The 44,425-nt window shown below is 64.6% G+C and carries 46 protein-coding genes and 1 pseudogene; 22 read left to right on the top strand and 25 right to left on the bottom strand.

The genetic code is table 11. The features are described 5' to 3' along the window. The first annotated feature begins 111 nt into the window (after positions 1–111). Positions 112–960, top strand: a complete 849-nt coding sequence (locus tag Q1M07_RS16275; RefSeq protein WP_300455375.1) for a hypothetical protein — start codon at positions 112–114, stop codon at positions 958–960. After that, on the top strand, positions 957–2,060 hold the full coding sequence (locus Q1M07_RS16270; protein ID WP_300455373.1) for a Wadjet anti-phage system protein JetD domain-containing protein: 1,104 nt from the start codon (positions 957–959) through the stop codon (positions 2,058–2,060). The genes Q1M07_RS16275 and Q1M07_RS16270 overlap by 4 nt, the downstream gene beginning before the upstream one ends. A gap of 171 nt (positions 2,061–2,231) precedes the next feature. On the opposite strand, the gene Q1M07_RS16265 is transcribed toward Q1M07_RS16270, so the two are convergent. The 4 genes from Q1M07_RS16265 to Q1M07_RS16250 are packed head-to-tail and all read right to left on the bottom strand — an operon-like array spanning position 2,232 to position 5,096. After that, positions 2,232–3,653: a sensor histidine kinase gene (locus tag Q1M07_RS16265; protein WP_300455371.1), complete on the bottom strand. Its 1,422-nt coding sequence runs from the start codon at positions 3,651–3,653 to the stop codon at positions 2,232–2,234. Further along, positions 3,650–4,312: a response regulator transcription factor gene (locus Q1M07_RS16260; RefSeq protein ID WP_300455368.1), complete on the bottom strand. Its 663-nt coding sequence runs from the start codon at positions 4,310–4,312 to the stop codon at positions 3,650–3,652. The genes Q1M07_RS16265 and Q1M07_RS16260 overlap by 4 nt, the downstream gene beginning before the upstream one ends. Next, entirely contained in the window at positions 4,312–4,674 is a 363-nt protein-coding gene (locus Q1M07_RS16255; RefSeq protein WP_300455365.1) for a PepSY domain-containing protein, read from the bottom strand. Before Q1M07_RS16255 ends, Q1M07_RS16260 begins: the two co-directional genes overlap by 1 nt. A 14-nt stretch (positions 4,675–4,688) precedes the next feature. Continuing rightward, a complete protein-coding gene (locus tag Q1M07_RS16250; RefSeq protein ID WP_300455362.1) occupies positions 4,689–5,096 on the bottom strand; it encodes an EF-hand domain-containing protein in 408 nt (135 codons plus the stop codon). Positions 5,097–5,268: 172 nt separating this feature from the next. Here Q1M07_RS16250 and Q1M07_RS16245 point away from each other — a divergent pair, with 172 nt between their 5' ends. From Q1M07_RS16245 to Q1M07_RS16230, 4 genes are all read left to right on the top strand, one after another. Then, a complete protein-coding gene (locus Q1M07_RS16245) occupies positions 5,269–5,691 on the top strand; it encodes a DUF1924 domain-containing protein (protein WP_300455359.1) in 423 nt (140 codons plus the stop codon). A gap of 33 nt (positions 5,692–5,724) precedes the next feature. Then, positions 5,725–6,210 carry a diheme cytochrome c gene (locus Q1M07_RS16240; RefSeq protein WP_300455356.1) on the top strand — a complete coding sequence of 162 codons (486 nt, stop codon included), beginning with the start codon at positions 5,725–5,727 and terminating at the stop codon, positions 6,208–6,210. A gap of 60 nt (positions 6,211–6,270) precedes the next feature. Continuing rightward, positions 6,271–7,593, top strand: coding sequence for a ferric reductase-like transmembrane domain-containing protein (locus tag Q1M07_RS16235; RefSeq protein ID WP_300455353.1), 1,323 nt, complete (start codon positions 6,271–6,273; stop codon positions 7,591–7,593). 122 nt (positions 7,594–7,715) lie between these two features. Continuing rightward, the gene (locus tag Q1M07_RS16230) at positions 7,716–8,513 is read left to right on the top strand and encodes an alpha/beta hydrolase (RefSeq protein WP_300455350.1); all 798 of its coding nucleotides are present in this window, start codon (positions 7,716–7,718) and stop codon (positions 8,511–8,513) included. A 34-nt stretch (positions 8,514–8,547) separates the two neighbouring features. On the opposite strand, the gene cobD is transcribed toward Q1M07_RS16230, so the two are convergent. Both cobD and cbiB read right to left on the bottom strand, forming a co-directional pair. Then, a complete protein-coding gene (gene cobD, locus Q1M07_RS16225) occupies positions 8,548–9,552 on the bottom strand; it encodes a threonine-phosphate decarboxylase CobD (RefSeq protein ID WP_300455347.1) in 1,005 nt (334 codons plus the stop codon). After that, the gene (gene cbiB / locus Q1M07_RS16220; RefSeq protein ID WP_300455344.1) at positions 9,545–10,501 is read right to left on the bottom strand and encodes an adenosylcobinamide-phosphate synthase CbiB; all 957 of its coding nucleotides are present in this window, start codon (positions 10,499–10,501) and stop codon (positions 9,545–9,547) included. Before cbiB ends, cobD begins: the two co-directional genes overlap by 8 nt. Before the next feature lie 34 nt (positions 10,502–10,535). On the opposite strand from cbiB, the gene Q1M07_RS16215 reads away from it, so the two are divergent. From Q1M07_RS16215 to Q1M07_RS16175, 8 genes and pseudogenes are all read left to right on the top strand, one after another. Further along, positions 10,536–12,023 (top strand): cobyric acid synthase, encoded by a 1,488-nt coding sequence (locus Q1M07_RS16215; protein ID WP_300455341.1) that lies wholly within the window; start codon positions 10,536–10,538, stop codon positions 12,021–12,023. Positions 12,024–12,072: 49 nt separating this feature from the next. Next, entirely contained in the window at positions 12,073–13,365 is a 1,293-nt protein-coding gene (locus Q1M07_RS16210) for an RNA polymerase sigma factor (RefSeq protein WP_300455338.1), read from the top strand. Positions 13,366–13,582: 217 nt separating this feature from the next. Further along, complete coding sequence (locus Q1M07_RS16205) at positions 13,583–13,945, top strand: YciI family protein (RefSeq protein WP_300455335.1); 363 nt, start codon at positions 13,583–13,585, stop codon at positions 13,943–13,945. A 95-nt stretch (positions 13,946–14,040) separates the two neighbouring features. After that, positions 14,041–14,487 carry an SRPBCC family protein gene (locus Q1M07_RS16200; RefSeq protein ID WP_300455333.1) on the top strand — a complete coding sequence of 149 codons (447 nt, stop codon included), beginning with the start codon at positions 14,041–14,043 and terminating at the stop codon, positions 14,485–14,487. 267 nt (positions 14,488–14,754) lie between these two features. Next, entirely contained in the window at positions 14,755–15,177 is a 423-nt protein-coding gene (locus Q1M07_RS16190; RefSeq protein WP_300455330.1) for a VOC family protein, read from the top strand. Between the two features lie 142 nt (positions 15,178–15,319). After that, positions 15,320–15,688, top strand: coding sequence for a YciI family protein (locus tag Q1M07_RS16185; protein ID WP_300455327.1), 369 nt, complete (start codon positions 15,320–15,322; stop codon positions 15,686–15,688). 61 nt (positions 15,689–15,749) lie between these two features. Further along, entirely contained in the window at positions 15,750–16,241 is a 492-nt protein-coding gene (locus Q1M07_RS16180) for a VOC family protein (RefSeq protein ID WP_300455324.1), read from the top strand. 98 nt (positions 16,242–16,339) lie between these two features. Then, positions 16,340–16,513, top strand: a pseudogene (locus Q1M07_RS16175) (DUF1428 family protein); the annotation flags it as partial. Between the two features lie 112 nt (positions 16,514–16,625). Here the strand turns inward: Q1M07_RS16175 and phoR are convergent. The 13 genes from phoR to Q1M07_RS16110 form a co-directional block, all read right to left on the bottom strand. Then, positions 16,626–17,945, bottom strand: coding sequence for a phosphate regulon sensor histidine kinase PhoR (phoR, locus tag Q1M07_RS16170; RefSeq protein WP_300455322.1), 1,320 nt, complete (start codon positions 17,943–17,945; stop codon positions 16,626–16,628). Next, entirely contained in the window at positions 17,942–18,667 is a 726-nt protein-coding gene (gene phoB, locus Q1M07_RS16165) for a phosphate regulon transcriptional regulator PhoB (protein WP_300455319.1), read from the bottom strand. The genes phoR and phoB overlap by 4 nt, the downstream gene beginning before the upstream one ends. Continuing rightward, positions 18,664–19,362 carry a phosphate signaling complex protein PhoU gene (gene phoU, locus Q1M07_RS16160; RefSeq protein WP_300455316.1) on the bottom strand — a complete coding sequence of 233 codons (699 nt, stop codon included), beginning with the start codon at positions 19,360–19,362 and terminating at the stop codon, positions 18,664–18,666. The genes phoB and phoU overlap by 4 nt, the downstream gene beginning before the upstream one ends. 333 nt (positions 19,363–19,695) lie before the next feature. Continuing rightward, positions 19,696–20,133, bottom strand: coding sequence for a hypothetical protein (locus tag Q1M07_RS16155; RefSeq protein ID WP_300455313.1), 438 nt, complete (start codon positions 20,131–20,133; stop codon positions 19,696–19,698). Between the two features lie 225 nt (positions 20,134–20,358). Further along, on the bottom strand, positions 20,359–21,315 hold the full coding sequence (locus Q1M07_RS16150; RefSeq protein WP_300455311.1) for a hypothetical protein: 957 nt from the start codon (positions 21,313–21,315) through the stop codon (positions 20,359–20,361). 74 nt (positions 21,316–21,389) lie between these two features. Continuing rightward, positions 21,390–22,088 (bottom strand): WbqC family protein, encoded by a 699-nt coding sequence (locus tag Q1M07_RS16145; protein WP_300455308.1) that lies wholly within the window; start codon positions 22,086–22,088, stop codon positions 21,390–21,392. A gap of 19 nt (positions 22,089–22,107) precedes the next feature. Next, positions 22,108–25,059, bottom strand: a complete 2,952-nt coding sequence (locus Q1M07_RS16140) for a tetratricopeptide repeat protein (RefSeq protein WP_300455305.1) — start codon at positions 25,057–25,059, stop codon at positions 22,108–22,110. Then, a complete protein-coding gene (locus Q1M07_RS16135; protein ID WP_300455303.1) occupies positions 25,040–26,305 on the bottom strand; it encodes a flagellar hook-length control protein FliK in 1,266 nt (421 codons plus the stop codon). Before Q1M07_RS16135 ends, Q1M07_RS16140 begins: the two co-directional genes overlap by 20 nt. 1 nt (position 26,306) lies before the next feature. Further along, positions 26,307–26,597 carry a flagellar protein FliT gene (locus Q1M07_RS16130; RefSeq protein ID WP_300455300.1) on the bottom strand — a complete coding sequence of 97 codons (291 nt, stop codon included), beginning with the start codon at positions 26,595–26,597 and terminating at the stop codon, positions 26,307–26,309. Beyond that, entirely contained in the window at positions 26,594–27,007 is a 414-nt protein-coding gene (gene fliS, locus Q1M07_RS16125; RefSeq protein WP_300455297.1) for a flagellar export chaperone FliS, read from the bottom strand. The genes Q1M07_RS16130 and fliS overlap by 4 nt, the downstream gene beginning before the upstream one ends. A 9-nt stretch (positions 27,008–27,016) precedes the next feature. Next, positions 27,017–28,432, bottom strand: coding sequence for a flagellar filament capping protein FliD (fliD, locus tag Q1M07_RS16120; protein WP_300455294.1), 1,416 nt, complete (start codon positions 28,430–28,432; stop codon positions 27,017–27,019). Between the two features lie 48 nt (positions 28,433–28,480). Continuing rightward, entirely contained in the window at positions 28,481–28,852 is a 372-nt protein-coding gene (locus tag Q1M07_RS16115; protein WP_300455291.1) for a flagellar protein FlaG, read from the bottom strand. A gap of 89 nt (positions 28,853–28,941) precedes the next feature. After that, the gene (locus Q1M07_RS16110) at positions 28,942–30,690 is read right to left on the bottom strand and encodes a flagellin (RefSeq protein WP_300455289.1); all 1,749 of its coding nucleotides are present in this window, start codon (positions 30,688–30,690) and stop codon (positions 28,942–28,944) included. Positions 30,691–31,269: 579 nt separating this feature from the next. Here Q1M07_RS16110 and surE point away from each other — a divergent pair. From surE to rpoS, 4 genes are read left to right on the top strand one after another with little or no spacing between them, the layout of a single operon-like run. Beyond that, positions 31,270–32,013: a 5'/3'-nucleotidase SurE gene (surE, locus tag Q1M07_RS16105; RefSeq protein WP_300455286.1), complete on the top strand. Its 744-nt coding sequence runs from the start codon at positions 31,270–31,272 to the stop codon at positions 32,011–32,013. Next, positions 32,010–32,666 (top strand): protein-L-isoaspartate(D-aspartate) O-methyltransferase, encoded by a 657-nt coding sequence (locus tag Q1M07_RS16100; protein WP_300455283.1) that lies wholly within the window; start codon positions 32,010–32,012, stop codon positions 32,664–32,666. Before surE ends, Q1M07_RS16100 begins: the two co-directional genes overlap by 4 nt. Next, positions 32,663–33,646, top strand: a complete 984-nt coding sequence (locus tag Q1M07_RS16095; RefSeq protein ID WP_300455280.1) for a peptidoglycan DD-metalloendopeptidase family protein — start codon at positions 32,663–32,665, stop codon at positions 33,644–33,646. The genes Q1M07_RS16100 and Q1M07_RS16095 overlap by 4 nt, the downstream gene beginning before the upstream one ends. Before the next feature lie 2 nt (positions 33,647–33,648). After that, the gene (gene rpoS / locus Q1M07_RS16090) at positions 33,649–34,596 is read left to right on the top strand and encodes an RNA polymerase sigma factor RpoS (RefSeq protein WP_300455276.1); all 948 of its coding nucleotides are present in this window, start codon (positions 33,649–33,651) and stop codon (positions 34,594–34,596) included. Here rpoS and mltB read toward each other — a convergent pair. The 4 genes from mltB to Q1M07_RS16070 are packed head-to-tail and all read right to left on the bottom strand — an operon-like array spanning position 34,593 to position 39,479. Beyond that, on the bottom strand, positions 34,593–35,624 hold the full coding sequence (gene mltB, locus Q1M07_RS16085) for a lytic murein transglycosylase B (protein WP_300455273.1): 1,032 nt from the start codon (positions 35,622–35,624) through the stop codon (positions 34,593–34,595). The two genes, rpoS and mltB, sit on opposite strands and share 4 nt — an antisense overlap. Beyond that, on the bottom strand, positions 35,621–37,594 hold the full coding sequence (locus Q1M07_RS16080; protein WP_300455270.1) for a DUF3488 and transglutaminase-like domain-containing protein: 1,974 nt from the start codon (positions 37,592–37,594) through the stop codon (positions 35,621–35,623). Before Q1M07_RS16080 ends, mltB begins: the two co-directional genes overlap by 4 nt. Next, positions 37,591–38,553: a DUF58 domain-containing protein gene (locus Q1M07_RS16075; RefSeq protein ID WP_300455268.1), complete on the bottom strand. Its 963-nt coding sequence runs from the start codon at positions 38,551–38,553 to the stop codon at positions 37,591–37,593. Before Q1M07_RS16075 ends, Q1M07_RS16080 begins: the two co-directional genes overlap by 4 nt. Then, a complete protein-coding gene (locus tag Q1M07_RS16070) occupies positions 38,553–39,479 on the bottom strand; it encodes an AAA family ATPase (protein ID WP_300455265.1) in 927 nt (308 codons plus the stop codon). Before Q1M07_RS16070 ends, Q1M07_RS16075 begins: the two co-directional genes overlap by 1 nt. Positions 39,480–39,589: 110 nt before the next feature. Here Q1M07_RS16070 and Q1M07_RS16065 point away from each other — a divergent pair, with 110 nt between their 5' ends. From Q1M07_RS16065 to Q1M07_RS16050, 4 genes are all read left to right on the top strand, one after another. After that, positions 39,590–40,516, top strand: a complete 927-nt coding sequence (locus tag Q1M07_RS16065) for a histone deacetylase family protein (RefSeq protein WP_300455262.1) — start codon at positions 39,590–39,592, stop codon at positions 40,514–40,516. Between the two features lie 154 nt (positions 40,517–40,670). Then, on the top strand, positions 40,671–41,549 hold the full coding sequence (gene dapA / locus Q1M07_RS16060; protein ID WP_300455385.1) for a 4-hydroxy-tetrahydrodipicolinate synthase: 879 nt from the start codon (positions 40,671–40,673) through the stop codon (positions 41,547–41,549). 14 nt (positions 41,550–41,563) lie between these two features. Beyond that, positions 41,564–42,706: an outer membrane protein assembly factor BamC gene (gene bamC / locus Q1M07_RS16055; protein WP_300455259.1), complete on the top strand. Its 1,143-nt coding sequence runs from the start codon at positions 41,564–41,566 to the stop codon at positions 42,704–42,706. Beyond that, on the top strand, positions 42,706–43,473 hold the full coding sequence (locus Q1M07_RS16050; protein WP_300455383.1) for an MBL fold metallo-hydrolase: 768 nt from the start codon (positions 42,706–42,708) through the stop codon (positions 43,471–43,473). Before bamC ends, Q1M07_RS16050 begins: the two co-directional genes overlap by 1 nt. 60 nt (positions 43,474–43,533) lie before the next feature. Here the strand turns inward: Q1M07_RS16050 and Q1M07_RS16045 are convergent, their stop codons facing one another. Together Q1M07_RS16045 and Q1M07_RS16040 are read right to left on the bottom strand one after the other, a co-directional pair. Then, positions 43,534–43,839, bottom strand: a complete 306-nt coding sequence (locus Q1M07_RS16045) for a hypothetical protein (RefSeq protein ID WP_300455256.1) — start codon at positions 43,837–43,839, stop codon at positions 43,534–43,536. A gap of 187 nt (positions 43,840–44,026) precedes the next feature. Beyond that, on the bottom strand, positions 44,027–44,344 hold the full coding sequence (locus Q1M07_RS16040; protein WP_300455253.1) for a hypothetical protein: 318 nt from the start codon (positions 44,342–44,344) through the stop codon (positions 44,027–44,029). Positions 44,345–44,425: the final 81 nt, after the last annotated feature.

Raw genomic sequence — 44,425 nt, 5'->3', positions numbered from 1 at the left:
GCTACATGCCCTTGCCAGTACGCTGCCACTTCGCCAGCCTTGCCCATCGCGCTCTCCCGTGAAAACCTCGAGAGGGTGCGGCAACTGGCACTGGATTGGTAGGTGGGCCCGATGGACGCTTACAACGAAACTGCAAGCACTTACCTTGAAGATCAATGGAAAAACATCGGCTCATGGTTGGAAAACTTCACTCGCCGCCTGCCAACCAATTTCGAGGCAATGAGGTCTGTCTTCAAGCCCGTCCGCGATTCCGCCTCTGGCGAAATCATCTCCGCCGGCTTCGATATTGAAGCGAGAGTGGCGGATATGGGCGATGTCCGAACGGTCCTGACGGGCATTGTCGACAAGATCGAGAAGAGCGAGAAGAACAGCGAAAACCTAGGCAACGATGAAGCCCTTCGCTCCCGCTATACGAAATACATGAGGAAGGAAATCCGTGAGGAGTTCTACAAGAATGTCATTCTCGAGCCGACCATTCGCGTATGTATACCATCCATCAGCCACAAATCTCTCAAGCTTGAAAAGAACATGGTTTCTTCTGGTCAGGGAGTCGCGATGTCCCTGCTTTGGATCGTGAAGATGGCTGACTATGTGACGGAACGGGAACTTCAACGGCAGAATGTCAGCAATGCCGCTCGCAGACGAGTCCGCAGCATGAGAACGCAGTTCGTCATAATTGACGGAGCCTTCTCGCACCTCTCTGACAAGCGTCTCATCACGGATGCCTTGGATAGCGTCAAAGGCAAGCGAGGCAAGTTCCAACTTATCATCACGGGGCATGAACCCAACTACAAGAATGATTTTGCGTATTTCCCGTCCTATGTCGTTGCTCGGGAAATCGGTGGAAACCTGATGTATGCGGAAAACGAAACCAGACGCCTACTTGTCCCCGAGGAGGTCGGTTCTCGTCTGGGAGCGATGGAAGTTTCTTCGTTCCATAAACTGACGGATGCGGCATGAACATTGAGGAAAAGGTCATCGCAGCCCTTTGGACGCTGATAAGAGGGCGGGACTTCCTACAAGGCAAGGGCTTGGTCAGACGCGTCGCGGAAAAGGCTGGTATCGATTCGTTGGAAGCCAAGATGACCTTGGGCAAATTGGCGCGCAAGAAAATCATCGTCGGCGTTTCAGAAAAAGGAGAAGTTCTTGGAAGGGTATACCTGACGATTGAAGCCCCCAAACGCGAGGAGCCTGGCTCTCTCATCAGATGGCGGGAAGCTCTTCGTGCGATAAAAATGGATGAGCGCGAAGCGGAGACGCTTGCTCCGTGCCATGACAGGTTGGACGGTTTTTCGGATGCCGACATGCGAGACCTCGCAAGCGGCCTGAAAGGTCTAAAATCGGCTCAAGAAACGGAAGTAAATACGCCTCGCTTCGTCGTCTCGGCGAAGTATCTCCTCGGTTCATCCAAGATGCTTGGGAACCTTCCTGCACCCTCCTTGAAAGCCTTCGGTATCGATATTGACGCCTTCCCTGATGCCATTCCTCAAGTGGTTGTCGCCGGTCCTGAAAATCCCGAGGCGGTCTTGCTCATCGAGAACCCGCACTCATTTGAAGAAGCCATTGCCGCAGGCTGTGCCGACAGAATCGCCCTCATCGTCACCTACGGGTATGGGCTTTCCCGTTCAGGAGAGGCATACGGCAACAGCCTTACGGAAGCAGTCGCCCAAGCAGACAGACTTGTTCCCCTGATTAGAAAGGGCAATCCACCATCTCCGAAAACGCTTCTTGGACACCCCAAGATCCTGTTTTGGGGAGATTTGGACCGAGAGGGACTACGCATTTACGCCAGCCTTCGTAACGGGCTTCCAGCTCTTCGGGCGAGTGCCCTATATCACCCGATGTGCGTAGCGATGGAAAGAGGAATCTCGCATCCCTACGCCAAGGCGACAGCCAAGGAAAAGCAAGGAACGACGGAGCATGTCCCCGAGGATGCAACACCCTTGGCTTCCATCTGCTTGGATAGAGGTGTCGACCAGGAAACAGTTAGCCGTGAGGAAATCGCAAAGCTTGCTTCCATCTCGCTCGGACAGGTAGAGCAAGGGAAATGCCAACGATAGCAAAGCGAAAGACCGAGGCAGGCAACAAGACTCCATGCCGAGATGACAGTAGACCGGTGAATGTCAAGTTAGTTGTCGGGTGAACTCATGCTGCCATTGGCCCATTCTGGGTGGTGGTGGAGAAATCCGGCGGCGCGTACCTGACAGGGGACACCGAGGGTAGCGCGTTGTTCATGTTCCTGGCAAGTCTCTCGTCGTTCCATCGGCAGCTGGCAGACTGAGCAGCGCCCGCAGACCACCGAGCGGGGAATCGGCGAGCCGCAGCCCACCGCCGTAGACTTGAGCCAGATCGCCGACGATCGACAGGCCCAGCCCACTGCCCGGCACCTGTTGATCGGCCCGCACGCCCCGGCGCAGAACCGCATCGCGCTGGCCAGCGGCAATCCCCTGGCCATCGTCGTCGATCGCGATCGTCAGCCCGCCCGACTCGAGCCGGGCCTCGATCTCGACCCGGCCAGCCGTCCATTTGCAGGCGTTGTCCAGCAAATTGCCGAGCATTTCCTGCAAGTCCTGCTCTTCGCCGCGAAAAACCAGATCCGGAGAAATCGGATGCAACACCAGTTCCAGATCGCGCCCGGCGTGAATCCGTCGCATGGCGCGCAACAGCCCCTCGAGAACCGGCCCCAGTGCCGTTCGCGCACCGGCCAGGCGCCCGGCCGCGGCGGCCTGGGCTCGCGCCAGATGGTAGTGCACCTGTCGGCGGGCCGCGTCGACCTGCGTCGCGACCAAGCGCGCGAGTTCATCGTCGCGACCGGCGGCGGCATTGCCCAGGATGGCGAGCGGCGTCTTCAGGGCGTGCGCGAGATTGCCCGCCTGCGTGCGAGCGCGCTCGACGACCTCGGCGTTGTGCGCCAGGACGCTGTTGAAGTCGTCGACCAGCGGCGCGATTTCGGCCGGAAAATCGCCTTCCAGGCGCGGCGTCCTGCCACTACGCAGATGGCCGAGGGCGGCGCGCAACTCGCGCAGCGGTGCCAGTCCGACACGTACCTGAACCAGTGCGGCAATCACCAGACCTCCGGCCAGCAAACCAAGGGCAAGCCACAGGGCGCTGTCGAAACGCGTGGCCGGATCGATCATCAAACGCTCGTCGGCCGCCACGATGAGGCGGAACTCGCGCGCCGCGGTTTCGGGGCGTTCGTCGACTTTGACGCGGCGTTCTATCACTTCCAGCCGTGTTCCCGCCGGACCGTCGAGCCGATGGCGGTGCACTTCGCCGTCGGCTGGAGCATCGACTGGTGCCGCCAGAACATGATCCCAGAGCGACCGCGACCGCGACCGCCGCGGCCCGGGCGTCCCGGCAGCGCCGCCGCTCGCCAGATCGTCGATCTGCCAGTAGAGGCCGGAATACGGACGCTCCAGGCGCGGGTCGCTCAAGGGTACCGACAGCGCCGGCCACCCTTGCTCATCGATCGTCAGATGCGCGGTCAGTTGGTCGAGATGGGTTTTCAGTTCGGCTTGAAACTGCTCCGCCAAATGCTGGCGGAACAGACCGCCGAGGCCCCAGCCGGCCACGACGACCGAGGCGACGATCCAGAACATAGTGCCGGCGAGCAGGCGAATGCGCAGCGATCCGCGCCACGCGCCACGCCTCATCGCGGCGCGCTCAACCGGTAGCCGAGGCCGCGCACGGTTTCGATCAAACCCGGAGGAAGTTTCTTGCGCAAACGGGCAATGAAGACCTCGACCGTGTTCGAGTCGCGATCGAAGTCTTGTGCGTAGATGTGTTCGACCAGGTCGCTGCGCGACACCACTTCGTCGCGATGATGCATCAGGTAGGCCAATACGCGGTATTCATGGCTGGTCAGTGTCAAGACCCGGCCATCGATCGCCACGCGGCCTTGGCGAGTGTCCAGCGTCAACGGACCGCAAGCCAGTTCGGCGCTGGCGTGGCCGCCGGCGCGGCGAATCAGCGCGCGCAGGCGGGCGAGCAGTTCTTCCATGTGAAAGGGCTTGCTCAGATAGTCATCGGCCCCGGCGTCGATGCCGGCCACCTTCTCGTGCCAGCCGTCACGCGCGGTCAGAATCAGGACCGGCATGTCTCGAGCGGCGGCACGCCACTTCCTGAGGACGGTCAGACCGTCGATCTGCGGCAGGCCGAGGTCGAGGACGACCGCGTCGTACGGGCTGCTGTCTCCCAAATGGTGGGCATCCACGCCGTCGGCCGCCGCATCGACGACATAGCCTGCGGCCCGCAGTCCGGCGACCACTTGGCGGCGCAGAATAGCGTCGTCTTCGACGACGAGCAGGCGCATCAGTGTCCGCCGGCATGCTGGCCGGGCGGGTCGCCGGCGGCGCGTTCGCGGGTGGCGAGAATGCTGCCGTCCCGCGCGTCGACTTTCAGCTTCACGAGCGCGCCGCCGCTGCGCAAGGTCTTGATCTCATATATCCAGCGACCTCCGTCGCGCTCGAGTTCGACCTCCAGAACTTGCCCGGGATAGCGGCGTTCGACACGCTCGATGATCACCCGCAGCGGGAGAACCTCGCCCGCTTCGAGCGCCCGGCGAGCGCGATCGTGGTCGTGGTCGCGCCCGCCGTCGGTCCGACCGCCGGCAGGCCAGGCGAGCGCTGAGGCGGCGGCGAGGTGAATCAGCCAAAACCGAATGTCGCTAGTCATTCAGGACTTCCGGCTCACTGTGCCCTGGCGCCTCCCATACCCATGCCCGGCCCCGGGCCTCTGCCTGCCGCTTGCTGGTGGGCGGCAAACTCGGTGGGGCTGATCGAGCCATCGCCGTCCTTGTCGATCTCGGCAAACGACGGGGCGCCAGCCATCCCGCGCATCGGCCGGCCGGCACGCTGCGCCTGTCTTTCGCTGCGCGTCGCCTCGAACTCCTGCTGGGTGATCTTGCCGTCACCATCGCGATCGAAATCGGCAAACGTCGGCCTGGCCATTCCCGGCCCGCCGGGCGGGCGATTTCCCGGGCTCGCCGTGGCTGGCGAGGTGGTCGCCCGACTGTCGGGCGGAGTATCGGCGGCGGCCGCCAGGCTGCCGGCCAGGCACAGGGTTGCAGCCCATAGCCAGAAAGAATTCTTCAGCATCACTCCATCTCCTCTAGCAAATTGGTCGCTGCGCAGAACTGGTGAGCGCCGCAGGACCACCGCTCTTCTTTATACGCTTCAAGGGCTGAACGCAAGATGAACAGGCGGTTCAGCAACGGTTCAGCGACGGTTTGGCAAAGTAGCGCCAAATCGAAGCAATAAGGAAACCCTCATGAACTCTCCGCAGGCCAGCCTTCTGACCCTGGCGATCGCGCTGTCGCTCGCCGCGCTACCACCTGGTGCCGCCGCACGTGACGTACTGCTGGCCGATTATGCCGTGACGGCGAAGAAGGACGACCCGGCGTTTGCCGGATTCTCGGCCGCCCGCGGCGAAGCCTTTCACCGCAAGCGTTTTGCCGGAGGCAAACCGGACAGCCCGGCGTGCACGAGCTGCCATGCCGACGATCCGCGCGCGGCTGGCCGAACGCCGGCCGGCAAGACGATCGACGCCGTCGCCGTATCGGTCAGTTCGACGCGCTACCTCGATCCGGCAAAGGTCGAGAAATGGTTCAGGCGCAACTGCCAGGACGTACTCGGCCGTGAATGCCGCGCGCAGGAGAAGGGCGACTGGTTGAGCTACATGCTCAGTCGCTAAATAAACGAGCACCGCCTGCTCCAGGAGAAACCGATGACCATCCCCTATCGACCGATCGCCTTCGGCCTTTTCGCTCTGGCTTTTGCGGCGCTGCTCTTGGAGCGGGCGCAGGCGGGCGGCAGCCATTTCTTTCCACCGGTATCGGATCCCGTCGTCAGGGAAGAATGCGGCAGTTGCCACCTCGCTTTCGCGCCGTCGATGTTGCCAGCCAGATCCTGGCAGCGCATGGCCGGCGACCTGAAGAACCATTTCGGCGACGACGCCAGCGTCGATACCGCGAGCACCGCCCGGATCGCCGATTATCTTGTCGCCAACGCCGCCGATACGGGCGGCTGGCGCCACGGCGGGAAGCTGCTGCGCGCCGTCCCGGCCGCTGACACGCCGCTCAGGATCACCGAATTGCCACGCTGGGTGAAGGAACACCGCCAGGTTTCGGCACGCGACTGGAAGGAAGCGCGCAGCAAGGCCAACTGCCCGGCCTGTCACCGCGGCGCCGAACGGGGTTACTACGATGATTGACCGCCCCGTCCGCCGGCTGGCCAGCCGTCCGGCCCTAAACAAGTGCCCGGCCGACGTACGATGAAAACGGGACTTGCCCTGCTCGTCTGCCTGGTCGCGCTGGCCTGGGGCTGGGACGTGGTGTCCGTCGCCGCGCCGGCGGGCGCCACCGGCCCGTGGATCCTGCGCCAGCAGGGCCTCTACCTCAGCGGGCTGTTGTCGATCGCCCTGATGTCGCTGGTTATGCTCCTGGCGACCCGGCCCGTGTGGCTCGAGGGGCCGCTCGGCGGCCTGGACCGGGTCTATCGCACGCACAAGTGGGCGGCCATCCTGGCTTGCGCCAGCGCCGCGCTGCATTGGTCCGTGGAACTGTCGAGCGACCTCCTGAAAGCGTTCATCGGGCGCGCCGGGCGCTGGCCGAAAGAGAACTACGGCGGCTGGCACGAAGGACTGCGCGACCTCGCCAAAGACCTCGGCGAATGGGCCATCTACGCTGTCCTGGCCATGCTGCTGCTTACCCTGTGGCAGCGCTTTCCCTATCGCCAGTGGCGAATCCTGCACCGTCTGATGCCGCTCCTCTACCTGACGCTGGCCTTCCACGCCGTGTTGCTGGCGCCTGCCGGCTATTGGCGGCAGCCGGTCGGCCTCTTGCTCGCCCTGCTCATCGGCGGCGGCATTTACGGCAGCGTGTGCTCGCTGCGCGGACGCATCGGTCGGGCTCGCCAGTTCGCCGGCGAGATTCTGGCCGTCACCCCGCCGGCGCCAGACGTTCTCGACGTTCGCTGCCGTCTCGATCGACGCTGGCCCGGGCATCGACCCGGCCAGTTCGCCTTCGTCAGCTTCGCCGACCGCGAGGGCCAGCATCCCTTCACGATCGCGGGCGCCGATCGGGGCGACTGCGAAGTCTCGTTCGCCATCAAGGCGTTAGGCGATTACACAAGCCGCCTGCGTGGACGCCTTGCCGCCGGACAGCCAGTGACAGTCGAAGGCCCCTATGGGCGCTTCGACTTCGCTCGCCGCCACGTCGACGCCGAGCAGATCTGGATCGCCGCCGGCATCGGTGTGACACCCTTCCTAGCTTGGCTCGAAGCACTGCAGGCGCGGCCCGACGACGTTCCCGCCGCCGAGTTGCACTACTGCAGCCGCGACCTCGAGAGCGACCCCTTCGTCACCCGCCTCAAATCGCTCTGCTCGTCGCTGCCGACCATCCGTCTGCAATTGCACGGCGCTCGGCAAGGCCAACGACTCGGTGCGAGCCAGCTGGTCGCCGGCAAGGACGTCCGGCGGCCGGCCGAAGTCTGGTTCTGCGGCCCGCAGGGACTCGCCGACGCGCTGCACGATGACCTGCGCGCCCTTTGGCGCGGCCGGCTGTCTTTCCATCAGGAAGCCTTCGTTCTACGCTAGCGGCGGCTCTGTCAGCGATCGTCGAGCGCCGGCACCGCCTGCTCGATTGACCGCCACCGCCGCCGGAGATACTCTCGCCAACAACCTTCCGTTCGCCACCGCACTTCTTATTCTCTCTCGCCATGAAACCTCGACGCCTCCACACCCTGCACCGGCTTGCGGCTGGCACCGCCTCCGCGGCTCCGCTGCTTTTCGTCCATGGCGGCTATGCCACGGCCGCGTGCTGGAACGAGTACTTTCTGCCCTGGTTCAGCCGCCGCGGCTTCGACTGTCATGCGCTCGACCTGTCGGGCCACGGCCGCAGCGAGGGCCGCGAAAGGCTCGACGCCTTCGGCATCGACGACTATGTGCAGGACCTGGCACAGGTGGCCGAAGACCTCGACGAAGCGCCGATCCTGATCGGTCACTCGATGGGCAGCGTCGTCGTCGAACGCTTTCTTGAGCGCCATCCGGCACGCGCGGCGATTCTCATGGCGCCGGTGCCGGCTACCGGCATCCTCGGCGCGACGCTCAAGATCGCCTTCAGCGAACCGTCCTTTTTCAGCCGGCAGGCGCGAGCCACGCGCGGCGAGTACAACGAGCAGACGCTGGAGACGATGCGCGAGGTGTACTACTCGCCGGAAACCCGCAGCGAGGACCTGCTGCGCTTCGGCGCGCTGTTCCAGGGCGAATCGCGTCGCGCGTTGATGGACCTGACGCTGTTGGCGATGCGCTTTCCGCGACCGCGGCCGAAACTGCCGGTTCTCGTCGTCGGCGGCCAGGCGGACGCCGTCTTTCCTCCCGAGCTGCTGGCGTACACCGCCGCTCGCTGGCAGGCCGAGGTGGCAGTCATTCCACGTGCCGGCCACACCTTGATGCTCGACGCTCACTGGCAGGCGGCCGCCGGGCGTTTGGCCGAGTGGCTCGACCGGCTGGCATGACTTGACTCGCCGGTTGGCAGGTGCCGCGGCGCCTTCAGGGTCGCCAGCCGGCCAGCGCCCTGGCCAGGCGTTGCCATTCGGGCTCGGCGCCAGGCAGGCCAAAGCGCAGCAGGTCGTGCGCCGGAAAATGCCGGGTCAGGATCGCCTGTCGCGCGAGGTGTTCGTAGAGCGTGCCACTGTGCGTTGTCGTCAGGGTGGCGAACAGAGCGCAGCCGCTCACTTCGCCGAGCGGCGCCAGGAGCGCTGCCAAGCGCGTCCCGGCGGCACTCAGTTCGCTGCGCGTCTGCGTTTGCCAGGCGGTATCGGCCAGCGCCTGCCGGGCAACCCGGCGCGCCGGGCCGGAGAGCGGCCATGGACCGATCGCTTCGCGCAACTCCTCGATCTTGTCGCGCACTCCGAAGGCGAAGCCGACGCGCGCTCCGGCCAGTCCGAAAAACTTGCCGAGCGAGCGCAGGGCGATCAGGTTCGGCGCCTCCGGGCCACCTGCCAGCGCCGTCACGCACTGGCCGGGCGTAGCGTCGCCAAAGGCTTCGTCGACGATCAGCCAGCCGCCGCGGCGTCGCAGTTGCGCTGCCGCTTCGAGCAGGGCGGCCGCCGGCAAGGTGCCGGCCGTCGGGTTGTTGGGGTTGCAGAGCACGACGATCGGCGTCGCTGCCGCCAGAGCGCCGGCCAGTCCGCGTGCCACTGGCAGGCGACGCAGCTGGTGGCCGGCGCGCTGCCAGGCCAGCGGATGCTCCTCGTAGATCGGCGTCAGGCAGGCGACGACGACCGGCCGGAACAGTGCCGGCAGCGACTGGATCGCCGCCTGCGAGCCGGGCAAGGCGATTCCGCGGTCGCTGCCGTAGTAGGCCGCCGCCGCCGCGTCGAGGCCATCGTCGTCCTCCGGCAAGCGGCGCCAGCAGTCGGGCTCGATCGCCGGTATCGGATAGGTGCGCGGATTGATGCCGGTCGACAGGTCCAGCCAGTCACTCAGCGCCGCGCCGCCGTAGGGCGCGTACTGCCGTGCCGCCGCACGCAGACGGCCACCGTGTTCAAGCACGCACCAAGCCCCCGCAGAACAGCACCGCGAGCCACAGCAGCAGGCCGCCGCGCAACAGGCGCAGCGCGCGCACGATGTCCTCGCCACCTGCCGGCCGCCCCTCGCCAAGCCTCGGCCGGTCCTCAAGCCGACCGTGATAGACCGCCGGGCCGCCGAGCGAGAGACCTAGGCTGCCGGCGCCGGCGGCCATCACCGGACCGGCATTGGGGCTTTTCCAACGCGGCGCCTGCGCGCGCCAGCAACGCAGCGCGGTGCGCGTGCGGCCGCACAGGGCGTAGGTCAAGGCGGTCAGCCGGGCCGGAAGATAGTTCAGGACATCGTCGGCCCGCGCCGCGGCCCAGCCGAACTCGGCGAAGCGTGGGTTGTGGTAGCCCCACATCGCGTCGAGCGTGTTGGCCAGCCGGAAGAGGACGGCCCCCGGTCCGCCGAGCAGCGCGAACCAGAAGAGCGCTCCGAAAACAGCGTCGTTGCCGTTTTCGAGCGTCGATTCGATGCAGGCGCCGGCCACTGCCGAGGCATCGAGCCCCGCCGTTTGCCGCGAGACCATCCAGCCGACGTGCCGGCGCGCCGCGGCCAGGTCGTCGCTGGCCAGATCGGCAGCGACGCGGCGGGCGTGTTCGCCGAGGCTGCGTCCGCCGAGTGCCAGGTAGAGCAGGCCGGCGTCGATCAGCCAGCCGGCCAGGCCCGCCGGGACTACCCAGGCGACTAAGGCCACCGGCGGCAGGACAAGTAGCGACCACGCCAGCAGGCCACGCAGGCGGCGTCCGGAGCCGGCGTTGCAGGCGGCCTCGCAACGGCCGGCCAGGGCACCGAAACCGACCAGTGGATGCCAGCGCCGCGGCTCGCCCAGTAACCAATCGAGCCCGGCGCCGGCTATCGCCGCCAGCGGCAAAAAGAGCGCCTCGGGCACGCCGACGGCGAGGAATGGTGAAACGTCGGGGGTGAGCATGCGAGAATCGGGGCGTCGAAACCCGGATTCTACGATGAACGAGCACCGCACCCCCAGCCTGATGATTCAGGGCTGTACTTCCGATGCCGGCAAAAGCGTTCTGGTCACCGCGCTGTGCCGTATCCTGCGCCGCCGCGGCGTGCGCGTCGCGCCCTTCAAACCGCAGAACATGGCGCTCAATTCGGCGGTCACCAGCGACGGCGGCGAGATCGGCCGCGCTCAGGCTCTGCAGGCACTGGCCGCCGGCTTGCCGGCGCATTCCGATTTCAATCCGGTGCTGCTCAAACCGGCCACCGACCGACGCGCCCAGGTGATCGTCCACGGCAAGGTGCTGACCGACCTCGACGCACGCGATTACCAGGCCTACAAGCCGCGCGCCATGCAGGCCGTGCTGGAATCGTGGCGGCGTCTGACGGCACAGTACGAGTGCCTGCTCGTCGAAGGTGCCGGCAGCCCGGCCGAGATCAACCTGCGCGAGCGCGACATCGCGAACATGGGTTTTGCCGAGGCGGTCGATTGCCCGGTGATCCTGATCGCCGACATCGACCGCGGCGGGGTTTTCGCGCATCTCTGCGGTACGCTGGACCTGTTGTCGCCGACCGAGCAGGAGCGCGTCAAGGGCTTCGTGATCAATCGATTCCGCGGCGACATCGGCCTGCTCGAAAGCGGCCTGAGCTGGCTCGAACGACGCACCGGCAAGCCCGTCCTGGGCGTTCTGCCGTATCTGCACGGCCTCTATCTCGACGCCGAGGATGCCGTACCGCGCGCCGCAATGCGCAAGGAAGGGGCAGCGTTGCGCGTCGCCGTCCCGGCCTACCCGCGCATCTCGAATCACAACGACCTCGACCCCTTGCGTTTCCACCCGGAAGTCGACTTCCGCTTCGTCGGCCCGCACGAGCTGCCGCCGGCCTGTGATCTCATCGTCCTGCCGGGTTCGAAGGCCGTACAGGCCGACCTCGCCTGGTTGCGCAACCAGGGCTGGGAGGAAGCGATTCGCCGTCACCTGCGTTACGGCGGCAAGCTGATCGGCATCTGCGGCGGCCTGCAGATGCTCGGCCGCCAACTACACGACCCGCAGGGGCTCGAAGGGGCTCCGGGAAGCCTGCCCGGCCTCGGCTGGCTGGACTACGAAACGCGACTGGCAGCCGAAAAGACGCTGGAAAACGTCTCCGGCCACCTGTTGCTGCCGACTTCCCCGGCACTGGGCGGTTACCGCATTCACATGGGAGTGACGCGCGGTGCCGCCTTGGCGAGGCCGGCGGCGCTTCTCGCCGGCCGGCCCGATGGCGCGCTGTCGGACGATGGGCAGATTCTCGCCACCTATTGTCACGGCCTCTTCGACGCGCCTCCCGCACTGGCCGCGCTGCTCGCCTGGGCCGGCCACCGCCCGACGCAGGAGTTCGATCCAGGACAGCGGCGGGAAAACGACATCGACCGCCTGGCCGATGCCGTCGAGCGGCATCTGGACTGGCAGCGGCTGGCCGAGTGGCTGCCCATCGGACCCCGGCATCGCACACCCTGAAGACAACGGTGCCGCGGCATAGAGACGGCTGTCCAGTCATGCGGAGCGCATGACTGTGGGCGGCGAGGCAGCGAAGTTGTCGGACAGGGTAGACGAGATCTACCGCCGCGAATCGCGGCGCGTGCTGGCGACCCTGATCCGCCTGCTGGGCGATTTCGACCTCGCCGAGGAAGCTCTGCACGAGGCCTTCCGCGCCGCCGTCGAGCAGTGGCCGGCGCAAGGCGTGCCGGACAATCCGCGCGCCTGGCTGGTGTCGGCGGGCCGCTTCAAGGCCATCGACGCGATCCGCCGCGACGCCCGTTTCACCGCGCTAGACGAGGAACAGGCGGCGTCGATTGCCGACCCGGCGCCGGCCTGGGACGAAAGCGAAGCGATCGAGGATGACCGCCTGCGTCTCGTCTTTACCTGCTGCCACCCCGCTTTGGCGCCCGATGCCCAGGTGGCGCTCACCCTGCGCGAAGTCTGCGGCCTGACCACGGAGGAAATCGCCAGTGCCTTCCTCGTTTCGCCGACGACGCTGGCGCAGCGCATCGTGCGCGCCAAGGCCAAGATCCGTACGGCGCGCATCCCTTATCAGGTGCCCGAGCCGAACGAACTGCCGGCGCGGCTGGACAGCGTGTTGCGCGTGGTCTATCTCGTGTTCAACGAAGGTTACAACGCCAGCACCGGCAGCGCCCTCACGCGCCACGACCTCAGTAGCGAAGCCATTCGCCTCGGCCGCCTGCTGCTGGCGCTGTTGCCCGTGCCCGAGGTGAAGGGCCTGCTCGCACTCATGCTGCTGCACGAATCGCGGCGCGGCACGCGCGTCTCGGCGGAGGGCGCCCCGGTGCTGCTCGACGCGCAGCATCGTGGCAGTTGGGACAGGGCGCTGATCGGCGAAGGCCAGTCGCTCGTCGAAGAGGCGCTGCGCGAGCGTCACGCCGCCAATCCGCCCCGGGCTCTGAGCTCCTACACGCTGCAAGCCGCCATTTCCGCCGTGCATGTCGAGGCCGCGAGCGCCGCGGATACCGACTGGGAACAGATCGTCGGCCTCTACGATGTGCTGCTGCATGTCGAGGCCTCGCCCGTCGTCGCGCTCAACCGCGCTGTCGCGATCGCCATGCGCGACGGCCCGGCCGCCGGGCTGGCGCTGATCGATGCACTGCTAGATGAAGGCGAACTCGACGCTTACCGCCTTGCTCACGCTGCTCGCGCCGACCTCTGCCGCCGGCTGGGGCGGGTGGAGGAGTCAAGGGCGGCGTATCGGCGCGCGCTGGAACTGACGCAGTCGGAACCGGAGCGGCGGTTCATTGAGGGAAGGTTGGCGGAATTGGATGTAAAGGGGGAGGCCGAGCGGCATTGACAACTAACTTTTGGCCGAAGCCGCGGCAAACGACAAGGATAGGCAACGACATCCACTTGCCTGGAAGCGCCCGCCATCGGCGCCGCGATGTTCGCCGACCCGCCTGGACTCGAGCGCGATCGGCAACGCCTTATCGACCGATTTTAGACCCTGTCGATTTGGCCGTTTGACGAACGACCAGGAATGAATCAAGCAAACAGCACTCCAAGGAGAAGCCATGAACTATCTCTGCCTGGTCTACGCTGATGAAAAGCGTCTCGAAGAGATTGATGACCGCGAATGTCTTGCCTGCGGCGACACGATGCGCGCCAGCGGCCATTATCTTGGCGGTGCGCCGCTGTACCCGGTGAGCATGGCGACCACCTTGCGCGTGCGCGACGGCAAGGTCGCCATTACCGACGGTCCATTCGCCGAAACCAAGGAGCAGCTCACTGGCTTCTACATGCTGGAGGCGGCCGATCTCGACGAGGCACTTAAGCTGGCGGCGACCATCCCGCCCGCCCGTGTCGGCAGCATCGAGGTGCGGCCAGTGCGCCAATTGGTGCCGGGCAAGCGCGGTGGCAAGCCGGAGCCACAGTAGAAAAATCATTCGCTATTCCGGTCGAAAACGGCGCTGGCCGTTCGACTAAAGGCAAAGACAAACAATACCTCAAACCCCCTTTGAAGGAGAGTCTCATGGCCACCGGAACCGTCAAGCTGCATCGCGTCATGCGCGCGAAGCCGGAGAAGGTGTTTCGCGCTTTCACCAATCCCGATGCCGTGGCGCGCTGGCTGCCGCCCAACGGCTATACCTGCCAGGTAGACCATCTCGATGCCCGGGTAGGCGGCACATTCCGCATGACCTTCACCAATTTCAGCACCGGCAACGGCCACGCCTTCGGCGGCTCCTATCTGGAGCTGGTGTCCAACGAGCGCCTCCGCTATTCGGACAAATTCGACGCTCCCAACTTGCCGGGCGAGATGGTCACCACCGTGTCCCTGCGCGCCGTGTCCTGTGGCACCGAGTTGGTCGCGGTGCAGGAGGGCATTCCTGAAATAATCCCCACCGAGCTTTGCTACCTCGGCTGGCAGGAATCGCTCGATGCGCTGGCACGGCTGGTCGAGCCCGAAATTCCGGATTGAGGAGAACGGGATGAGCGACGATTGCCCGAGGAAAGCGGTTGGCTGGTTCGAAATCGTCGTTGACGACACGCCACGTGCCAAGGCGTTCTACCCGACGGTGTTCGGCGCCCAGCTTATCCCGCTCGAAGGCGCCGGCCAGCCGCCGCATTTACCGGCAGAAGACATCGATCGGACAGTACCGCCACATCGCGCTCGTGGTCGATGCCGAAGGCAACATGATCGGCCAGCATTCGATGTCGTAATGCCAGATTTCTTGAGGAGACCGCAATGTCAATCCAACCCTATCTGTTTTTCGACGGCCGTTGCGAAGAGGCCATCGGCTTTTACCGGCAGGCGCTCGGCGCCGAGCTCGAAGTGCTGCTGCACTACCGCGAGGCGCCGGAGAAAGGCCCGGGCATGCTGGAGGACTACGACGACAAGGTGATGCATTGCTGCCTGCGCGTCGGCGAGGCGACACTGATGATGGCCGACGACTGTATGGGTCATCCGAATTTCCAGGGCTTCTCGCTCTCGCTGCAGGCGGCGAATGAAGCCGAGGCGCGGCGGCGCTTTGATGCGCTGGCGGCGGGCGGCAAGGTCGTCATGCCGCTCGGTGAAACTTTTTTCTCGCCCTGCTTCGGCATGGTGGCGGATCGCTTCGGTGTGTCGTGGATGGTCATCGTTCCCCAGCCCGAGGCCAGCTCGACATGAAGGAAGTCTACGCACAGCCAAGTGAGGCTGTTGAAAAGCTTGCCGCAACGGCGCGCCTATGTGGAAGCTATCTCCCAGTGAGCGGGGGCGGCGCCGCGTATCGCCGCGGCACGCGCCAGCCTGCAGGCGACGGGGTGGGGCGATGAAATACCTTTGCCTGGCCTACGAGGCCGAAGCCACCTTCAAACGGATGCCGCGCGCCGAGTGGGACGCGGTGCGCGAGGAGACTCTGACCTATGTTCAGGCATTGCGCCAAAGCGGGCACCTGGTCGACGCACGGGCGCTGCGCAGTGCGTCGTCGGCCGTGACCTTGAAGGTGCGCGACGGCCGCCTCTTGGTGACCGACGGGCCCTTCATCGAAACCAAGGAACAGCTCGGCGGCTTTTTCCTGGTCGAGGCGCGCGACTTCGACGAGGCGATCCAGATCGCGGCCCGGTGGCCGGGTGCGCGCTATGGCGAAATCGAGCTGCGGCCGGTGGAAGAAGGACTGCCCGAAGACGCCAGGTACTGAACTGGAGGATCGTTAAATCTGGCCTGAAGATCAACGCGGTGACGGATAGAGGAAATTCACGATGAGCAAGAACACGATCTGTCTGTGGTACGACCACGATGCGGAGGAAGCCGCGCGCTATTATGCGCGAACCTTCCCGGACAGTGCGGTCAAGGCGGTGCATCGTGCGCCGTCTGACTATCCCGGCGGCAAGGCGGGCGATGTGTTGACGGTCGAATTCACCGTCTGCGGCCTGCCCTGTCTCGGCCTCAACGGAGGCGACGTCTTCCGGCACAGCGAGGCGTTTTCGTTCCAGATCGCAACGGATGACCAGGCCGAGACCGACCGTTACTGGCGCGCGATCGTCGCCAACGGTGGCATGGAAAGCAACTGCGGCTGGTGCAAGGACAGGTGGGGCCTGTCGTGGCAGATCACGCCGCGCGTCCTGACCGAGGCACTCGCCACGGGTGGCGACGTGGCGAGGCGTGCGTTCGAAGCCATGATGGCCATGCGGAAGATCGACATCGCCGCGATCGAGGCGGCGGTACGCGGGGGTGAGGCGGTATCGACATGAGCCTCGTCCTTTACGCTCATCCCTCGTATTGACGGCCGACCGCGCGGCGGCGCCGTCGCGGTTCTATGCCGACTGGACCTATCCGATCGCCGACACCTGAATACGTCGAATGCGTTGCCGACGACGTCAAGCCGGTGAAATGGACTTCCCTCCCGCAGGCGGTAAAGCCAAACGAAGGCGAGGTGGTATTGTTTTCCTGGATCGTTTACCAGTCGCGCAAGCGGCGCAACACGGTGAACGCCAAGATGATAGTGATAGCGGACCACAAGTTGGCGTAGCGGCATGGCCGCGCGTGGTTCAAGCGTGACTTGCGCCGCCGGCGGTTCGCGGCAACGAGTACGGCAGGTTTTCGCGTCGGGCTTCGGCGTTCCGGAGGGCGCCGGCTCAGCTTGCCCGCGGCAAGCGCCAGCCCGGAAACTCGGCGCGAAACGTGCTGCCCTCGCCGACCCGCGACTCGATAAGCAGCGTCGCCTGGTGGCGCAGCAGGATGTGCTTGACGATCGCCAGACCGAGTCCGGTGCCACCCGTGTCACGCGAGCGGCCGCGGTCGACGCGATAGAAGCGCTCGGTCAGCCGCGGCAAATGTTCGCTGCCGATGCCGACTCCGGAATCGCGCACGCTAAAGACACCATTACCGTCGTGTACCTCCCACTCGATAGCGATGTCGCCACCGTCCGGCGTATAGCGGATGGCATTGGAGACGAGATTGCCGAAAGCGCTGTGCAGCTCCTTGCGATTGCCGCGCAGGTGGGGCCCCTGGCAACTTACGGCGAGCCGGTGACGGCCCTCGCTGAGACTTTGCCCTTCGGCCAGCAACTGCGCCAGCAGGTCGGCCATATCGACTTCCTCTTCGCTCGCCGGAGCGTCCTCCGCTTCGAGTTGCGACAGCGTCAGCAGGTCGTCGACCAGGCTGAGCATGCGCGCCGTCTGGTCGCTCATCAAGCGTGCGAAGTGCCGGCGCTGGTCGGCGCTCATCATGTGGTCGTCGGTGAAGTGCTCGAGGAAGCCGCTGACCACGGTCAGGGGCGTACGCAGTTCGTGCGACACGTTGGCGACGAATTCGCTGCGCATCGACTCGACACGACGCGCGTCGGTGACGTCGAGGCTGACCAGCAGCTTGTGCTGCTCGCCCAACGGAACGACTCGCAAAGCATAAAGGCGGGGGCGCGCAGTTGCCGACTGCAACAGAAAAGGTGCCGTCGCATCGGCACCGCCGAGGTATTCGGCGAAGCCCGGCGCACGGACGAGTTGCTCGACGATGGCGCCGCCATCGCAGGGCCGGCGAATGCCGAGGTGTGCCTCGGCGGCACGATTGTGCCACTGGATTCGGTGGCCACCGTCGAGGATCACCAGACCATCGGGAACCGCGTCCATCGCCTCGTGGAAAGATCGCAACCTGGCCTTCACCGCCTCCAGCGCACGCGCATCGTGGCGCAGGCGGCGCATGAGCTTGAGAAACACTTCGCTCGAGGCGCCGCGAGCGGCGGGATAGCCGCTGTCGGCGCTGTCCTGCGGACTGTCGAGCCAGGCCAGCCAGCCTGCCAGCCGCTTGGTGTGCACGACGACCAGCAGGGTCGAGGCCAGCGCCGCCGCCGCCCAGGCCCAGGCCGGACCGTGCCACAGCCCGGCGACCAGCGCCAGGCAGCCGATCGGCAGGAGGTTGGCCAGCAATGCCCTGGCCAGCCAGCGCCCGGCCGGGCTCATGGTGACTTCTGGTCGGGCGCGCGGTGAGCGACCAGCTTGTAGCCGGCGCCGCGGACGGTTTGCACCATCTGCTCGGCGATCGGTCCGAGAGCGACGCGCAAGCGCCGGATATGAATATCGACCGTCCGGTCTTCGATGTAGACCTGATCGCCCCAGACGTTGTCGAGCAGTTGCTGGCGCGAATAGACGCGGCCAGGGTTGGCGATCAGGAAGCGCAGCAGCCTGAACTCGGTCGGCGTCAGCGTGATGCGCTGCCCGCTGACGCGCGCTTCGTAGCTTACTGTATCGAGTTCGATGACGCCGGCGCTCAGCGTGCCCTTGACGAGTTCCGGCGCGCAGCGGCGCAGCACCGCCTGCACCCGGGCGATCAGTTCCTTGGGACTGAAAGGCTTGACGATGTAGTCGTCGGCGCCGCCTTCGAGACCGGCGACGCGGTCGGCCTCCTCGCCACGTGCCGTCAGCAGAATGATCGGCAGTTTTCGCGTGCGTGCGTCGCCGCGCAGCCGGGCGGTCAGCGCCAGGCCGGACTTGCCGGGCAGCATCCAGTCGATCAGCGCCAGGTCGGGCAAGGCCTCGCGCAACAGCGGCTCGACATCTTCCGCCGTGTCGGCGCAAAGCGGCTGATAGCCGCCGCAGACCAGGGTAAAGCGCAGAAGTTCCTGAATGCCTTTGTCGTCCTCGACGACAAGCACCTGCGGTAGCCTCGACACCGGTCGCGTCATGCGCTGTCGGCCTGCTTTCTGGCCGCCGCGCTGTGCCGGACGTCGATCCCGCTGACGACATAGATCACATTCTCGGCGATGTTGACGGCGTGATCGCCGACGCGTTCGATGGCCTTGGCGATCCAGATGATGTCGAGCGCCTCGGTTATCGTTCGCGGATCTTCCATCATGTAGGTTATCAGTTGACGCAGGATGGCGTTGAAGGCCGCGTCGATCGCCTTGTCGCGGCCGATGACGTGGCGTGCGGCCTCGAGGTCCATACGCGCCAGCGAATCGAGTGCACTCTGCAACATGTCGGTGGCCAGTTGCCCGGCGTGGTGAACGTCGGACAGGCGCGGGATGCGCTGCCCGCCGGCCAAGTGCAGCTTGCGCGACATGTTGGCAATCTTCGACGCCTTGTCGCCGATGCGCTCCAGGTCGGTGACGACGCGTGAAATGGCCATGATCAGCCGCAGGTCGCGTGCCGTCGGTTGCCGGCGCGCGATCAGCAGCGTGCAGTCCTCGTCGATGCCGACTTCCTGGCTATCGACTTCGCTGTCGGTGTCGATCACCTGCTGCATCTCTTGGAGGTTGCCGGTGCTGAACGCATCGACCGCCGCCAGCACCTGTCGCTCGACCAGGCCACCCATCTGAAGTATTCGAGTGCGGATGTTCTCGAGTTCGAGGTCGAACTGCTTGCTCAGGTGGTCACTCATGGGGCCAGGCTCGCATGGGGAAACGGTTGGAATGCGGGCAGCTTAGGACGGCTATGTTACGGCAAGATGACGTGTGGCCGCCGGCCAAAGCCTGGTCCGACACGGCACGAAAGGGGGCCGGCTCATCGGGCTGTTTCGCCTTGGCCGGTGCGACGCTTGCCACCAGGGCGGTGGCTGTCCTCATTTGCTCACCAGCGAATGGATAGCATCCGATCGAAGCTGTCTCCCGATCGGCAACCCGCCGATCCAGAATCCCCCAGCCTGACCCGAAGCAGGCCAATGGCGGCTTGAGCGCAGGCGGCGATCATCCCAACCTTCATCGCGGCCGGCCAGTCACTCGCCGACGCTGATTGCCAGCGGGGCCATCTCCTTGTACAGCAGCGGAAGCGGCGACTTGCGAGAGAGAGTGATGATTCGGGTTCCCGGCGGATACATCAGGTGGTAGGTCAGGAACAAGTGTGTTTCGTCGCTGCCGAGCAGCAACTCGCGCAACGCCACATAGCCCGGATGGCCGAGCACCTCGATCTCTTCGTAGTCGTGCCGGTTGAGGCGCAGCGAGCGTGGCCGAAATTCCAGCCAGGGCTTTTCCGGGCCGAGCAGCGCGTGCATCAGAAGGCGCCGGATTTCGGGCAGGACGATGAGGCCGACGCTGTCTTCGCCCACCAGCCACTCGACGGCGCGGCCCTCGCCGCCAGGGTCGGGCAGATGGTCGCCAAAAGACTGGCACCAGCGGGGAAAGTAGGCCGCATAGCGGCGAAGAGTCTTTTCCATGCCTTCAAAGCCTCTTGCAAGACTTGCACTGCCGGGCTGCTATTTCGCGGCTGGAGGCGAAGTGGAGAACGCGGGCGGCCAATTCGGGGATGCGGCAGTCGTCAAGCCAACATCATAGCACGTGCCCGGCAGATGCTAGCCAACGACGACAGATCAGGCAATGGAGGCGCGCGATGAGACATGTTCGAGGTGGCGGTTTTTCCACGTCACGGAGAGGCAAGACGCCTAGTCCAGCACCGCTAGCCCAAAGCCCCGGCGGCCGAACTCGTTCCCGTTGTAGAGCATGTAGACTCGGCCGTCGCAGGCGAAAACATGTGGGTAACAGAGCATGTCCGAATCCCAGTCATTTTCGCTCGGCGCAATGCTCATCTGTTCATCGTCCCGCGTCCAGTCCAGCAGATCGTCCGAATAGGCATGGCCGATGCGGTAACTTCGGTTTCTGTTGTGACGGAAGTCGTGCCTGTGCCGGTAACAGAAGAACAGGTGGTAGCGTCCGGAAATCTGGATTACCGTCGGCAGCGCCTGACATTCGTCGGAGCCCAGCCGGCAAGCGACGATTTGCCGGCCGCTCTCGCGGCGCCAGCGAATGCCGTCCAGCGAACTGGCCTGCCCGATTCGATAGATCCGCTCCGCGGGCTCGTCATCTGCCCGTTTCTCCCAGGGGGTGCCGAAGATGTACCACATGTAGAACGAGTCGCCGAAAACCTGGACGAAGGGATCGGCGACCAAACAGGGCTCGTGTAGCGATGGCGAGAGGATTGGTCCGTCCCCGAGGCGACGAAATGTGTCGCCGCCGTCCCGGCTGACGGCGATTCCGATGGCGCTGTCCACCGGCACCGAAACGCGCCGGTTCACACCGCAGGTATACCCATAGATCAGGTCGCCGCGCCGCAAGACGTTCATCGGAAAAATGCCGTGCTCGTCGAAACAGCCCGCTTTCCCGAGTTCGATCACCGTATTTCGGGACACGGCGATCACTTCGCGAAAATCCTTTCGCATGTCCACGAACGCGATGTGACTCAGGTAGTTGCCGCTCGACGCATCGAAGGAGCGGGTCGAGAAGTAAATCCGCAGGCGATCGTCGAAAACGATCACCTGTGGCGCCTGCGCGAACTCGCGGCACTGATTGAAGAGCTCGAATTCCGTCGGATCGAAAATCTTTCCGAGTTTGCGCCACTTCATCGCTCTGCGCCGCCACCCGCCGGCCCGCATGCGACGACCACCACCTTCCCGTAGCCTGCCATCGGGCATTTCTCCTATATCAGATGGTATTCCGAGACGAGACGGCGGCTGATGTCTTCGGCCGAGTTGAACATCATGACATCGATGATCGAAAGCGATGGAATGAAATCGTTTCCCGCCTGCGTGTAGGGAATAATCTCGGGTTGCAGGAATTTCAAATCGATTCCCTGGCTGAAAAAGTGCTCCCGCGAGTAGAGAGACTGGCCGCCGATAGGATTGACGTACTCGCGAGCGCCGACCTGCCGACATAGGGCGATGACCCGGTCTTGGCCCCTGAGCGTGTGATCGACCGGCAGGGTGGACGAAATCGCCACCTCGGTACCGATTCCGAGGTAGGCGCACACTGTACGTATCGTGTGCAGCAGGAAGCGAAACAGGTTGCCATCCGGATGACCGAGCGCGCCGTCGACCACCGGAAACGCTTGCGGGAAACAGGGTGCTCGGCGATACGCTTCGCGAATCCGGTTGCGCAACTTGTCTTTCCTGAAGTCACTCGCCAGTTCCCGGTCACGCACGTCGAGAAAATCCGACGCTTTCTTCAGGGGTAGGGAAATCAGGGCTTCTCGTCCCTGCTCAAGAATGCGGTTCCGGTTGATCCAGCCTTTCTTCGTATATTGGACGTTGTCGTAGATGACGAACAGGTCTACGGCGCGGATCAACTGAAAATAGCCGATGTAGGGAAAGAAATAGGGTTGCATGATCGCCAGTCGCATCCTGCTCGCCCTTTGCCGCTCAGGTGGCGCTCACCGGTTCAAGGCCGGACCGCTGCTCGAGGATGACTTCGAAGGCCGCGGCCGGCAGACCCGCGCACCAGCGTTGCCACATGGTGCGCAGAGCCCGTTCGAGGCCGGCGGCGACGAGTTCCGGTTGGCCCATCGCCGAATGGCGCAAACGTTCGCGCAGTTGCGGTCGGAGGCGAGCGAGAGTGGGCAAGTCGTTCGCCCAGGAGACGCCTCGCGCGACGAAGTCGGTGGCGTTGTGGGTGATGAAGGCCTCCAGGCCGACGTGGCCGAGAATGGACGCACCAGATCGTCCCGGCACGGTATCGCCGGCCAGCGTCAACGTGGGAACGCCCATCCACAAGGCATGCAGGGTGGTGGTTCCGCCGGTATAGGGGAAGGTGTCGAGGCAGATATCGACTTCCCGGTGCGAGTCCAGGTAAGTGGACATGTCGGAACGCGCGAGGAAGCTCAGGCGTTCGCGAGCGACGCCGTTGGCGGCAAAATCGTCGATCAACTCGTCGGCCCGCCCGTCCGGCCGCATCGCGCCGAGCACGAGCCGCGAATCCGGTACGGCGTTCAGCAAGCGCGACCAGAGCGCGACCACCGAAGGGCTGATCTTGGTCGGGCGATTGAAGCTGCCGAAAGTTACATGGCCGTTGTTCAGCGCCGCTAGCGGGCTGACCGGAGGGGCATCGGCAAAGGGCAGGAAAGGTGCGTTGGCGGGCAGGCGAACGACCTTTTCAGTGAACTGCCGGTCGAACTCGCCGAAGGGCAAAAAGAAGCGGTCGGCGAGAAAGTAATCCATCGCCTGCAGGCCGGTAGTTCCCGGATAGCCTATCCAGCTCGCCTGCAGCGGCGCCGGTTTGCGAGCGAAGGTCAGGAGGCGGTGGTGCGCTGTGTGGCCACTCAGATCGATCAGAATGTCGATGGCGTCGGCACGAATCCGTTCGGCCAGAGCGTCGTCGGAAACCCCGGCGATCGCATGCCAGTGCGCGAAGTGCTGTCGCATCCGCCCGGTCACGTCGTCTTCGACGCGGTGGTTGGAATAGGCGTGCAGCGACAGTTGTCGATACCTTGCCAAGCGCGCCAGGACCGGCTCGATATAGCTCGCGACGGCGTGGTTGCGCAGATCGGCCGAAACGACCCCGACTTGCAGGCCGCGCTGCGGGTCCCGGGAGTTGGTGTGCGCTCGCCAGTGTGCGCGCAAAGGGGCTTCGAATCGCTCGCCAAAGCGGCAGTGTTCGGCAAACAGTGCCGCCGCGCTGATGTCCTCGTTGTGACTGAGGCAGAACAGCAGGTCGCTATGCGCCAGGGGGTAGTCGGGCCGGAGTTCCAGCGCGCGCCGGCAAGCCGTCTCGGCTTCGCCGTAGCGACCCCGCTCGGTCAGTGTGACGCCGAGGTTGAGGAGCGCGTGCGCCTGATCGGGCTTGAGTTCCAGAGAGCGGCGGAAGCTCGCTTCGGCTTCGCTGTGCCGCTCCTGGTCGCGCAGGATGTTGCCCAGGTTGTAATAGGCTTCGGCAAAGTGTGGTCGGTAGCGCAGCGCGCAGCGTACGCTTTCCGCCGCCGCATCGAGTTGTCCCTGAGCCCTCAGAGCCGAACCGAGAACCACCAGCGCCTCGGGGAAATCGGCCTGAAAACGTAGCGCCAAACGCAGTTCTACTGCGGCCTCCGCCCATCGGCCCCGGTCGTTCAAGGTGATGCCGAGGTTGAAATGCGCCGCCGCAAAATCCGGTTTGAGTTCGAGCGCGCGCCGCAAGGCGCTCTCGGCTTCGCTCAGCCGGCCCAGGTCGCGCAGCGTATCGCCGAGATTGTTGTGCAGTTCGGGATGATCCGGTCCCACGGTCAGCGCTCGACGATAGCTCGCTTCGGCCTCGACAAGGCGGCCCAAGGCTTTCTGGGCGGTGCCCAGGCCGTTGAGTGTTGCCACCGAATCCGGGTCAAGCACGAGCGCCCGTTGGTACGACTCTGCCGCTTCCGCCGGGCAGCCCAGTTCCATCAGCGCGTCGCCCAGCTTCAAGTGAGCGGGCGCGAAGTCCGGGGTCAACCCCAGTGCCTGCCGATAGCTGGTCGCGGCTTCACGGTGCTGGTGCTGCGCGCTGAGGACATTGCCCAGGTTGTAGTGTGCCTCGGCGAACTCCGGCCGGATTTGCAGAGCACGCCGCTGGCAGGCCTCGCCTTCCGGCAGTTTGCCCATGTTGGCCAGCACCACGCCAAGATTGCTCTGTACCTGCTCGTCGCGCGGCAGCAGCTTGGCCGCACGGCGCATGGCCGTCAGTGCTTCCCGGTCACGGCCCTGGGCGTGCAGGATCGCGCCCAGAGCCTTCCAGCCGAAGCCATGGCGCGGGAAGCGCTCGGTCAGCGTGCGCGCGAGAGTCTCGCCATCGGCGTAACGTGCGGCGGAAAACAGCTCGATCAGCCTGTTCTCGTCGTCCGCAGCGGGGCCCCGACGACGGTCGGCGCCCCGGCCGCGCAAGGCCGCCGCGGGACGCTCGCGTGAACCCGCTTGCTGCCGCCGTGTCGCATCTTGCGTGACGGGGCCGCCGTCCAGGCTTCGCGCCAAAGCCTCGACGGCCTCGCCAGCCAGACCGTGCTGGCGGCCGAGTGCCAGGACTTGTCGCGCCGTCTCTGGCTCGCCCGCGAGGATGAGGGCTTCGATATAGCTCCGCCAGTACTGTGACGACTCGGGAACTGCCTCGAGCGCCGCCAGAAAGTGGGGCAGGCCGACCGCGACCTGCTGCCGTAGCACCGCGAGAAGGCCCAGTTGGTGGTTGGCTGCCGCGTCTTCCGGTCGCGCCTGAAGAATGGCCCGACAAAGCCGTTCGGCTTCGTCCAACTGACCCGCCTGGCGACAGGCGGCCGCTTTCTCCAGGGCCTGGGCTAGCGTCTCGTCCAGGGTCAACCCGCTGCCCGTCGTCTCTCCCAGACCCGCTTCAGGCGCGGGATCATTCGGCTGGCTGGACATCGGCCGAGTTCTCCGCTGGCGTGACGATACCGAGTGACGCCAGGTCCAGTCCGGTCCGTTCCATTTGCTCGCGCAGGCTGGCCGCTCCGCTGCGCAACAAGGCGCGTGCCTCGGGGTCGGCAGCGATCATCGACACCATGACCTGCTTGCCCTGGATATGCAGTCGGGCATCGACTTCGCCCAGATTGGGCAGCGTCAGACGCAGTCGCGTCTGCCACTTTGTCGCGTTGTCACCGTCGTCGGCCGACTGCCGTTCCCGGCCGTCCTCGATTTCCCAGTGCATGTTCTGGCCTGGCCACACCTGTCCCTGCCAGGCAAAATTCTGCGTCGCAAAAGCTTCGAGTTGCTGTTGTACGACGGCCTGCACCTGTGGTGCGACAGGCTGTCCGGGTTGGGCGGCCGACGCGGCTGGGGCTGTTTGGCCAGTTTGTGTCGACTCCCCGGGAGGGTTCGCGGTGACCGTCACCTGGAGCGACCGGGTGGGCAACGAAGCGTCGCCCGTCGGTCGCGCCAGGTCGGCGGCATCGCCTGCCGGGAGCGGGCGTGGCCGGCCCGGCGAGACGTCGGGCCCGCTCTCGGCCGGCCGTCGCGTAGCGATCGTGTTGCTGTCGACGCCGCTCGGCACCGTCTGTCCCTGCCCTCCGGGAGGCGTCTGGGGGGCCAGCTTCCCTTGCGGTTCCTGCAACAACTGCGCGGTGCTGTAGCGTCCCTCGACCCACTCCACCTGATGCGATTCGTAGAACATCCCGCTATGCGTGATCGCCTGCTGGAGCAAGGGCACCATGTCCCGCCCGCTGCTCGGCGGACGCTCGGCGATCGGTTGATTGCCGTTGAGGGGCAGCGCCAGCGGAGCGCCCGGGTTGTCGCGCCGGCCGGCAAAGAGGCTGCTGATCAGTTGTCCAGTGCGGCTCAAGTTGGTGGCGGCCGATTCGTTCCCCGCTGTTTCGACTCCGGCTTCGGGGCGCGCGACGACGGCCAGCGTCAGCTTTCCGTCGCTCTCGGCGACTTCCAGCTCGATCACATCCCCGCTCTTGGCGGCAAAAGGCAAGGCCAGCGTCACGTTGCGCTGGTTGATCAGCGCGCGGTAGGTACCGTTGGGCATCAATGAGGCGATTTCGGCCAGCAAGCGCTGGCCGACGACGAGGCCCGACAGCTTGTCGGTGATCTCCTGGGCCGGCAAGGCCGGCCGCAAGGCAACGTCGGCGGTCGGCTGGAGGCGGTTGCTCGCTTCAGCGCGAATCATCATATCAGCGATCGATTGGCGTCACGCGCAAGAGTACGCTCAACTCGTGCAACCGAGCTTCGACGAGCCCACGCACTCGCGCATCGCAGGCCAGGCAACTTTCGATCAGGCGGCGGCTGTGCTCCCGTGCCGACGGTGGAGTGCCATCGAACAGCGCGGGCGGCAGGCTGTCGGCCAATGTGCGGCGTTCGCTTTCCCGTTCGGCCAGTCCTTCCCAGTCGCTGGCCGCCGCCGCGCTGGCCATCGCCTCGGAGAGCACCAGCAGGCGCTCCAGGGAAGGCAGCGAGGAATTCATGCCACGGCCTGTTGTCGCGCGTTCGGTGAAATCTCGCGCCAGGCGCTGTGAATCTCCTCCAGCAAACCCGCAACTTCTTCGAGAGCATGCAGGTCGTTGTCCAGGTTGGCACGCAGCAGGCGAAGTACCAGGTAATCATAAAGCGCATCGAGTCGCTGGGCGATTTCGCCGCCGTTTTCCAGGTCGAGGCTCACCTTGAGGCCATTGGCGATGATGTCGATGGCTTTGGAAATGCCTTCGCCCTTGGCCGCGATCTGTTGTTGCTGCATGGCGGCACGCGCCTTGCCGATCGCCGCCTCGGCACCGGCAAAAAGCAGCAGGATCAGCCGGTGCGGGTCGGCGACCTCGACCGCGGCGTCGACACCGACCTTCTGATAGGCTGAAATCGCATTGCGAGCATGGCCGAACATTCAGTGCTCCTATTCGTAAGTGGGCAGGTTGGCGAGTTGCTGCGTCAGGAAGTTGCTCGTCGTCGTCATTCCCGAAACCAGGGTGTCGAGAGCCGTGAACTGCCGGCGGTAACGTGCTTCGATCTGGGTCAGCCGGCTCGATATCACGTCGGACTGTTTGTCGAGGCTCTTGATCGAGGTATTCAGCCCGGCGCTGCGTGCCGCAATCAAGCCATCGGTTCCAACCAGCCCGTCGGCGGCGGATTTCAGCTTGGCGCTGTAGGCGGCGACCAGATTGGCGACGCCGCTGAAGTTTTCACTGATCGCCTTGGTGAGTTTGCTCGAGTCGACGGTCCACTTGCCGTCCTTTTGCAAACTGACGCCGACATCCGACAAGCGTTGCAGCGTGGCGCCCGAGAGGGCCGACGGAATCTCGCCGAGCGAATTGCGGACGCTGCTCTGCGCGGTGCGCAGCGTGCTGTCGCCATTGAGCGCGCCGGCTACCTTGGTCGTCGGGTTGTAACTGCCGAGACTGTTGGCCGTCGTGTTGAATTCGTTGAGCGCCTTGACCAGGGCGTTGAGTCCGCTGGTCAGGCTCGAGTTGTCCTTGCTGATCGTCAGCGTCGTGCTGAGCGAGGTGGCGGGCGCTTCGGGACCTTTGAGCAGGGTCAGCGTGACGCCATCGAGCGCTGTCGTAACCGTGTTCGTCGCGGCGGTCACGGCAATTCCGTTGAGCTTGAAACTGGACCCCTGCGCGGCCTGCGACTGGACAAAGGCATCGGTCGGTGCCGGCGCGTCGTTCGGGTTGTAGGCCAGCCCGGCGATTCCCGACAGGCGAATGAACTGGTTGCTGCCGGCGGTGTCTCCGGTGAGCACCAACTGTTTGCCGGCCACACCATTGATGACCACGGCCGAGACGCCGGCGCTGGCATTGTTGATCGCGTCGCGAACCTGCTCCGGCGTGGCGCCGTCGGCGAGAGTGATGTCGGTCGTCTTGGTCGGCGAGGTTCCAGCGGGGACCGTGTCGAGCGAGAGAGTCAGCGTGCCACCCGTCGGCAGCGTACCGTCCGTACCCGAGAAAGGGGTGGCCGTAGTCGACGTGGCAATGCTGTGTTGTTTCGCCAGTTGCGTCACCTCGAGGCTGTAGGTGCCGGCCACGGCGCTCGACGAGGTGCTGGCCGAAGCGATCGTCGCATCGCTGACGGCGCTCTTGAAGACCGAGAACTTCTGCGTGGCCGTCGTTCCGCTGGCCGGTACGAGGTTGCCGGCGGCAGTCTGCAGCGCCGAGATCGCACCCTGCAGCGAACCGAGCGCCGAGATCTTGGCCTGCAGCCCGGCTTCTTTCTTTGCAAGTTCCGTCAATGGCCGTTTCTCGAGCGCCATCAACTGACTGACAATGCTATTGACGTCGAGGTTCGAGCCGAGGCCCGGCGAGGAAATTGCCATGTTCTTCTCCGGCGGCTACAGGCGGGAAACGCCTTGCGCCGCGTATTTTCAGGCCGTCTGTTTGACGAACAGCCCCTTGATGCTATCCAGCGTCTTGGCGATGGCGATCATCTCCTCCGACGGCATCTGGCGAATCACCTCCTTGGTGGTGCGGTCGATGATCTTGACCACCAGTTGCCCGGTGTCCTCGTTGACGCTGAATTCGATATTGCTGTTGATCGGCAGGACGAACTCGCGAACGCTTCTGGCCGCCGCTTCGACCTCCTGCCGGTCGGCTGGCTGAACGCGCAGCGACGGGCGAGAGGACTCGGTACCTTTGGCCGTGCTGTCACCGGGCGATCTGTTGAGTTCACGCGCCGCACTGCTGACCACCGGGTTGACCTGGGGAGGCAGAGAGACGGCAGTGGGTTGAATGTTCATCTTGTGCTCCTTGGTGAAGAGTCACCGGGGCGCGCTCACGTTACCGCGAGCGCGCCCCCGATCTTACCGCTGTTTGACTCAGTATGCGCTTATCCGCGGAGCAGCGAGAGAACGTTCTGCGGCAGCGAATTGGCCTGTGCGAGCATGGCGGTACCGGCCTGTTGCAGGATTTGAGCCCGCGTCAGGTTGGCGGTTTCGGCCGCGAAGTCGGCATCGACGATGCGGCTGCGCGAAGCCGACAGGTTTTCGGAAGTCGCTGCCAGGTTGCTCACCACACTGCTGAAGCGGTTCTGCACGGCACCGAGATTCGCCCGACTGGAGTTGACATTGGCCAAAGCCGAGTCGATCGTCGCGATGGCGTTCGCCGCACCGCTCGCGGTCGTCAGATCGACCTTCGATATGCCGGCGCCGAAGGTGGCGGTGGCAGCGGTATAGCCCCCGGTCAGACCGGTGGTGGCGATGTTCGCGCCGCCGACGGTGATGCCCGCGCTACTGTTCGAGGTCAGTTTGATGCCGCCGTAGGTGTGAGTGATGGTTGTCGCGGCAAAGCCCGTGTTGTTAGCGGCCGCCGCGCCCGCCGTCTGCACGCTGATCGTGCGGCCGTCGGCGGCGGTCAGGCTGACCTTCTTGCTGGCATTGTCGAAGGTCGCGCTGACCCCGGTCTGGTTCGATACCGCGTTGATCGCCGCGACGACGTTGTTGCCCTGCGCTGCCGCGTCGGCACCGGCGGCGATCGCACCGAGCTTGACACCGTTGATCTTGATGTAGTTGGTCGTGTCGCCGGCCACCGCCGTCGTCGCGCTGATCGCCCCGCTGGTCACCGTGGTCGCCGTGGCGACGGCCGAGACGCCGGTCTGCCCGGTGACCGTGTTGAACGCCGCCGCCTTGGCGATGGCGCTGTCGGCTCCGGCTTTCGTCGTTCCCGCGGTCAGCCCGGTTTCGGTGTCGGTCGCCGTGCCGGTCATTTCGATCTTGATGTCGCGACCATCCATCGAGGAAAGCGTCAGCACGCCGGCGGAGGCCGAAGCGGTCACGCCGGTGGTGGCGGTCACGGTGTTGATCGCCGTCGCCACGGCCGCACCTTGTGCCGTGGCGTCGGCCCCGGCAACGACCGCGCCGACGGAAACGCCGTTGATCTTCAGATCGCCGTCAACCAGGGCCCCGGTCGTCGTCGCCGCGATACCGGTGACCGTGACCGTGCTGGAAACGCCGTCGGAAACCGACGGCCCGACGCCGTAGCCGTTGACCGTGATGCCCCCCGCGGCGATGGCGCCGGCAGTGACGGATTTCTCGAGCTTGGTCTCGTACGAGGAGGTCGTTCCGACGCCGAGGGCATCGGCTCTGGCGCTGGCGATCGAGCTGATCGAAATCGATTCGCCGCTGTTGGCGCCGATCTGGAAGGCTTGCGAGTTGAAGGTGCCGTCGAGTACCTTGACGCCGTTGAACGCGGTTTGACCGGCGACGGTGTTGATCTGCTGCACCAGTTGGTCGACTTCCTGCTGCAGGGCGGCGCGGTCGGTCGCGGTGTTGGTCGCGTTGGCCGCTTGCACGGCAAGTTCGCGCATCCGTTGCAGCGAGTCGGTGATGCTCTGCAGGCCGCCTTCGGCCGTCTGGGCCAGCGAAATGCCGTCGTTGGCGTTGCGCGACGCCTGGTTCAGGCCGCTGATCTGCGAAGCCATGCGGGTCGAAATCGCCAGACCGGCGGCGTCGTCCTTGGCGCTGTTGATACGCAGGCCCGACGACAGGCGCTGCAGGGAGGTCGCCAGCGAAGCTTGCGAGGTGTTGAGGCTGCGTTGCGAATTCAGCGAGGCAGCGTTGGTGTTGATGACTTGGGGCATTTTCCTTCTCCTACTATGATGAAAGTGACTTCGGGTTGCGGTGCACCGCCTGAAGCGGTGGCTGCCGGCCCATCCTGTGTGGCGATTTCTTCGCTGACAACTACTTTTACGACCACCCGAAAAGGAACTTTAGAAAATTTCTGCAGGGCTGCCGTGTGAGTCCTTAATCGGCAGCCGAGCGGCGAAGTTGAGCGACTTGGCGCGGGATTGCGGAAATCCTTCATTCGCTGGCAAGCAGCCTTGCCTGAGCGCTGGCGAGAAGGGCCAGAGAGAAGTCTGTTCTCAGCGCCGGCTCGAGACGGTTATAATTCGGGCGGGCCTCGGCAAGGCTGAGGACCGGCTGTCGTTTGCCGTCGCAAGACCCTGTTCTAGAGAGTTTTTTGGCGAATCCGAGCGTCGTCTGACAAGGCTCTTGGAGCGCCAAGCGGAAGCAGCTGCTGTCGATGGCTGGCGGCCGGCCGGGACCGATGCTTGTCCCGCAGGGTTTCAGCGGCCGCACTGGCAAGCAAGGAAGATAGGCGGCAGGCTGTCGGTTTTCGTGCCTGGCAACCGGTGTTGGTGGACGTTTGTGGACGGTTTATGCGGATCCTGCTTTGTAACGATGATGGCTACTTCGCGCCGGGGATCGACCACTTGGCGCGCGCCCTGTCGGAGATGGCGGAGATTACCGTGGTTGCGCCGGAACGCGACCGCAGTGGGGCGAGCAATTCGCTGACCCTGGACCGCCCTCTTTCGCTAAGGCGCGCCGCGAGCGGCTTCTATTACGTCAATGGCACGCCGACCGACTGCGTCCACCTGGCGGTTACCGGGATGCTCGACGAACTGCCGGACATGGTGGTTTCCGGGATCAACATTGGCGCCAACATGGGCGACGATACAATCTATTCGGGGACCATCGCAGCGGCTACCGAGGGTTTTCTGCTCGGCGTTCCGTCGTTGGCGATTTCGCTCTGCAGTAAGGTTGGCGAGCATTTCGCGACAGCGGCACGAGTGGCCTGCGAACTGGTCGGCCTGTTGCAGAAGCAGTCGCTGAACGAGCCCGTGCTGCTCAACGTCAACGTCCCCGACGTAGCCTACGATCGGCTGCGTGGTTTCGTCGTTACGCGGCTCGGCAAGCGTCACAAGGCAGAACCGGTGGTACCAACGATTTCGCCACGCAACGAGACGGTCTACTGGGTCGGAGCCGCCGGCGCCGCGCAGGATGCTGGCGAAGGTACCGATTTCTACGCCGTGCAGAATGATCAGGTTTCCGTCACACCCTTGCAGATCGATCTGACGCACAACGCGCAGTTGTCGCTGGTGCGCGGCTGGCTGACGCAATGAGTGGCGCCGTTTTCGGTTTCGGGATGACCTCGCAGCGCACGCGGACGCGCATGATCGAGCGGCTGCGCGAACAGGGCATCAGCGACGAGGAGGTACTGGCGGCAATCGCCGCCGTGCCGCGCCATGCCTTTGTCGAAGAAGCGCTCGCCTCGCGTGCCTACGAGGATACCGCCCTGCCGCTCGGCTTTGCGCAGACGATTTCGCAGCCCTACGTCGTGGCGCGCATGATCGAAGCCCTGCGCGCTGGCCGGCAGCTCGGCAAGACGCTGGAGATCGGTGCTGGCTGCGGCTACCAGGCGGCTGTTCTCGCGCAACTGACCGACGAGGTGTATGCCATCGAACGCATCGAGCCCTTGCTGGCCAAGGCCAGACTCAATCTGCGCGCGATCAAGCAACTGAATGTACGCCTGAAGCACGCCGATGGGCAACTCGGTCTGCCGGAAGCGGCGCCTTTCGATACGATCATTGTCGCCGCCGCGGCGTTGCGCGTGCCGCCTCCCTTGTTGCGGCAACTGGCGCCGGGCGGCCGGATGATCCTGCCGCTCGGCGGGGCGACACAATATCTCGCCTTGATCGAACATCGCACCGAGGGCTATGTCGAAACGCGTCTCGATACCGTTCGTTTTGTTCCGCTATTGTCGGGAGTCGAATGAAGGATCAATGGCTTTTCACCCGACCCGGGCTGATGCTGACCTTGGCGCTGCTTTTGGCGGGCTGCGCCGGCCAAACACCGGTACCCATGATCGAGCGTGGCGGTCAAGTGGCAACGCCATCGGCGGCCACCGCGATCGTCGGCAAGGACGGTTACCTGGTCAAGAAGGGTGACACGCTGTATTCGATCGCGCTCGATCAAGGGGTCGACTATCGGGATCTGGTCGCCTGGAACGCGCTCGAGAACCCGAATCGGATCCTGGTCGGTCAGGTGTTGCGGGTCAAGGCTCCGGGAGCGGTGCCCAGCGCCGATACGGCGACCGTCCGGCCGGTGGTAACGGCATCGCCGGTCGAGCAGCGCTCGCTCGACGGTGCTGGCCAGACACTCAAGCGCGAGCCCAAGGCGGGTAAAGAGCCTTACTCCGATCAGGCGCTGGCGCGGGCGCAGGCCGCGGCGCAACAGAAGCCCGCCGAAGCGGTGGCGGCGGTGTCGCCGGTCGCGAAGGTCGACGCGAAACCGGAGGCCAAGCCGGAAGCTAAGCCCGCCGTGCGCGCAGAAAGCCGGCCCGAGGCCCAGCCCGAAGTGCCGGCCGGCGAGGTCGCCGCAGGCAACGAGGAAATCGTCTGGGCTTGGCCGGCCAGCGGCAAGTTGATCGGCACCTTCAGCGAGGGCGGCAACAAGGGTATCGACATTGCTGGGAAGGCTGGGGATCCGGTGCTGGCGGCCAGCGGCGGCAAGGTCGTCTATAGTGGCACCGGTCTGCGTGGCTACGGCAAGCTGGTGATCATCAAGCACAACAACAACTATGTCACGGCTTACGCGCACAACCAGAACGTACTGGTGAAAGAAGGCCAGAGTGTGAACAAGGGACAGAAGATCGCAGAGATGGGCAACACCGATGCCGACCAAGTTAAGTTGCACTTCGAGGTCAGGCGCCAGGTCAAGCCGGTGGACCCGCTCAAGTACCTGCCGCCGCGTTGATCATGGCGGACGATTTCGACCGCGAGCCCGATCTTCTGGAAGACTTCCAGGCGCCGGAGTTCTCGGTCGAACTGCCGCCGCGTGAGCTGGAAAGCCCTCCCGCGTCGCCAGAGGCGGAACTGCTCAACGACGTCACCCAGCATTACCTGAACGACATCGGCGCCAAGCCGCTGCTCTCTCCGGGCGAGGAGATCCAGTGGGCCCGGCGAGCGCGTGCCGGAGACTTCGCGGCGCGACAGAAGATGATCGAGCACAACCTGCGGCTCGTCGTCAATATCGCCAAGCACTACCTGAACCGGGGCGTTCCGCTGCTCGACCTGATCGAGGAGGGAAACCTCGGCCTTATCCACGCGATCGAGAAATTCGATCCCGAGCGCGGCTTCCGTTTCTCGACCTACGCCACCTGGTGGATCCGGCAGGGTATCGAGCGCGCGATCATGAACCAGTCGCGAACGATTCGCCTGCCAGTGCACGTGGTCAAGGACATCAACCTGGTACTGCGCGCCATTCGCCATCTCGAATCGGCCGACGGGCGGGACATTTGCGCTGACCGGATTGCCCATCTGATCGACCGGCCGGTCGACGAAGTGCGTCGCGTTATGGTGCTGAACGAACGTATCGCCTCGCTTGACGCACCTTTGCAGATCGATCCCAGCCAGACGGTCGGCGATTTGATCGCCGACGACAGTTTGCTCGATCCGGATGAACTTCTGCAGACGAACGAACTTGGTGATTTGTTGCGCCACTGGCTCGGGCAACTCGGCGAAAAACAGCGCCAGGTTCTCGAACGCCGTTACGGTCTTGGCGGTGGCGAAACCTCGACCCTTGAGGAGATCGCCTTCGATCTGAATCTGACTCGCGAACGCGTCCGCCAGATTCAGATCGAAGCTCTCGACCAGCTTCGCCGCATCATCCGGCGCGGCGGCGTCACTTCGGACAATTTGTTCTAACGTTCCGCCGCCGGTTCGTGGCGCGCCTCGCGCAGCGCTTCGGCGAGCTGGAAAACCGCCATCGCGTAGAAGCTCGAGCGGTTGTAGCGCGTAATCGCATAGAAATTGTCGAAGCCTAGCCAGTAGCCGGTGGGCGCTCCGGGGCTGACGAGATCGATCAGCGCTGCCGGTTTTTCGGCATCGGCCGGGGACATCCGGCTGTCGGCGACGACCCCCTGGCTGGCGAGTTCGCGTATGCGCAGCGTCGGTTTGATGCCGGCGGCAATCAGCGCCGCAGGATCGCCATTGACGCTGGCCGGTACGGCAACCGGGGCACCTTTCTGCCAACCGTGCTGGTTCAGATAGCGCGCGACGCTGCCGATCGCATCCGCGTTGCTATGGCGCAGATCGATGCGATCGTCGTTGTCGAAGTCGACCGCGAAGCGACGCTGACTGCCCGGCATGAACTGCGGGATGCCGATTGCACCGGCATACGAACCCTTGATGTCTAGCGGGCTTACGCCGTTCTCGCGCGCCAGCAGGAGGAACTGCTCGAGTTCGCCGCGAAAGAACTCCGCCCGTGGAGGGTAGTGGAAGGCGAGCGAGGCCAGTGCCTCGAGAACGCCGAAACTGCCCATGTTCTGGCCGTACTCGGTCTCGACGCCGATGATCGCGACGATGATTTCCGGCGCCACGCCGTAAATCGCTTCGGCCCGCTGCAGCGTGGCGCCGTGTTTCTGCCAGTAGCGCAGGCCGCCGTCGACCCGGCGGCTGTTGACGAAGCGCTCGCGATAACGTTGCCACGAGCGCTGCATCTCGGGCACCGCTGGTGGGCGGATGGCGCGCAGAACGGTCGCGTTCGGCCGGATGGCGGCGAACTGGCGCGTCAGGTGTGCCACGTCGAAACCGTGCTGCTCATGCATGTCGACGATGAAAGCCTTGACCTCGGGCTCCTGACTGAACCCTGGCGCCGGCTGCGAGTGAACGGGCAAGGCCAGCAGGCCACCGAGCAGCGCCGACCACAGACTGACGGCAAGTTTTGTCTTCAAGCTTTCCTTCTCCTTCGTGGTGGCAGTCCGTATCGGCAACGTTGCAACCGGCGCAGCTGTTCGCCGCCTGCGCGACCGTAGCGTAGCGCCGCGTAGCAAGCGGCGGCTTCGCTGGTCGCTGCGGCGAGATCGGGCCTTTCGCTCGCCACCCGCTGCGCGAAAGCGAGCGGCCCCTCCCAGGCGGCACGCGTCACGCCTCTTCGCGCCAGCTCGGCGCAGTACCTTCGCCAGGCGCGTTGCGCCGGATCGATGGCCGGGCGCGTCGGCAGACTCCACAGCACGACGAGCAGAAGGGCGGCCACGCTAAGGGCCGTCAGCGCGGCCGTCATGCGCTGCCAATCGGGGTCGGGCAGGCCAAGCCGGGTCAGCAGTTCGCGCTGGCGCTGCGGATTGTAACCGAGTACCCATTGATTCCAGGTGTTGTTGGCGGCTTCCCAGCGGTTGCGCAGTTGCCGGAGCCAGGCCGTGTCCAGACGAACGACGACGGGCAGCGGTTCGCCCTCGTTCAGCGCGGCGGCGATACCCTGTTCGATGCGCGACGGGGCAACCGCGGCGGTCGGATCGACACGCACCCAGCCTCGTCCGGCGAGCCAGATTTCGCCCCAGGCATGCGCGTCGGATTGACGAACGGTGAGGTAGCCGTCGACCGGATTGAGCTCGCCACCCTGGTAACCGGCGACGACGCGCGCCGGAACGCCGGCCGCGCGCATCAGAAAGACGAAGGCCGAGGCGTAGTGCTCGCAGAAACCGCGGCGCGTCGTGAACAAGAAGTCGTCCATGGCGTCGGAGCCGAGCAGCGGAGGCTGCAGCGTGTAGTAGAAGTGCTGGTCGCGGAACATGGCGAGCGCGGTTTCGGCGATTTGCTCGGCGTTTCGCGATTGCCACTCGCCAGCCAAGGCGCGGCTTCTCGGGTTGAGCCCCTCCGGCAAAACGAGCGCCTGTTGCAGCGTCGCCGATGTTTCGACGACGTTGGCGCGATAGTCCAGAACCGAGACCAGGGAGAACCGTGCTCTGACGCGCAACGGTTCGCGTGCCAGGAGTTCGAGACTAGGTGCCAGCGCACTGTCGGGGGGAAGACTGGTTGGTAGATCGAGCGCCAGTAACCAGCGCTGGTTGTGCGCCTCGAGGATGGTCGTATAGGCATAGCGGCGGCCTTCGGCGACGATGACCGGCGCCAGCGCCGGCTTCGGCTGGCGGGTGGCGGCGCTACGCGGGCGCCAGGTCAGTCCGTCGTAGTCATCGAACACCGGGCCGCGCCAGTAGAGTTCCGATTTCTCCGGCAACTCGCCGACAAAGAGGCTGCGAAAAGCGATCGCTCCCGAGCGGCTGAGATGGCTGATCGATCCTGGCGACATCTGCTCGGGCAAACCGCTGAGTCCGGAATGGGCGTCCTGCGGCAAACCCCAGAGCGGACCGGAAACACGCGGGAAGAGAACGTAGAGTATCAGCATGAAGGGCAGGGCCTGGGCGAGCAGAACAGCGGCCTGACGAGCGAGCACGGGGATCGGCTGAGGTCCGCCGTGCAGGCGGATCAACGCGGCCGTCAGCACGGTGATGGCGGCCAGTAGCCAGATGCCGGTAGGGATGCTCTGCGAATAGAGGTAATGGGTGAGCAGGAGGAAGTAGCCAAGCATGATGGCCACCATGGCATCGCGCCGGGTCGTGATCTCAAGCGGCTTGAGGGCCATGAAGACCACCAGCAGGGCCACCCCGGCGTCCTTGCCCAGCAAGGTGTGGAACTGCCAGCCGATGCCTGCGGCACTGCCGGCGACCAGTATGGCCAACACCCAGGACGGTGGCAGGCGACGTCGCCGGTACCACAACCAGGTTCGCCAGAGCAGCGCGGCGACAACCACCAGCGACAACCAGAGTGGCAGGTGCTCCGCGTGTGGCGCCGCGGTGACCAAGGCGACTGCCAGCAGCCACGGCACCACGTCCGGCGCCAGAGCTACCGCCGTTGCCCGGCTCATCTGTCCGGCTGACCGTGCAAGGCCAACACCTGCAGGCAGTCGGCCCGGTGCGCCGGGCCCTGGGCGGGTAGAACCGTATGTTCCGGCAGGCGCAGGCCGTAGCGCAGCTCCTGCTCTTCGGCCCCCATGATCCACCCGGCGAGAATCGACAGGCGCACTTCGGGATCGCCTTCACCGGAGGTCAAAGACCAGTCGAGCCACAATTCCTCTGCCGACCCTCCGGCAAAGTGCTTCACCAGCAGCGGCTGCTCGTCGCTTCGCCGGGCGACCGCCTTCCAGGCGATATGCCGGGTCGGGTCGCTGATCTGGCGCGGCCGCAAGCCCGCGAAATCCTCTTGCCCTCCCTCGCCCTGGTGGCGGCCGGCATCGCTGGTCAACGACGATGCCGGTAGCGGCGTGCGGATCGGCCTGGGATAGACCACGCACGACAGCATCGGGTGGGGATAACTCCAGGCGCGAAACAACCCGAGTGGATAGCGTGTCGACAGCGTCAGTCGACCCGGGTCAAGGCGGCCACGTCGCCGCGCCAGAAACGGAATGGCCAGCGTTGCGTGACCGGCCGCCGGAACGTTCACGGTGACCACTGGCTGGGCAGCGAAAGAGAACTCGAGCGCGCGCCGCGGTGGCTGGTGGGGATTGTCGACCTGCATCGGAAAGCGCACCAGTTCGCCGGCAAATACGGCTTCGGCCCGCCCAGGCGTCAAACGCAGGCCGTATAGATTGCGGAAGGTGTGGATCATGGCGACGATGCCAAGCCCGGCGAGCAGGAAAACCAGTGCGTGCCCGAGGCTCAGGTTGTAGTTGATGGCGCCGATCAGCATGACCGCGAGAACGACGGTAAAAAGGACGCCGCCGCGTGTCGGTAGGATGAAAATCCGACGTTGCGTCAGGACAATCGGCAACTGTTCGTCGCGGCGAAGGCGGAACAAGCAACGCGGCAGCGATGCCAGGCGGCGCATCAAAGTAGTGGCACCGAGCGCACCAGCGCAGCGATGTCCTCGGCGTCGGCATGACTGCCGTTCACCAGCCGCAGGCGGTGACGGGCAACCGCCGGCAAGATGGCCTGCACGTCTTCCGGCAGGACCATGTCGCGGCCACCGGTGAAGGCCCAGGCACGCGCCGCGGCAAGCAGCGACAGCGCAGCGCGTGGACTGAGTCCATGGACAAAGCGCGGTTCGTTACGCGTCGCGGCGACCAGGAGTTGCAAGTAATCGAGCAAGGCCGGAGAAGTGTACACGCTGGCCGCTTGCTGCTGCAGCGGGGCGAACTCCCCCGGCGCCAGGCGTGCGGCCAGCGCCGACAAGTGCTCGCGGCGGCCCCCGCCCTCGAGCAGCAAGCGCTCGGCGTCGTGGTCGGGGTAACCGAGTTCGATACGCAGCAGAAAGCGGTCGAGTTGCGATTCCGGCAGGGGAAACGTGCCGATCTGGCTCGATGGATTTTGGGTCGCGATCACAAAAAATGGTTCTGGCAAGGGCCGCGTTATACCTTCTGTGGTCACTTGCCCTTCCTCCATGGCTTCGAGCAAAGCACTCTGGGTCTTGGGTGTGGCACGGTTGATCTCGTCGGCCAACAGGATCTGGCAAAACACCGGTCCGGGCAGGAAGCGGAAAGTAGCCTGCTCGCGGTCGAAAATCGAAACGCCGAGAATGTCGGCCGGCAACATGTCACTGGTGAACTGGATGCGCGAAAACTGAAAGCCAAGCAGGCGAGCCAGGGTGTGCGCCAGCGTTGTCTTACCGACGCCCGGCAGGTCTTCGATCAGCAAGTGGCCTCTGGCCAGCAGGCAGCAAAGAGCGAGTCGTGTCTGCGTGCTCTTCCCGAGAATCACGGCATCGGCGGCGGCGAGGACTTCGGTGATCGCGGATTGTCGCTTGGCAGGCAGCATGGCTTGTCGTCGTGGGGCAATTGGGATGATAATAAACCATCGGCCGATAACTCGATTTCCCGCAGATTTCTACGCCCACGGCGGCTTGAAGGTGCGGCAGAAAGGCAACAGTGACCAGCACCGCATTCATTACCCACCGCGACTGCCAACTGCACGACATGGGTTCCTACCATCCGGAGTCGCCGGATCGGCTGACTGCGATCAGCGACCATCTTATTGCCCAAGGACTGGATTCCTACTTCGTATATCACGAGGCTCCGCTGGCAACCTTGCGGCAGCTGCGGCGCGTGCACTCCGCGGCACATCTCGAGCGCCTGAAGCGTGCCTCGCCCGAGTTGGGAATCGTCCACCTGGACCCGGACACCGCGATGAACCGACATACTTGGCAAGCGGCATTGCGCGCAGCCGGTGCCGGGGTGATGGCGGTGGACCTGGTGATGCGCGGCGAGGTCCGCAACGCCTTCTGTGCCGTCCGGCCACCAGGTCATCATGCTGAGCGCGCGACGGCGATGGGCTTCTGTTTTTTCAACAACATTGCCGTTGCCGCGGCACATGCGCTGGAAGCACACAAGCTGACGCGGGTCGCGGTGGTCGATTTCGACGTGCACCATGGCAACGGTACCGAGGATTGCTTCAAGGGCAACGAGCACGTGCTGATGGTCAGCATCTTTCAGCATCCTTTTTACCCCTACAGTGGCACGGAGCACCCGGCCGCCAACATGGTCAACGTTCCTCTTTGCCGAGGCGCGGACAGTGATGAGTTCCGGCGTGTCGTCAGCGACCTCTGGATGCCGCGTCTGCGCGAATTCCGGCCGGAGATGATCTTCTTTTCGGCGGGTTTCGATGCCCACTACGAGGATGAGATGGGGGGCCTGCGTCTGCTCGAGAAGGACTACTCGTGGGTGACGGAGCAGTTGAAGTGGCTTGCCGATGACTGTGCTCAGGGACGGATCGTGTCGATGCTCGAGGGAGGCTACTGCCTGTCGGCACTGGCGCGCAGCGTCGCCGCCCACCTCAGGGCGCTGGCCGACTTCTGAGTCCGGCTATCCTCGGGACGCCCTGACGCCGCCCACCGTTCGCCGCCGGGCGGCGTTTTTCATGGCCAAGCTCGCGGCCTTCGGTTAGAATCCATCGCTCGGAGTCGCCTCGGCGAGACTCTTTCGGTTAATTTTCCGGCGCCTGTCCATGACCATGATTACTGGATCGATCGTAGCGATTGTCACCCCGATGCATGCGGACGGGAGCCTCGACCTGCCTAGCCTTCGCCGCCTGGTCGATTTTCATGTGCAAGAAGGCACTGACGCCATCGTCATCGTCGGGACGACTGGGGAATCGCCAACGGTCAGCGTCGAGGAACATTGCGAGTTGATCCGCGTCGTCGTCGACCAAGCTGCCGGACGCCTCCCGGTGATTGCCGGCACGGGCGGCAATTCGACCGCCGAGGCCATGGAACTGACGCGGTTTGCCCGACAGGCAGGCGCCAGCGCGGCGTTGTCGGTCGTGCCGTATTACAACAAGCCGACGCAGGAAGGGCTCTATCGTCATTTCCGGACGATCGCCGAAGCCGTCGACATCCCGATCATCCTCTACAACGTGCCGGGTCGTACCGTCGCCGATCTGAGCAATGACACCGCACTTCGCCTGGCGGCCATACCGAACGTCGTGGGAATCAAGGATGCGACCGGTAACATGGATCGCGGCGTCGAGCTGATCGCGCGTGCGCCGGCTGACTTCGCCGTCTATAGCGGCGATGACGCCAGCGCCTGTCCGCTGATTCTCATGGGTGCGCAGGGAGACATTTCGGTGGTGGCCAACGTCGCCCCGCGGCTGATGCACGAGATGTGCGCCGCAGCGCTGGCCGGTGAGGTGGCCCGGGCGCGCGAGTTGAACGCCCGCCTGCTCGGTCTGCATCGGCAGTTGTTCTGCGAGGCCAACCCGATTCCCGTCAAGTGGGCGTGTCGGCAACTTGGACTCATCGAGGACGGGCTGCGGCTGCCGCTGACACCACTATCGCCGGAGTTTCACGACCGGGTTCGTGCCGCCATGGCTCAGGCCGGCGTTTTCGCCTAGCGCCAGGTGGCCAGATGAATCGTCTCTTATCGCGCTGCGGCTCGGTTTTCCTGCTGCTCGCACTAGTCGGCTGCAGTGGCTCCTTGCTCGAACCGAAGAGAATCGAGTACAAGACGGCATCCAGCAACCGAGTGCCGACGCTCGAAGTGCCGCCTGACCTCACGTCGCCAACCCGGGACGACCGTTATGCGGTGCCTGACTCGGGTGGCAAAGGCGCCGCCACTTTTTCGGCCTACAGCGCCGAGCGGTCGCCACAAGCGAGGGCGCAGCAAAAGAGCGAGGTGTTGCCCGAGGTCGATACCGCCCGTATCGAGCGCTCGGGAAGCCAGCGCTGGCTGATCGCTGCCGGCTCGCCGGACAAACTTTGGGGACAGGTGAAGGATTTCTGGCAGGAAACCGGTTTTGTCATCAAGCTCGAGTTGCCCGACGCCGGAGTGATGGAAACCGACTGGGCCGAGAACCGTGCCCGGATTCCGCAGGACTTCATCCGCAACATCCTTGGCAAGGTTCTGGATTCAGTTTACTCGACGGCCGAGCGGGACAAGTTCCGCACGCGCCTGGAACCCGGCGCGACGCCTGGAACCACCGATATTTTCATCAGTCACCGCGGAATGTACGAGATCTTCGTTTCCGAGGGCAAGGAGCAGACCAAATGGCAGCCGCGTCCGGCTGACCCGGAACTCGAAGCGGAGATGCTGCGTCGTTTGATGGTACGCCTCGGCAGCGAGGAGAAGCGCGCCACGGCGGCCCTCAAGGAGGCACAGGAGAAGCCGCTCGAACGTGCCAAGCTGACGCGCGGCGTCGACGGCAGCGGTACCCTCGAGGTCGAGGAGTCCTTTGACCGGGCGTGGCGTCGCGTCGGGCTGGCGCTCGACCGCGTCGGTTTCACGGTCGAAGACCGGGATCGCTCGCGAGGGCTTTACTTCGTTCGCTATGTCGACCCTGAAATCGACAATGAGAAGAAGGAAGAAGGCTTTTTCTCGAAGCTCAATATCTTCAAGTCGAGTTCGAGCGCCAAGCCGCAGACCCAGTACCGCATCTTCGTAAAGGACGACGGCGGCAAGTCGACAGTCCAGGTGCTGACGCTCGAGGGCGGGGTGGACCAGTCCGAGACATCGAAGAGGATTCTCAATCTGCTCTACGACCAACTGAAATGATGCGCTTCGCGTCGCTGGGCAGCGGCAGTCAGGGCAATTCACTGATCGTCGATACTGGCCAGACGAAGGTGCTGGTTGATTGCGGTTTCTCCAACACGGCGCTGAGCGCCAGACTGGCCCGGCTAGGGGCCTCGCCGGGCGACCTGACGGCGATTCTCGTGACGCACGAACACAGCGATCATATCGCTGGTGTCTTCAGCTTTGCCCGTCGGCACCAACTGACGGTTTACCTGACGCACGGGACCTATGCGGTGGCGGCACGCCGTCAGGCGTCGCTGCCCGAATGCCGGATGGTCGACGGAGACACACCATTTGTCGTCGGCGGACTCGAAATACGACCGTTTCCGGTTCCACACGACGCACGTGAGCCGATACAGTACGCCTTTAGCGACGGTCAGCACCGTCTTGGCGTACTCACCGACACGGGCGCGATCACGCCGCACATCGTAGACGTGCTGCGCGCTTGCGATGCCTTGGTCCTCGAGTGCAATCACGATCGGGCCTTGCTCGCTGGATCGCGTTATCCGGCAGCACTCAAACGTCGGGTCGGGGGACGCTTCGGTCATCTCGAGAATGGACAGGCAGCCGCTCTGCTCGGTCAGGTGGACACCCGGCGCCTGCAGCACCTGGTTGCCGCCCATCTGAGCCGGGAGAACAATCGGCCGGAACTGGCGGCCAAGGCGCTCGCCTCGACACTTGGCTGTAGCGAACACTGGATCGGCGTGGCCGACCAGGAGAGTGGTTTCGACTGGCGGCAGATGATGTAGGGCCGCCGGGCAGGTAAAAAAAGCCGGCTTGCGCCGGCTTTTTGCGGCTTCCTGCAAAAACTACTTCTTCATTGCGTCCTTGGCCGCGTCGGCAGCGCCTTGAGCGGCCGCGCCGGCAACTTCCTTGGCCTTGTCGGCGGCGGCATCCATCGGCTTGGCCGCATCGGCCGGCTTGGCGGCATCGGCTGCCGGAGCCGCCGCGGGGGCCGCTGCTGGGGCGGCTGCCGGAGCCGCCGCCGGGGCCGCTGCCGGAGCCGCTGCGGCAGGAGCCGCCGCCGGAGCTGCTGCCGGCTTGGCTTCTTCCTTCTTGCCACAAGCGGTAACAGCAAGAGCGATCAGCGCAGCAACGAGGAGGGAGTTTTTCATGTTGGGGTTCCTTATCGACAATGGAAAGATTACAACGAGCCAAAAGCTGATTGGTTGACCGGCTAGCACGTCGATCAACTAATCATTTTATCATCAATCTCGGTATATTGAGCCAACATTCTTGTGCGCTGCAGCAGTGCGAACGCTGGTCTCGCCGAAGCGAATTGCGCTCACAGGCCGCCGGCCATTACTGACGAGCTATACGTTCCAGTTCGCCAGCCGTCGGTTTCCAGGTCGATTCGGAGAGCAGGGACAACGGATCGATCCACCCGAGGGCAAGGGCGAACAATAGCGCGATCGTGATGGCGAGCAACAAAAAGATCAGCGTGCCGAGGATCACGTGATCGGAAAGCAGTTTACGGGTCGGACCGCGGAGGCCCAGATAGTCGGCAAAGGAGAGGTGGCGGCGGACAGCGTCGGTGCTTCCTTCGTTCTCAGCGGCGACGAAGCGCGCGCCGCACTGTCGGCAGCGATAAGGAGCCTGGTGCTTCAGACGTAAGGTCATTCCCTCCTTTGGACCGCGCCGCCGTGAGCGATGGGTGTCTTCGGAAAGGCAGTTCGGGCATTTCATGTCAAAGAAATCGTT

The sequence above is a fragment of the Accumulibacter sp. genome (assembly GCF_029255285.1).
Classification (GTDB): domain Bacteria; phylum Pseudomonadota; class Gammaproteobacteria; order Burkholderiales; family Rhodocyclaceae; genus Accumulibacter.
The sequence above is the reverse complement of the archived record's forward strand: the minus strand, read 5'-3'. Positions and strand labels throughout refer to the sequence as shown.

Excerpts from the sequence above, each read along its gene's own strand:
- Q1M07_RS16275 (WP_300455375.1), top strand. The coding sequence starts at position 112 with ATGGACGCTTACAACGAAACTGCAAGCACTTACCTTGAAGATCAATGG.
- Q1M07_RS16270 (WP_300455373.1), top strand. The coding sequence starts at position 957 with ATGAACATTGAGGAAAAGGTCATCGCAGCCCTTTGGACGCTGATAAGA.
- Q1M07_RS16265 (WP_300455371.1), bottom strand. The coding sequence starts at position 3,653 with ATGAGGCGTGGCGCGTGGCGCGGATCGCTGCGCATTCGCCTGCTCGCC.
- Q1M07_RS16260 (WP_300455368.1), bottom strand. The coding sequence starts at position 4,312 with ATGCGCCTGCTCGTCGTCGAAGACGACGCTATTCTGCGCCGCCAAGTG.
- Q1M07_RS16255 (WP_300455365.1), bottom strand. The coding sequence starts at position 4,674 with ATGACTAGCGACATTCGGTTTTGGCTGATTCACCTCGCCGCCGCCTCA.
- Q1M07_RS16250 (WP_300455362.1), bottom strand. The coding sequence starts at position 5,096 with ATGCTGAAGAATTCTTTCTGGCTATGGGCTGCAACCCTGTGCCTGGCC.
- Q1M07_RS16245 (WP_300455359.1), top strand. The coding sequence starts at position 5,269 with ATGAACTCTCCGCAGGCCAGCCTTCTGACCCTGGCGATCGCGCTGTCG.
- Q1M07_RS16240 (WP_300455356.1), top strand. The coding sequence starts at position 5,725 with ATGACCATCCCCTATCGACCGATCGCCTTCGGCCTTTTCGCTCTGGCT.
- Q1M07_RS16235 (WP_300455353.1), top strand. The coding sequence starts at position 6,271 with ATGAAAACGGGACTTGCCCTGCTCGTCTGCCTGGTCGCGCTGGCCTGG.
- Q1M07_RS16230 (WP_300455350.1), top strand. The coding sequence starts at position 7,716 with ATGAAACCTCGACGCCTCCACACCCTGCACCGGCTTGCGGCTGGCACC.
- cbiB (WP_300455344.1), bottom strand. The coding sequence starts at position 10,501 with ATGCTCACCCCCGACGTTTCACCATTCCTCGCCGTCGGCGTGCCCGAG.
- Q1M07_RS16215 (WP_300455341.1), top strand. The coding sequence starts at position 10,536 with ATGAACGAGCACCGCACCCCCAGCCTGATGATTCAGGGCTGTACTTCC.
- Q1M07_RS16210 (WP_300455338.1), top strand. The coding sequence starts at position 12,073 with ATGACTGTGGGCGGCGAGGCAGCGAAGTTGTCGGACAGGGTAGACGAG.
- Q1M07_RS16205 (WP_300455335.1), top strand. The coding sequence starts at position 13,583 with ATGAACTATCTCTGCCTGGTCTACGCTGATGAAAAGCGTCTCGAAGAG.
- Q1M07_RS16200 (WP_300455333.1), top strand. The coding sequence starts at position 14,041 with ATGGCCACCGGAACCGTCAAGCTGCATCGCGTCATGCGCGCGAAGCCG.
- Q1M07_RS16190 (WP_300455330.1), top strand. The coding sequence starts at position 14,755 with ATGTCAATCCAACCCTATCTGTTTTTCGACGGCCGTTGCGAAGAGGCC.
- Q1M07_RS16185 (WP_300455327.1), top strand. The coding sequence starts at position 15,320 with ATGAAATACCTTTGCCTGGCCTACGAGGCCGAAGCCACCTTCAAACGG.
- Q1M07_RS16180 (WP_300455324.1), top strand. The coding sequence starts at position 15,750 with ATGAGCAAGAACACGATCTGTCTGTGGTACGACCACGATGCGGAGGAA.
- phoR (WP_300455322.1), bottom strand. The coding sequence starts at position 17,945 with ATGAGCCCGGCCGGGCGCTGGCTGGCCAGGGCATTGCTGGCCAACCTC.
- phoB (WP_300455319.1), bottom strand. The coding sequence starts at position 18,667 with ATGACGCGACCGGTGTCGAGGCTACCGCAGGTGCTTGTCGTCGAGGAC.
- phoU (WP_300455316.1), bottom strand. The coding sequence starts at position 19,362 with ATGAGTGACCACCTGAGCAAGCAGTTCGACCTCGAACTCGAGAACATC.
- Q1M07_RS16155 (WP_300455313.1), bottom strand. The coding sequence starts at position 20,133 with ATGGAAAAGACTCTTCGCCGCTATGCGGCCTACTTTCCCCGCTGGTGC.
- Q1M07_RS16150 (WP_300455311.1), bottom strand. The coding sequence starts at position 21,315 with ATGAAGTGGCGCAAACTCGGAAAGATTTTCGATCCGACGGAATTCGAG.
- Q1M07_RS16145 (WP_300455308.1), bottom strand. The coding sequence starts at position 22,088 with ATGCGACTGGCGATCATGCAACCCTATTTCTTTCCCTACATCGGCTAT.
- Q1M07_RS16140 (WP_300455305.1), bottom strand. The coding sequence starts at position 25,059 with ATGTCCAGCCAGCCGAATGATCCCGCGCCTGAAGCGGGTCTGGGAGAG.
- Q1M07_RS16135 (WP_300455303.1), bottom strand. The coding sequence starts at position 26,305 with ATGATGATTCGCGCTGAAGCGAGCAACCGCCTCCAGCCGACCGCCGAC.
- Q1M07_RS16130 (WP_300455300.1), bottom strand. The coding sequence starts at position 26,597 with ATGAATTCCTCGCTGCCTTCCCTGGAGCGCCTGCTGGTGCTCTCCGAG.
- fliS (WP_300455297.1), bottom strand. The coding sequence starts at position 27,007 with ATGTTCGGCCATGCTCGCAATGCGATTTCAGCCTATCAGAAGGTCGGT.
- fliD (WP_300455294.1), bottom strand. The coding sequence starts at position 28,432 with ATGGCAATTTCCTCGCCGGGCCTCGGCTCGAACCTCGACGTCAATAGC.
- Q1M07_RS16115 (WP_300455291.1), bottom strand. The coding sequence starts at position 28,852 with ATGAACATTCAACCCACTGCCGTCTCTCTGCCTCCCCAGGTCAACCCG.
- Q1M07_RS16110 (WP_300455289.1), bottom strand. The coding sequence starts at position 30,690 with ATGCCCCAAGTCATCAACACCAACGCTGCCTCGCTGAATTCGCAACGC.
- surE (WP_300455286.1), top strand. The coding sequence starts at position 31,270 with ATGCGGATCCTGCTTTGTAACGATGATGGCTACTTCGCGCCGGGGATC.
- Q1M07_RS16100 (WP_300455283.1), top strand. The coding sequence starts at position 32,010 with ATGAGTGGCGCCGTTTTCGGTTTCGGGATGACCTCGCAGCGCACGCGG.
- Q1M07_RS16095 (WP_300455280.1), top strand. The coding sequence starts at position 32,663 with ATGAAGGATCAATGGCTTTTCACCCGACCCGGGCTGATGCTGACCTTG.
- rpoS (WP_300455276.1), top strand. The coding sequence starts at position 33,649 with ATGGCGGACGATTTCGACCGCGAGCCCGATCTTCTGGAAGACTTCCAG.
- Q1M07_RS16080 (WP_300455270.1), bottom strand. The coding sequence starts at position 37,594 with ATGAGCCGGGCAACGGCGGTAGCTCTGGCGCCGGACGTGGTGCCGTGG.
- Q1M07_RS16075 (WP_300455268.1), bottom strand. The coding sequence starts at position 38,553 with ATGCGCCGCCTGGCATCGCTGCCGCGTTGCTTGTTCCGCCTTCGCCGC.
- Q1M07_RS16070 (WP_300455265.1), bottom strand. The coding sequence starts at position 39,479 with ATGCTGCCTGCCAAGCGACAATCCGCGATCACCGAAGTCCTCGCCGCC.
- dapA (WP_300455385.1), top strand. The coding sequence starts at position 40,671 with ATGATTACTGGATCGATCGTAGCGATTGTCACCCCGATGCATGCGGAC.
- bamC (WP_300455259.1), top strand. The coding sequence starts at position 41,564 with ATGAATCGTCTCTTATCGCGCTGCGGCTCGGTTTTCCTGCTGCTCGCA.
- Q1M07_RS16050 (WP_300455383.1), top strand. The coding sequence starts at position 42,706 with ATGCGCTTCGCGTCGCTGGGCAGCGGCAGTCAGGGCAATTCACTGATC.
- Q1M07_RS16045 (WP_300455256.1), bottom strand. The coding sequence starts at position 43,839 with ATGAAAAACTCCCTCCTCGTTGCTGCGCTGATCGCTCTTGCTGTTACC.
- Q1M07_RS16040 (WP_300455253.1), bottom strand. The coding sequence starts at position 44,344 with ATGACCTTACGTCTGAAGCACCAGGCTCCTTATCGCTGCCGACAGTGC.